Annotated in this window: 54 protein-coding genes and 1 riboswitch (1 of these 55 cut by a window edge); of the genes, 21 read left to right on the forward strand and 33 right to left on the reverse strand. The window is 54.5% G+C overall.

The genetic code is table 11. The features are described 5' to 3' along the window. From ACN08V_RS06000 to ACN08V_RS06010, 3 genes are all read right to left on the reverse strand, one after another. Positions 1 to 805: PIG-L family deacetylase (locus ACN08V_RS06000; RefSeq protein WP_419104877.1), on the reverse strand; the 805-nt coding region annotated here is incomplete at its 3' end. Positions 806 to 1,028: 223 nt separating this feature from the next. Further along, complete coding sequence (typA, locus tag ACN08V_RS06005) at positions 1,029 to 2,942, reverse strand: translational GTPase TypA (protein ID WP_419099409.1); 1,914 nt, start codon at positions 2,940 to 2,942, stop codon at positions 1,029 to 1,031. 272 nt (positions 2,943 to 3,214) lie between these two features. Then, positions 3,215 to 5,122: a BCCT family transporter gene (locus ACN08V_RS06010; RefSeq protein ID WP_419099408.1), complete on the reverse strand. Its 1,908-nt coding sequence runs from the start codon at positions 5,120 to 5,122 to the stop codon at positions 3,215 to 3,217. Positions 5,123 to 5,496: 374 nt separating this feature from the next. Here ACN08V_RS06010 and pgi point away from each other — a divergent pair, with 374 nt between their 5' ends. Next, entirely contained in the window at positions 5,497 to 7,179 is a 1,683-nt protein-coding gene (pgi, locus tag ACN08V_RS06015) for a glucose-6-phosphate isomerase (protein ID WP_419104878.1), read from the forward strand. A 244-nt stretch (positions 7,180 to 7,423) separates the two neighbouring features. Beyond that, positions 7,424 to 7,888, forward strand: a complete 465-nt coding sequence (locus ACN08V_RS06020; protein ID WP_419104879.1) for a DUF805 domain-containing protein — start codon at positions 7,424 to 7,426, stop codon at positions 7,886 to 7,888. Positions 7,889 to 7,907: 19 nt separating this feature from the next. Here ACN08V_RS06020 and ACN08V_RS06025 read toward each other — a convergent pair whose 3' ends face one another. After that, positions 7,908 to 8,585 (reverse strand): pyroglutamyl-peptidase I, encoded by a 678-nt coding sequence (locus tag ACN08V_RS06025; protein WP_419104880.1) that lies wholly within the window; start codon positions 8,583 to 8,585, stop codon positions 7,908 to 7,910. A 36-nt stretch (positions 8,586 to 8,621) separates the two neighbouring features. On the opposite strand from ACN08V_RS06025, the gene ACN08V_RS06030 reads away from it, so the two are divergent. Continuing rightward, positions 8,622 to 9,062 (forward strand): hypothetical protein, encoded by a 441-nt coding sequence (locus ACN08V_RS06030; protein ID WP_419099404.1) that lies wholly within the window; start codon positions 8,622 to 8,624, stop codon positions 9,060 to 9,062. 85 nt (positions 9,063 to 9,147) lie between these two features. Here ACN08V_RS06030 and ACN08V_RS06035 read toward each other — a convergent pair whose 3' ends face one another. Further along, complete coding sequence (locus ACN08V_RS06035; RefSeq protein WP_419104881.1) at positions 9,148 to 11,160, reverse strand: prolyl oligopeptidase family serine peptidase; 2,013 nt, start codon at positions 11,158 to 11,160, stop codon at positions 9,148 to 9,150. A 144-nt stretch (positions 11,161 to 11,304) separates the two neighbouring features. Here ACN08V_RS06035 and ACN08V_RS06040 point away from each other — a divergent pair, with 144 nt between their 5' ends. The 3 genes from ACN08V_RS06040 to ACN08V_RS06050 all read left to right on the forward strand — a co-directional run bounded on the left by ACN08V_RS06040 (position 11,305) and on the right by ACN08V_RS06050 (position 15,562). Beyond that, positions 11,305 to 13,527, forward strand: a complete 2,223-nt coding sequence (locus ACN08V_RS06040) for an NADP-dependent isocitrate dehydrogenase (RefSeq protein ID WP_419104882.1) — start codon at positions 11,305 to 11,307, stop codon at positions 13,525 to 13,527. A 176-nt stretch (positions 13,528 to 13,703) separates the two neighbouring features. Next, a complete protein-coding gene (locus ACN08V_RS06045; protein WP_419104883.1) occupies positions 13,704 to 14,708 on the forward strand; it encodes a ParA family protein in 1,005 nt (334 codons plus the stop codon). A gap of 26 nt (positions 14,709 to 14,734) precedes the next feature. Then, positions 14,735 to 15,562, forward strand: coding sequence for an SIR2 family protein (locus tag ACN08V_RS06050; protein WP_419104884.1), 828 nt, complete (start codon positions 14,735 to 14,737; stop codon positions 15,560 to 15,562). Between the two features lie 684 nt (positions 15,563 to 16,246). On the opposite strand, the gene ACN08V_RS06055 is transcribed toward ACN08V_RS06050, so the two are convergent. From ACN08V_RS06055 to ACN08V_RS06085, 7 genes are all read right to left on the reverse strand, one after another. Further along, positions 16,247 to 16,564 carry a hypothetical protein gene (locus tag ACN08V_RS06055; protein WP_419104885.1) on the reverse strand — a complete coding sequence of 106 codons (318 nt, stop codon included), beginning with the start codon at positions 16,562 to 16,564 and terminating at the stop codon, positions 16,247 to 16,249. Positions 16,565 to 16,875: 311 nt separating this feature from the next. Then, positions 16,876 to 17,385, reverse strand: a complete 510-nt coding sequence (locus ACN08V_RS06060; protein ID WP_419104886.1) for a GNAT family N-acetyltransferase — start codon at positions 17,383 to 17,385, stop codon at positions 16,876 to 16,878. Positions 17,386 to 18,261: 876 nt separating this feature from the next. After that, a riboswitch (SAM riboswitch) is annotated at positions 18,262 to 18,377 on the reverse strand. A gap of 149 nt (positions 18,378 to 18,526) precedes the next feature. Beyond that, a complete protein-coding gene (locus ACN08V_RS06065; protein WP_419104887.1) occupies positions 18,527 to 19,273 on the reverse strand; it encodes a hypothetical protein in 747 nt (248 codons plus the stop codon). Positions 19,274 to 19,428: 155 nt separating this feature from the next. Next, a complete protein-coding gene (locus ACN08V_RS06070; protein WP_419099398.1) occupies positions 19,429 to 20,049 on the reverse strand; it encodes a thymidine kinase in 621 nt (206 codons plus the stop codon). A gap of 164 nt (positions 20,050 to 20,213) precedes the next feature. Then, positions 20,214 to 21,695, reverse strand: coding sequence for an amino acid permease (locus tag ACN08V_RS06075; RefSeq protein ID WP_419104888.1), 1,482 nt, complete (start codon positions 21,693 to 21,695; stop codon positions 20,214 to 20,216). Positions 21,696 to 21,830: 135 nt separating this feature from the next. Further along, complete coding sequence (locus tag ACN08V_RS06080) at positions 21,831 to 22,286, reverse strand: OsmC family protein (protein WP_419099396.1); 456 nt, start codon at positions 22,284 to 22,286, stop codon at positions 21,831 to 21,833. A gap of 85 nt (positions 22,287 to 22,371) precedes the next feature. Further along, positions 22,372 to 22,809 (reverse strand): Lrp/AsnC family transcriptional regulator, encoded by a 438-nt coding sequence (locus ACN08V_RS06085; RefSeq protein ID WP_419104889.1) that lies wholly within the window; start codon positions 22,807 to 22,809, stop codon positions 22,372 to 22,374. A gap of 79 nt (positions 22,810 to 22,888) precedes the next feature. Between ACN08V_RS06085 and ACN08V_RS06090 the strand changes: the two genes are divergently transcribed. Both ACN08V_RS06090 and ACN08V_RS06095 read left to right on the forward strand, forming a co-directional pair. Beyond that, the gene (locus ACN08V_RS06090; RefSeq protein WP_419104890.1) at positions 22,889 to 23,650 is read left to right on the forward strand and encodes an AzlC family ABC transporter permease; all 762 of its coding nucleotides are present in this window, start codon (positions 22,889 to 22,891) and stop codon (positions 23,648 to 23,650) included. Continuing rightward, complete coding sequence (locus ACN08V_RS06095) at positions 23,643 to 23,969, forward strand: branched-chain amino acid transporter permease (protein WP_419099393.1); 327 nt, start codon at positions 23,643 to 23,645, stop codon at positions 23,967 to 23,969. Before ACN08V_RS06090 ends, ACN08V_RS06095 begins: the two co-directional genes overlap by 8 nt. An 85-nt stretch (positions 23,970 to 24,054) precedes the next feature. Here the strand turns inward: ACN08V_RS06095 and tpx are convergent, their stop codons facing one another. Then, positions 24,055 to 24,549, reverse strand: a complete 495-nt coding sequence (tpx, locus tag ACN08V_RS06100; protein WP_419099392.1) for a thiol peroxidase — start codon at positions 24,547 to 24,549, stop codon at positions 24,055 to 24,057. A gap of 175 nt (positions 24,550 to 24,724) precedes the next feature. Here tpx and ACN08V_RS06105 point away from each other — a divergent pair, with 175 nt between their 5' ends. The 3 genes from ACN08V_RS06105 to ACN08V_RS06115 all read left to right on the forward strand — a co-directional run bounded on the left by ACN08V_RS06105 (position 24,725) and on the right by ACN08V_RS06115 (position 26,443). Next, positions 24,725 to 25,375: a TetR/AcrR family transcriptional regulator gene (locus ACN08V_RS06105; RefSeq protein WP_419099391.1), complete on the forward strand. Its 651-nt coding sequence runs from the start codon at positions 24,725 to 24,727 to the stop codon at positions 25,373 to 25,375. Then, on the forward strand, positions 25,368 to 26,036 hold the full coding sequence (locus ACN08V_RS06110; RefSeq protein ID WP_419099390.1) for a TetR/AcrR family transcriptional regulator: 669 nt from the start codon (positions 25,368 to 25,370) through the stop codon (positions 26,034 to 26,036). The genes ACN08V_RS06105 and ACN08V_RS06110 overlap by 8 nt, the downstream gene beginning before the upstream one ends. Positions 26,037 to 26,098: 62 nt before the next feature. Next, complete coding sequence (locus tag ACN08V_RS06115) at positions 26,099 to 26,443, forward strand: DUF952 domain-containing protein (protein WP_419104891.1); 345 nt, start codon at positions 26,099 to 26,101, stop codon at positions 26,441 to 26,443. 58 nt (positions 26,444 to 26,501) lie between these two features. Here the strand turns inward: ACN08V_RS06115 and ACN08V_RS06120 are convergent, their stop codons facing one another. From ACN08V_RS06120 to ACN08V_RS06155, 8 genes are all read right to left on the reverse strand, one after another. Then, complete coding sequence (locus ACN08V_RS06120) at positions 26,502 to 26,873, reverse strand: hypothetical protein (protein WP_419104892.1); 372 nt, start codon at positions 26,871 to 26,873, stop codon at positions 26,502 to 26,504. Between the two features lie 162 nt (positions 26,874 to 27,035). Beyond that, positions 27,036 to 27,800, reverse strand: a complete 765-nt coding sequence (locus ACN08V_RS06125; RefSeq protein WP_419104893.1) for a class I SAM-dependent methyltransferase — start codon at positions 27,798 to 27,800, stop codon at positions 27,036 to 27,038. Continuing rightward, complete coding sequence (locus tag ACN08V_RS06130) at positions 27,800 to 28,159, reverse strand: zinc ribbon domain-containing protein YjdM (protein ID WP_419104894.1); 360 nt, start codon at positions 28,157 to 28,159, stop codon at positions 27,800 to 27,802. The genes ACN08V_RS06125 and ACN08V_RS06130 overlap by 1 nt, the downstream gene beginning before the upstream one ends. A 117-nt stretch (positions 28,160 to 28,276) precedes the next feature. Continuing rightward, positions 28,277 to 28,906: a hypothetical protein gene (locus tag ACN08V_RS06135; protein ID WP_419104895.1), complete on the reverse strand. Its 630-nt coding sequence runs from the start codon at positions 28,904 to 28,906 to the stop codon at positions 28,277 to 28,279. A 219-nt stretch (positions 28,907 to 29,125) separates the two neighbouring features. After that, a complete protein-coding gene (locus tag ACN08V_RS06140) occupies positions 29,126 to 29,536 on the reverse strand; it encodes a DoxX family membrane protein (protein WP_419104896.1) in 411 nt (136 codons plus the stop codon). 145 nt (positions 29,537 to 29,681) lie between these two features. After that, the gene (locus ACN08V_RS06145) at positions 29,682 to 31,262 is read right to left on the reverse strand and encodes a hypothetical protein (RefSeq protein WP_419104897.1); all 1,581 of its coding nucleotides are present in this window, start codon (positions 31,260 to 31,262) and stop codon (positions 29,682 to 29,684) included. A gap of 621 nt (positions 31,263 to 31,883) precedes the next feature. After that, positions 31,884 to 32,969 carry a redox-regulated ATPase YchF gene (gene ychF / locus ACN08V_RS06150; RefSeq protein ID WP_419104898.1) on the reverse strand — a complete coding sequence of 362 codons (1,086 nt, stop codon included), beginning with the start codon at positions 32,967 to 32,969 and terminating at the stop codon, positions 31,884 to 31,886. Between the two features lie 136 nt (positions 32,970 to 33,105). Then, positions 33,106 to 36,309, reverse strand: coding sequence for a DEAD/DEAH box helicase (locus tag ACN08V_RS06155; RefSeq protein ID WP_419104899.1), 3,204 nt, complete (start codon positions 36,307 to 36,309; stop codon positions 33,106 to 33,108). A gap of 168 nt (positions 36,310 to 36,477) precedes the next feature. Here ACN08V_RS06155 and ACN08V_RS06160 point away from each other — a divergent pair, with 168 nt between their 5' ends. Genes ACN08V_RS06160 through ACN08V_RS06175 form a run of 4 tightly spaced genes read left to right on the forward strand, consistent with a single transcriptional unit; the run spans position 36,478 to position 39,903 of the window. After that, the gene (locus ACN08V_RS06160; protein WP_419104900.1) at positions 36,478 to 37,383 is read left to right on the forward strand and encodes an ABC transporter ATP-binding protein; all 906 of its coding nucleotides are present in this window, start codon (positions 36,478 to 36,480) and stop codon (positions 37,381 to 37,383) included. 23 nt (positions 37,384 to 37,406) lie between these two features. After that, entirely contained in the window at positions 37,407 to 38,171 is a 765-nt protein-coding gene (locus tag ACN08V_RS06165; protein WP_419104901.1) for an ABC transporter permease, read from the forward strand. Positions 38,172 to 38,188: 17 nt separating this feature from the next. After that, positions 38,189 to 39,301 (forward strand): sensor histidine kinase, encoded by a 1,113-nt coding sequence (locus ACN08V_RS06170; RefSeq protein ID WP_419104902.1) that lies wholly within the window; start codon positions 38,189 to 38,191, stop codon positions 39,299 to 39,301. Then, positions 39,298 to 39,903 (forward strand): response regulator transcription factor, encoded by a 606-nt coding sequence (locus ACN08V_RS06175; protein WP_419104903.1) that lies wholly within the window; start codon positions 39,298 to 39,300, stop codon positions 39,901 to 39,903. The genes ACN08V_RS06170 and ACN08V_RS06175 overlap by 4 nt, the downstream gene beginning before the upstream one ends. A gap of 10 nt (positions 39,904 to 39,913) precedes the next feature. Here ACN08V_RS06175 and ACN08V_RS06180 read toward each other — a convergent pair whose 3' ends face one another. Next, positions 39,914 to 40,237, reverse strand: coding sequence for a DMT family transporter (locus ACN08V_RS06180; protein ID WP_419099376.1), 324 nt, complete (start codon positions 40,235 to 40,237; stop codon positions 39,914 to 39,916). A gap of 92 nt (positions 40,238 to 40,329) precedes the next feature. On the opposite strand from ACN08V_RS06180, the gene ACN08V_RS06185 reads away from it, so the two are divergent. Further along, positions 40,330 to 41,595, forward strand: coding sequence for a DNA recombination protein RmuC (locus ACN08V_RS06185; RefSeq protein WP_419104904.1), 1,266 nt, complete (start codon positions 40,330 to 40,332; stop codon positions 41,593 to 41,595). Positions 41,596 to 41,598: 3 nt separating this feature from the next. Here the strand turns inward: ACN08V_RS06185 and ACN08V_RS06190 are convergent, their stop codons facing one another. Together ACN08V_RS06190 and ACN08V_RS06195 are read right to left on the reverse strand one after the other, a co-directional pair. Continuing rightward, positions 41,599 to 42,690, reverse strand: coding sequence for a 4-hydroxy-3-methylbut-2-enyl diphosphate reductase (locus tag ACN08V_RS06190; protein WP_419099374.1), 1,092 nt, complete (start codon positions 42,688 to 42,690; stop codon positions 41,599 to 41,601). A 20-nt stretch (positions 42,691 to 42,710) separates the two neighbouring features. Next, positions 42,711 to 43,925 (reverse strand): hypothetical protein, encoded by a 1,215-nt coding sequence (locus ACN08V_RS06195; protein WP_419104905.1) that lies wholly within the window; start codon positions 43,923 to 43,925, stop codon positions 42,711 to 42,713. A 135-nt stretch (positions 43,926 to 44,060) separates the two neighbouring features. On the opposite strand from ACN08V_RS06195, the gene xseA reads away from it, so the two are divergent. Next, complete coding sequence (xseA, locus tag ACN08V_RS06200; RefSeq protein WP_419104906.1) at positions 44,061 to 45,362, forward strand: exodeoxyribonuclease VII large subunit; 1,302 nt, start codon at positions 44,061 to 44,063, stop codon at positions 45,360 to 45,362. A gap of 61 nt (positions 45,363 to 45,423) precedes the next feature. Then, positions 45,424 to 45,660, forward strand: coding sequence for an exodeoxyribonuclease VII small subunit (locus ACN08V_RS06205; RefSeq protein WP_419099371.1), 237 nt, complete (start codon positions 45,424 to 45,426; stop codon positions 45,658 to 45,660). Positions 45,661 to 45,760: 100 nt separating this feature from the next. Here the strand turns inward: ACN08V_RS06205 and ACN08V_RS06210 are convergent, their stop codons facing one another. From ACN08V_RS06210 to ACN08V_RS06220, 3 genes are read right to left on the reverse strand one after another with little or no spacing between them, the layout of a single operon-like run. Then, entirely contained in the window at positions 45,761 to 46,978 is a 1,218-nt protein-coding gene (locus tag ACN08V_RS06210; RefSeq protein ID WP_419104907.1) for a pyridoxal phosphate-dependent aminotransferase, read from the reverse strand. A gap of 10 nt (positions 46,979 to 46,988) precedes the next feature. Further along, on the reverse strand, positions 46,989 to 48,104 hold the full coding sequence (locus ACN08V_RS06215; RefSeq protein ID WP_419104908.1) for a glycine betaine ABC transporter substrate-binding protein: 1,116 nt from the start codon (positions 48,102 to 48,104) through the stop codon (positions 46,989 to 46,991). 2 nt (positions 48,105 to 48,106) lie between these two features. After that, complete coding sequence (locus ACN08V_RS06220) at positions 48,107 to 48,586, reverse strand: NUDIX hydrolase (protein WP_419104909.1); 480 nt, start codon at positions 48,584 to 48,586, stop codon at positions 48,107 to 48,109. Positions 48,587 to 48,735: 149 nt separating this feature from the next. On the opposite strand from ACN08V_RS06220, the gene ACN08V_RS06225 reads away from it, so the two are divergent. Beyond that, on the forward strand, positions 48,736 to 49,785 hold the full coding sequence (locus ACN08V_RS06225; protein WP_419104910.1) for a mechanosensitive ion channel family protein: 1,050 nt from the start codon (positions 48,736 to 48,738) through the stop codon (positions 49,783 to 49,785). Positions 49,786 to 49,831: 46 nt separating this feature from the next. On the opposite strand, the gene ACN08V_RS06230 is transcribed toward ACN08V_RS06225, so the two are convergent. The 5 genes from ACN08V_RS06230 to galU all read right to left on the reverse strand — a co-directional run bounded on the left by ACN08V_RS06230 (position 49,832) and on the right by galU (position 55,337). Continuing rightward, positions 49,832 to 50,758 (reverse strand): LysR substrate-binding domain-containing protein, encoded by a 927-nt coding sequence (locus tag ACN08V_RS06230; RefSeq protein ID WP_419104911.1) that lies wholly within the window; start codon positions 50,756 to 50,758, stop codon positions 49,832 to 49,834. Between the two features lies 1 nt (position 50,759). After that, the gene (locus tag ACN08V_RS06235) at positions 50,760 to 51,191 is read right to left on the reverse strand and encodes a hypothetical protein (protein ID WP_419104912.1); all 432 of its coding nucleotides are present in this window, start codon (positions 51,189 to 51,191) and stop codon (positions 50,760 to 50,762) included. A gap of 392 nt (positions 51,192 to 51,583) precedes the next feature. Further along, the gene (locus tag ACN08V_RS06240) at positions 51,584 to 53,230 is read right to left on the reverse strand and encodes a CHAD domain-containing protein (protein ID WP_419104913.1); all 1,647 of its coding nucleotides are present in this window, start codon (positions 53,228 to 53,230) and stop codon (positions 51,584 to 51,586) included. Positions 53,231 to 53,355: 125 nt separating this feature from the next. Next, on the reverse strand, positions 53,356 to 54,243 hold the full coding sequence (locus ACN08V_RS06245; RefSeq protein ID WP_419104914.1) for a hypothetical protein: 888 nt from the start codon (positions 54,241 to 54,243) through the stop codon (positions 53,356 to 53,358). Positions 54,244 to 54,428: 185 nt separating this feature from the next. After that, positions 54,429 to 55,337, reverse strand: a complete 909-nt coding sequence (galU, locus tag ACN08V_RS06250; RefSeq protein WP_419104940.1) for a UTP--glucose-1-phosphate uridylyltransferase GalU — start codon at positions 55,335 to 55,337, stop codon at positions 54,429 to 54,431. A gap of 98 nt (positions 55,338 to 55,435) precedes the next feature. Here galU and ACN08V_RS06255 point away from each other — a divergent pair, with 98 nt between their 5' ends. Further along, positions 55,436 to 56,050, forward strand: coding sequence for a 5-formyltetrahydrofolate cyclo-ligase (locus tag ACN08V_RS06255; protein ID WP_419099362.1), 615 nt, complete (start codon positions 55,436 to 55,438; stop codon positions 56,048 to 56,050). 40 nt (positions 56,051 to 56,090) lie between these two features. Further along, a complete protein-coding gene (locus ACN08V_RS06260) occupies positions 56,091 to 56,273 on the forward strand; it encodes an FmdB family zinc ribbon protein (protein ID WP_419099361.1) in 183 nt (60 codons plus the stop codon). Between the two features lie 289 nt (positions 56,274 to 56,562). Here the strand turns inward: ACN08V_RS06260 and ACN08V_RS06265 are convergent, their stop codons facing one another. Then, on the reverse strand, positions 56,563 to 56,656 hold the 3' portion of the coding sequence (locus ACN08V_RS06265) for a DEAD/DEAH box helicase (protein ID WP_419104915.1). Its footprint extends 3,839 nt past the window's final position; the window shows 94 of its 3,933 coding nt (coding positions 3,840–3,933); the start codon falls outside the window, past its right edge; its stop codon occupies positions 56,563 to 56,565.

Genomic DNA, 56,656 nt, shown 5'->3' on the forward strand with positions numbered 1-56,656 from the left:
AGTATTCGAAGGTGGTCGGGCCGGTGATGGTGATTTGGGTGGCGTGGGCGCGCATGGCTTCGCGTTTGCCTTCAATTTTGCCACGGATGACGGCTTGTTGGCGGGTGTCGGTTTCTTGTGGTTGGCCTTCGATACCCCAGACGGCAATGGGTTCGGCGGTGGTGCCTGCGATCAGATCGAGGGCCGCCATAACAACTTCGTGGGTGCGCTTGTGGTCGGGGTGGCCGTAGCCGCCATCTGCGTCGTAGGTGACGATGACGTCGGGGCGTATTGCGCGTATGGTTGCGGCGACAGCTTCGGCCTGCGGTTTGAGGGGTAGGTGGGTGAGGCAGTCGTCTGCAGCGAGTGGGTTGGCTGCGGCGCGGCCGTCGCTACCCCATGCCATGCCGGAGTCACGGTAGTGAGTTCTCTCCCCCGGTAGTGCGCTGGGGCCTTGCCCCAGGAAGAGGTGGTCACGAACGCCGAGTTCGGTGAGGGCGGCTTTGAGTTCTCTTGTGCGGAGCTGGCCTAGTTGGTGCCCACGGTCGGTATTTGCGGGGTGTTCTGCTTCGAGGTGTTTGAGTGCGGGATCAATGACTTCGCCCATTTCGCCCCGGGTCATGGTGAGCAGGTCTACGGTGGCTCCTGCTGCGGTGAGCGCGGCGATGGTGGCTCCTGTTGCTGAGGATTCATCGTCGGGGTGGGCGTGTACGAAGAGCAGGGTGGTGTTTTGGGGGGCGCGCCCGTCGGGAATGAGCGTGAAGACGGCGTTTTCTGTGATGAGTTCACCGGCTACGGGGTAATAAGGCTGAGCGTCATTGTTCATGGTGCGATTTTTCTCGTGGGGGTGCCATTGATGATGTACCCCCTTATTCTATCTGGCTTCACTGGGGTGTAGCTGGGGTTTACCTGCCGGGCAGCAGTGCGGGGTTGCGGTGCTGCTGCTAGGGTTTGCCTGCTCAGAGCAATAGGGGCTTGTTTGGCCCGCTACGAGCCGTGGGCCGTACTCGCAAGGAGTACGGCCCACGGTCAATACCGGCTACTAAGGTTTAGGCGCGGTTACGGCGGCGTGCTTCGCGCACGCGCTCGTTGGCATCAAGAATAACCTTGCGGATGCGGATGGCTTCGGGGGTAACCTCAACGCATTCGTCCTCGCGGGCCCATTCAAGTGACTCTTCGAGGGTCAGCTTCTTGGGGGGAGTCATGTTTTCAAAGTTATCTGCCGATGCTGAGCGCATGTTGGTCAGTTTCTTTTCGCGGGTGATGTTGACTTCCATATCGTCGGCGCGTGAGTTCTCGCCAATGATCATGCCCTCGTAGACCTCAGAGGTGGGTTCAACGAAGATGGTGCCGCGTTCCTGGAGGGCAATGATGGCGTAGGGGGTAACGACACCGGCACGGTCGGAAATCATGGAACCGTTGGAGCGGTAGTCGATGTCCCCGGTCCAGGGCTCGTAGCCGGTGGAGTAGGAGCTGGAGATACCTGCACCGCGGGTTTCGGTCAGGAACTTGGTGCGGAATCCAATGAGGCCGCGGGCAGGTACGGAGAATTCCATGCGAACCCAGCCGGTGCCGTTGTTAGCCATCTGTTCCATGCGACCTTTACGCCCAGCCATAAGCTGAGTGATAGCGCCCAGGTACTCTTCGGGAACGTCAATGATCATGTGTTCCATTGGCTCGTGGATCTTGCCGTCGATGGTCTTGGTAACGACCTGGGGCTTACCCACGGTCAGTTCGAAGCCTTCGCGGCGCATCTGCTCAACCAGGATAGCCAGTGCCAGTTCGCCACGCCCCTGTACTTCCCAGGCATCGGGGCGCTCGGTCGGCAGAACCTTGAGGGAAACGTTGCCGATCAGTTCCTTATCAAGGCGGTCCTTGACCTGGCGGGCGGTGACCTTAGCACCCTTGACCTTACCAGCCAGGGGTGAGGTGTTGATACCGATGGTTACAGAGATCGCGGGGTCATCGACCTTAATCAGGGGCAGGGGCTTGGGGTTCTCGGGGTCGGTGAGGGTTTCACCGATGGTGATGTCCTCAATACCCGCAACAGCCACGATTTCACCGGGGCCAGCCTGGTCGGTGGGTACGCGGTCGAGTGCCTTGGTTGCAAGGAGTTCGGAGATACGGACGTTCTTGGTCTGGCCGTCCTGGCGTACCCAGGCTACGGTCTGGCCCTTCTTGAGGGTGCCGTTGAAGATACGGAGCAGAGCAAGGCGACCCAGGAAGGGCGATGAGTCCAGGTTAGTGACGTGCGCCTGCAGAACCTCATCGGGGTTGTAGGTGGGGGCAGGGACGTGCTCAAGGATGGTTGCGAACAGCGGCTCAAGGTCGTCGTTATCGGGCAGAGCGCCATCTGCGGGCTGGTTGAGTGATGCTGCACCGGCCTTACCGGAGGCGTAAACGATGGGAACAGTCAGCAGGGCGTCGATGTCAAGGTCGGGGACCTCGTCGGCAAGGTCGCCTGCCAGACCCAGGAGCAGGTCCATAGATTCGCTGACCACTTCGTCAATGCGGGCGTCGGGGCGGTCAACCTTGTTAACTACGAGGATTACCGGCAGCTTAGCGGCAAGTGCCTTGCGCAGAACGAAGCGGGTCTGGGGCAGGGGCCCTTCAGAAGCGTCAACCAGCAGGACAACGCCGTCTACCATGGACAGACCGCGCTCAACCTCACCACCGAAGTCGGCGTGGCCGGGGGTGTCGATGACGTTGATGGTGACTTCTTCACCGTTTGCGGAGGGGCCGGCATAGAAGACGGTGGTGTTCTTGGCCAGGATGGTGATGCCCTTTTCCTTTTCGAGGTCCCCGGAGTCCATGACTCGGTCTTCGACATCGGTGTGGGCGCTAAAGGCGTTGGTCTGTTTGAGCATCGCGTCAACGATGGTGGTCTTGCCGTGGTCAACGTGGGCCACGATTGCCACGTTGCGAAGGTCGCTCCGTGATGCGGTCTTCTGAGTTTCAGACATGCGGTAAGTATCTCGCTTAATGGTTGGGATTACATAAAACGCCGGAAGCGCCCCGGACCCCAAACAGGGACTAGGGGCACAGGGCTTTACCTTTTAGTATAGCGACCCCTTGCCAGGGTCCGGCTATCTTCTGGGACACACCGGTTCAGCGCGCCCCGGCGCTGGAGAGCTAGAGCAGATGGGGCAACCGCAATTTTAAATGAGAAACCCCACCACTGCTGAACAGCGGTGGGGTTTTATACTAGCCTCAAGCGGCTAGATATTTGACCTGACTAATCCTGTTTCCAGGGTGTCTTGGTGTTCTTGCCTACAGCAGGCATGGAACCGGTAATCGTTTGAATCTGCTCGATTGCAGCTGTATTAGCTTCAATCTGAAGGGAGACCTCATCAACTGCCTTTTCGACTGCTTCTTCTACCCTAGCCTCCACAGCCTTATCGAGAACATCATCCAGGTGCTGATCTACAGCGGCTGAGAGTTTGTCCTCTACACCTTCAGCTACAAGCTCATTGACACGATCGCCGATGCTTTCATGGATTGAGTCTTCAATCTCCTCACGAGCGTTGCGCCTCTGAGCACGGACAAAGAGGCGGTGCTCAACGCTCAAAGCCTTGTAGAGCGAAAGGCACATCATAAGGATGACCAGGGAGAAGGGAAGGGCGGTCAGAATTGCAACGGTCTGAATGGCCGAGAGCGAATCGGTCCCACCAATAATTACCAGGGAAATTGCGGTGACAGCCGCAACCAGCACCCAGAAGACCCTAATCCAGGTCTTGGGTTCCGGTGAACCGTTGGTTGAGAGCATGCCCAGAACCAGCGCACCGGAGTCAGCTGAGGTAACGAAGAATACGGTGATAAGGAGTACCGCCCCAGCGGTGAGCACTGCTCCCCCGGGTAGGTTGTGGAACATCTGGAAGAGGGCGTTTTGCGCCGAGACGCTGCCGTCCTCCCCAACCAGGTTGCCAGCCCCAAAGAGCTGCTGATGAAGTGCGGTACCACCCAGAACTGAGAACCAGAAGAAGGAGGTCAGGGCAGGTACCAGCAGAACACCGACCACAAATTCACGAACCGAACGTCCCTTGGATACGCGGGCAATGAACATGCCAACGAAGGGCGACCAGGAGATCCACCAACCCCAGTAGAAGGTAGTCCAGGCTGCCTGGAACTGTTCGCCATCAACACCGTAGAGAGCTAGGGTCTCAAAGGTCATTGCCACAATGTTTTGCAGGTAGTCACCGATGGAGCCTACGAAGTTCCTAAAGAGGAAGAGGCTGGGGCCAACCACCAGAACAAAGAGACAGACGATAGCAGCCAGAATGAGGTTGCCGTTGGAGAGCCACTTCATGCCCTTTTCAAGGCCTGTGACCACGGAGAAGAGGGTGATAGCCATGAGGGCTACAATGATGCCAATGAGCCAGCCGTTACCCTCGGCAGGGATATCCATGTATCCCAGGCCTGCGGCGATCTGCATAACACCCAGGCCTAGGGAGGTTGCAACACCAAAGAGGGTGCCTACCAGGGCGATAACATCGATGACATCGCCGGTTAGGCCTTTGACCCTATCGCCCAGAAGCGGTTTGAGGGAATAGCGGATTGAAAGCGGCAACTTGAGGCGGTGGGTAGCGTAGGCGATGGCTAGACCGACAATGACGTAGATGGCCCAGGGGTGAAGGCCCCAGTGCAGGAAGGACTGGCTCATAGCCGCTTGGGCTACCCGCTCCTGGGTGCCCCCGCCAACGCCGGGGCGGGGATCCACAAAGTGCATGAGGGGCTCAGTTGCCCCGTAGAAGACCAGGCCGATGCCCATACCGGCGGCGAAGAGGAAGGCAAACCAGGTCATGAATGAGTAGGTGGGCTCGTCGTCGTCATCGCCTAGCTTAACGTCGCCCATGCGGGAAAATCCCAGATAGAGGGCGAAAATAACGAAGAAAGCAACAATCGCTACATAGTACCAACCAAAGTAGTTAATAACGTCTGCCTGTAGAGCATCGAAAATTCCCTTAGCTTTGCTGGGAAAGAGAAGGGTTGCTCCAATAAAGAGCACCATAATAAGGGCTGCTGGAATAAAAACCTTGGGGGCTAGGGATCCTTCACGCATATTAGCCCGGGTTGCTTTGTCGATATCGCCCTTGCGCAGGTCGGGGCCTGACCCCGGTGGCGCCGTACTTTCGGTAACTGACATAGTAATTTCTTTCTGTATCTCGTTTCGACCTCTTGAGTAATGCATCGAGTTCCTTCATCCCGCGGCGTACCTTATTAGGCCTGTCACAAGTCATATTTTTAGAGCGCGCCGGAGGCAGGAACCTGACCAATAGTAACATCACTTATTATCAGCAGGCTAGCTTTCCTCCTGTACTAATACACCGCCTAGCCAGAAGGCTAAGGCCCCCTATTTTCCGCCCTTCAAGGGGCAACAGCGCAGCTTCTGAGGGAAACACCTGCCAGAAAAAATCGAAAAAATACCATAAAAAGCCACACCACAGGGCCACCCAAAAACTACAAATCCCACATAAAATGAAGACAAGGTATCATTCCCAACAGGAAGGCAAAACTTTTATGTCTCGCCCCATCATTGATCCCACGTCCACCTCCGCCTGGAGTAAACTTGCTGCTCACAAGGACTCAACCCAGGCTGATTTGCGAACCTGGTTCCAGGTAGACCCCGCCCGTGCAGAGAAGCTCAGCTACACCGCGGGCGATCTTTATGTTGATCTTTCAAAGAACCTGATCACCGAGGAAACCCTGACCCTCCTAACCGAGCTTGCTCAGCAGGTTGGTCTTGAAGAACGCCGCGATGCCATGTTCGCCGGTGAGCACATCAACGTCACCGAAGACCGCGCAGTTCTTCACACCGCCCTGCGCCGCCCCAGGGGCGCTAACCCCTCACTGGTTGTTGACGGGCAGGACATTGACACCGATGTCCACGAGGTTCTCGCCAAGGTCTACGACTTTGCTGACCGCGTGCGCTCCGGCGAATGGGTAGGTATTACCGGTAAGGCTATTGAGACCGTTGTTAACATCGGTATCGGCGGCTCAGACCTAGGCCCCGTCATGGTCTACGAGGCGCTCAAGCCCTACGCTCAGCCTGGTCTTGAAGCCCGCTTTATCTCCAATATCGACCCCACCGATGCCGCGGAGACTGTTAAAGACCTCGACCCGGAGACCACCCTCTTCATCGTTGCCTCTAAGACTTTTGGCACCCTTGAGACTCTCACCAACGCACGTGTCTGCCGCCAATGGTTGTTGAACTCGCTGCGCCAAGCAGGTGCTTTAGAAGGTAAGGAAGAGAAGGAGGCTGTTGCCGCTCACTTCGTCGCTGTTTCAACCGCCCTGGATAAGGTCGCAGCCTTCGGCATTGACCCCGAAAATGCTTTCGGTTTCTGGAACTGGGTCGGTGGCCGCTACTCCGTGGACTCAGCTATCGGTACGGCCCTTGCTATTGTTCTGGGTCCGGATACTTTCGAGCAGTTCCTGGCAGGCTTCCACGCTATGGACGAGCACTTCCGTACCGCTCCCCTAGCCAAGAACGTTCCTGCCCTCATGGGTCTACTAAACATCTGGAACGTTAACTTCTTGGGTGCTGAGACCCACGCGGTTCTGCCCTACGACCAGTACTTGCACCGTTTCCCGGCCTACCTGCAGCAGCTCACCATGGAATCCAACGGCAAGTCTGTGCGTGCTGATGGGTCCCCCGTTACCACCGCTACCGGTGAGGTTTTCTGGGGCGAGCCTGGCACCAACGGCCAGCACGCCTTCTACCAGCTGATTCATCAGGGAACCCGCCTGATCCCGGCTGACTTCATCGCTTTTGCTAACCCGGTTCACCCCACCCGCGACGGTGAGCAGGACGTCCATGAGCTCTTCCTGGCAAACTTCTTTGCTCAGACCAAGGCTCTGGCTTTTGGCAAGACCGCCGATGAGGTCCGGGCTGAGGGCACCGCAGAAGAAATTGTCTCGGCACGTGTGTTCTCGGGGAACCGCCCCACCACCTCCATTATGGCCTCACAGCTGACCCCCTCCGTCTTGGGCCAGCTGATTGCACTCTATGAACACATCACCTTTGTTCAGGGTATTGTCTGGGGCATCGACTCCTTCGACCAGTGGGGTGTGGAGCTGGGCAAGCAACTTGCCCTTGAACTAGCTCCGGCGGTGGGCGGTGACCGCGCGGTTCTGGCCCAGCAGGACTCCTCAACCCGCTCGCTCATTGACTTCTACCTGAACAAGCGAGCTCAGGCCTAAGCTAAGGGGTAGGCAAGGAAGCAAAGCAGGCGGTAAGGGGCACACATTCCTCTTCTTAGCTGAAGAAGGAAGTAGCCCTTACCGGCTGGCTTCTCGACGATCAGAAAAACTACCGGTGACAGCCCGGCATTCTGCACTGGTGCCGGTAGTTTCCTCTACTACCCAAGCGCTTAGGTTAAGACCGGTTTTCCGGTAGGAGAAGACCAGAGCTAAAAATGTTCTCAGCGATTTCACGGGAGTATCAATGAATACACAGCCTGCCCCGGTGGCCCAGCCTGGCACTAGCATGTCCGATGCCATCAGCCGCTGGAAAAAACACCTCTTCGTCTTTAGGGGAAGCGCCAGCCGCTCTGAGTTCTGGAAGGTTATCCTCTGGTGGCTACTTGCCTGGGCCCTGGTGAGTTTTTCTACCCTGATCTTCTGGGTTTATACCATCACCCAGGCCAGCTACCCAGCGAACTACCGCCCCGATAGTATCTGGCAGGTGCATGAATTTCGTGTTTGGCTTGGACTGGTGGCTATCTTTGCTAGTTTCTGGATCCTTTTCACGGTGCTCAACGCCGGGCTTGGCTCTCGCCGCCTGCGTGATGTAGGTATGCCCGGTTGGCTCTTCTGGGCTTGTTTCATTCCTCCCGGGCTAGCTGTCGTCCTTATTTTCTGTGCCCTACCTCCCCATCAATCTTCGGCTAGCTCTTCTCCTGCGGCATGAGCCAGACAGTCCCCACTCTTTAGGCCCCAGGCTGAGTAAGCGTCTCTAGGGTGAGCGCAATGCACCCTTCCAGGATCTGTGCCATCAGGTCCAGGGCCAGGGTCGGGGCAGTCTTGCCCTCTAGCCCTCCGGCTTCGGCGCAGGGGGAGATTGATTGGCCCTTGGCCTTGAGCAGGTCTGAATCGCTCAGCGGGATGTGGATAAAACCGGCGGGTATGAACCCGCCGGTTTGGTGCATTAACTCGTAGAAGACATGGTTGCAAACAAAGGTTCCAGCGGAATAGGACAGCTCCAGCGGCAGGCCATCGGCAGTCAGCCGCTCGAAAATAGCCCGTGTGGGCAGGGTAGAAAAATAGGCGGTGGGGCCATCCAGCTGAATTGGCGTGTCAGTGCGCTGGTCCCCAGCGTTATCGGGTATCCGGGCAGAGTCCATGTTAATAGCTACCCTCTCTAGACTGACCTTATCCCGCCCCACGGCAACCCCCAGGGCAATAGCTATCTGGGGTTGGACCTCATCGAGAATTTCAGCCAGCGCCCGCGAAGAGGCCGCAAACTCAACGGGTAGCTCTCGCACCTGGACACTCAGCCCCGGCGCACTGCCTGCCAGGAGTTGGGCTACACGCTGGGCAACCTGCCCGGTGGGGTTCGAAGGGGTACCGCTAAAGGGGCCAAAGTAGGTGAGCAGAAGTGTGGGCATGGGTGCTTTCCACTTTCCTTAGGTATTCTTAGGGGTATGTCTGAGAACCAGCCTACCCGCCATAGACCTGTAGAAGCGCCCTCACTCGATACCCCAGAGGCTCTTGCTGTGGGTGGCTTTCATGATGATGAGGGCTACGAGGACGAATACCGCGCTCCCGCGAGCGCTGAGCAGGTAGGGCCTTTGCGTGCTGTTCGTCTTCTCTACCGACACTACTGGAATAGTCGGGGCGAGGCATCGGCCAGTGAGTTCTGGTGGGCTCTTAGCTACCTGCTGATGGGGACAGTCTTAATTGTGGGGCTCGCATCTTGGCTCAACACTCTGATTGAGTCGGACCAGGCCTCGTCCATTGCTCGAACACTCTTTATGTTTTTGGTGGTACTTATCCCGCTCTGGGTAGCGGCCAATATCGGGCCTGCTATTACGCTGACGGCGCGCAGGCGCAAGGCTGTACAAAATGAGCGAGAGAAGCTCTAAGGCAGCAAGTCTAACCAGATGCCCGCCCGGTTCTTACCGTGGCGGGCATCTGTGTTCGGGGTGGTCGGGGCTGGTGTGGTTTCCCCTAACCTAGAATCTCGGGCATCTGGAACTCTTGACCGCCCAAATGTTGGTTGAGCCAGGTCACAAAGACGCGGTACCAGAGGCGCGAGTTGCCGGGTTTAAGGATCCAGTGCCCTTCGTCGGGGAAGTAGAGGAACTTGTGCCCCAGCTCAGGCGAGTGGTGTTGCAGATCAGCCCAGAGGTGGTGGGCCTGGCCGATGGGCACCCGGTAGTCCTTATCGCCGTGGATGACCAGCATGGGGGCGGCGATATGGGCGGCCCGGTGGTAGGGGGAAATGGCATCTCCTTCGCCGCCTTGGCTCAGTTTCCACTCATTCCAGGCACCGTTATCGGTTAGAAAGTACATGGCCTTATAGTCCCAGATTGAGGCGTGGGTGATGTAGCACTTAAAGCGTTTTTCAGCACGACCTGCTACCCAGTTAGTCATAAATCCGCCGTAGGACCCGCCGGAGAAGGCTAGGTTGTCGCCCTGGATATCGGGGCGGGCGCTGACCTCTTCTACAACCTGCATAATATCCCTGTAGGGGGTCCCTCCCAGGTCGTCCCCACCCCGGTCTAGCATGTCTTGGCCGTAGCCGGTGGAGATAGCGGGGTCGGGCATGAGCACAGCGTAGCCTGCTTGGGTAAAGACCCAGGGGTTCCAGCGGTAGCTCCAGGAGTTCCAGGACCCCCAGGGCCCACCGTGGGCGAAGACCAGCAGGGGCAGGGGCTCAGTGCCGCAGTTCTCTGGTAAGGCCAGGAAGCTGGTGAGTTCGGTACCGTCTGCGGCGGTTGAGGTCAGCCGTTCTAGCTTACCGGGCGCCTTCAGCTCTTCAACCGGGCTGGCTATGCGGGTTACGCGACCATTGGTGGCATCAATACGCACGGGGTAGGCCGAATGCTGGTGGCTGTCTTTGAGGGCGACCAGGGCACCATCGTTGTAGGCAAGCAACGAGAAATGCGACCGCCCATCGTCTACCAGGGTTTCGGTCGTCCCCTTCAGGCTCCCCCTATAAATAGCGCTTGCACCCAGGTTATCGCTGCTAAAGACGTAGTTTTCTTCATCCAGCCAGACCAGGTCATCTGCCCAGCGGTCTATGTCGCGGGAAAGCTCGGTCATTGCGCCGGTTGCCAGATTGTAGTGATTGGCATTGAGCTTGATGGACTGACCGGGCAACCAGCGGCGTACCTGGGTCACGGCAAGGCCGGTGCCTTCAGGAGTGAAGCTACCAGCTATATAGTCATGAGTAGCTGTTGCGGCGGCAATTTCCCGTGGGGCTGTCTGCCCGTCCAGGTCTATCAGCCAGACACTATAGCGCTGGTAGATACCGCCTTCTTTAGTTTCTACAGTAAGGGCTGCTTGGGAACCGCCGGGGCAGACAGTAAAACCTGAGAGCAGGGCCCCCTCCCCCAGCTCATGGATGAGGCGGGGCTCTTCCTGTCCGTCTTGCAGGTAGAGGCTGAGCTTGCCGGTGCCCAAATCGTGGTCCCAGAAGCGGGTGGGGAACTCGCTGTAGAGTACCCCGCTGGTTGCGCTCTTTTCTCGTTCATCAAGTGTCTTGGCTTGTTCTTCGAGTGAGCCACGGTGGGCCTTGGCCGTGAAGATGTAGCGAGGGTCCTTCTCCCGCTGGCGGACTTCCAGTTCATTAATGCCGCCGGGAAAACTGAGGACCAGTTCGGGTTCACCCCGTTCTGGCAGGCGGTAGACCCCTTTGAGGCTCTTGGACTCGGCTTGGTCTAGGTCCTTGTCCAAGGTCAGGTAAGGTCTGCCTTCTTCATCGAGTGCGAGCAGGGCCGCCCCGGAGTCCGGCGCGGTCAGCGGGTAGGGCTTTTCCTCCTGGTGAGCGGGTAGAGCCCAGAGCCGGGGCCGGTACTTAGCTCCCTCTTTATTCAGGGTCTGCACGGTGAGGACGGGTTCACCCGATCGCGAGGCGGCAAGGCCCACCATACGGGGGGCTTCAATCAGCTGGGATAGGTAGGTTTCGTGGGCGGGCAGAGGGGTGGTCTCTGCGGCCGGAGAGTCTTGTTGCTGCATACTCTCCAATCTACCTAAGGATGACTTTTCCAGGAGATACCTGGCACGTTTTATGACCCAGCCGTGTAAAATTCTATGAGCTGGGGCACAGGGTTGTATTCTTAGGAATGACACTGCCCACAAGCAACAAGGGAGACGCCCTACATGGCAAAGATTATTTACACCCACACCGATGAGGCTCCGCTACTAGCGACCTACTCCTTCCTGCCTATTCTGGAAGCCTACGCATCAACCGCCGGTGTTGAGGTGGAAACCCGAGACATCTCGCTGGCTGGCCGTATTCTGGCTCAGTTCAGCGATATTCTCCCAGTCGACCAGCAGGTGCCCGATGCCCTCACCGAGCTGGGCCAGCTGGCTAAGACCCCCGAAGCCAACATCATCAAGCTTCCTAACATTTCTGCCTCTCAGCCCCAGCTACTGGCCGCTATTGCCGAGCTACAGGGTAAGGGCTACGCAATTCCCGACTACCCCGAAGAGCTCGTCACCGAAGCCGACCAGGACGTTCGTGCCCGCTATGACCGGGTCAAGGGCTCAGCGGTTAACCCCGTTCTGCGTGAAGGTAACTCTGACCGCCGCGCTCCCCTGTCGGTCAAGAACTATGCCCGCAAGAACCCCCATTCCATGGGTGCCTGGAGCGCTGACTCCAAGACCAATGTGGCAACTATGGGCCAGAACGATTTCTTTAGCAACGAGAAGTCTGTGGTCATGGAGGCCGATGATAACCTCAAGATTCAGCATGTAGCGGCTGATGGCACCGTCACCGTGCTCAAGGAGTCCACCCCTGTACTGGCCGGTGAGATTATTGACGCCACCTACATGGACGTTGCCGCCCTGGACCGCTTCTTAGCTGAGCAGATTGCCCGCGCTAAGGCTGAGGGTGTGCTCTTCTCTGTGCATTTGAAGGCCACCATGATGAAGGTTTCTGACCCCATTCTCTTTGGCCGCGTGGTCCGTGCTTACTTCTCTGAGCTCTTTGACAAGTACGGTGAGCAGCTTGATGCCGCTGGCCTGAACGGTAACAACGGCCTGGCCGCTATCCTTAGCGGTATTGAGACCCTGCCCGCCGAGATTCAGGACGATGTTCGCGCCCTGGTTGAGAAGGGCCTGGCTGAGGGCCCCGAACTGGCCTACGTGAACTCCGATAAGGGCATCACTAACCTGCATGTGCCCTCCGATGTTATTGTGGACGCTTCTATGCCCGCCATGATCCGCACCTCCGGGCAGATGTGGGGTAAGGCTGGCCAGCAGGCTGATACCCTGGCCGTCCTGCCGGACTCTTCCTACGCTGGTGTCTACCAGACCGTGATTGATGACTGCCGCGCCAAGGGTGCCTTTGACCCCACCACCATGGGTACTGTGCCGAACGTTGGTCTGATGGCTCAGAAGGCTGAGGAGTACGGCTCCCACGATAAGACCTTCCAGCTTGCCGCTGACGGCGCTGTTCAGGTTCTTAACTCCGCTGGTGAGGTGCTGATGGAGCACCAGGTTTCTGCCGGTGACATCTGGCGAGCCTGCCAGACCAAGGACGTGCCGGTGCAGGATTGGGTCAAGCTGGCTGTCACCCGTGCCCGCGATTCTAAGACCCCCGCTGTTTTCTGGCTGGATAAGAACCGCGCCCACGACGCCAACCTGATTGCCAAGGTTCAGAAGTACCTGCCCGAGCACGATACCGAGGGCCTGGATATCCGTATTCTGGCACCGGCGGAAGCCACCCAGTTCTCCATTGACCGGATCCGCCAGGGCCAGGACACTATCTCTGTGACCGGTAACGTTTTGCGTGACTACCTGACTGACCTCTTCCCCATTCTTGAGCTGGGCACCAGCGCCAAGATGCTCTCCATTGTTCCGCTCATTAATGGTGGTGGCCTCTTTGAGACCGGCGCGGGCGGTTCAGCACCTAAGCACGTTCAGCAGCTGGTGGAAGAGAACCACCTGCGTTGGGATTCGCTGGGTGAGTTCTTGGCTCTGGCGGCTTCGTTTGAGCACCTGGCCAAGACCAGCGGTAACGCTTCGGCTCAGGTGCTGGCTGATACCTTGGATAGGGCGACCGGTACTTTCTTGAATGAGAACAAGTCGCCGTCGCGTAAGGTGGGCGAGATTGATAACCGTGGCTCGCACTTCTACCTGGCTAAGTTCTGGGCGCAGGAGCTTGCGGCTCAGACTGAGGATGAGGCCCTGGCGGCTAAGTTCGCGCCGGTAGCGGAGGCGCTGGTGGCGAACGAGGAGCAGATCGTGGCTGAGCTGCTGGCGGTGCAGGGCTCCCCCGCCGACTTGGGCGGCTACTACAAGCCCGAGGACGCTCTCGCCTCGGCAGTCATGCGCCCCAGCGCGACACTGAATGAAGCAATCGCGTCACTTAATAAGTAATAAAGCTGTGGCCGCCCAGGGAAACCTGGGCGGCCTTTACGCCAAACCTAAGAACGCTCTTGCTTGGACAATGATGTGCCGCAAAACTAAACGCTACTGTTAATGGGTTTCAAACAATCATATTTTTATATCACCGCCGCCACTATAGGGCAAGCAGATTTATATAGGAGAAAAACATGGCTACTACACTTTCCTTTTTCAACAATAAAGGCGGAGTTGGGAAAACAACACTAGCATGTAATTTTTCGCATTTTCTAGCATACGAAAAGGGAAAAAAAGTACTTGTTATTGACTTGGACCCCCAAGCAAATGCTACGCAATTACTACTAGACGAGCAAGATTGGGAACAAATCTATCAGAACAAGGAAGCTAGCGAAAGAAATACAGTTTACAAAATATTTGAGCATATACTCGATGGAGACGCATCGATAAATACTGACATAAAAATTTATAAAAGCCATCGATTTTTAGTCGACGTTTTGGCAGGCCACCCTTCCCTCTCAAAAGTTGAAGATAAACTCAGTAGGGCTTGGGATGAACTCAAAGCCGGAGAAATATCCGGCGCAAGAAAAACAAACTGGCTAAACACTCTAAGCTCTAAACTTAATTATGATTACATTGTAATAGATGCGGGCCCCTCACTTGGTGCCCTCAATAGAACTATGCTAGTAGGCAGTGATGCATTCACAACACCAGTAACGGCTGATTTATTCAGCTTGTATGCTTTAGAAAATATTGGTGAATGGATGGATTCCTGGGCAGCTGAATATTCAGAAGCAATTTTAAGAATTCCCGGTGAAAAGATCGAAAAATTTGAGTTAGGCAGCACCTTAAAGTCAAGGGAGGGTTACATCGGCTACACCATTCAGCAGTACATTGCTAAATCTTCCGGTGGGACAATTCGGCCTACCGCGGCCTATGATAGGTATAAAAACCAAATTCCGGAAAAATCCGCAATGTTAAAGAAAACATCAAAAATTGATAACGATTCCTTGGCATTAGGAATAATACCAAATATGTTCTCTATGGTACCCCTAGCACAAAATGCTCACGCTCCAATCTCTACCCTAGTTGCCGATGATGGAATAAAGGGAGCACAGTTCAATCAGCAGGAAAAATACAGCGCTGCCCTCATGGAAATATTTAAGAATATAAGCAAAAATTTGGAGGTTATTAAATAGTGGTAAGTAATTTTTGGCCAAATACTGTGATTGACTCTGCCACCCATAATGATTTAGTGCTTTTTGTAGGCGCAGGGGTTTCAATGGAAAGCAAAATTGGAAACACCTCACCACCCAGCTGGGACAAGTTACTTTCAAGCCTGTCGGAAGTAGTCAATAAATCTAATAACGTCGACTTCAATAGCATTCTAGAAAAAAATTTACTGGAAGCCGCCGAATTTATCCGCTTTGAATCACAGAAAAACGGACGCGAACAAGAAGTTATCGACAAAATTCTAGATTTGGTTGATTCGCCTAATGGTGAACAATTCAAATCTAATGATTGGCATGATGCTATTGAGCTATTAAATCCCAATATTATAATAACAACAAATTTTGACTCCATCCTGGAAAGAAAATTTCCTGGTTATAGCAAGATTGACCTCACTGATTTAAAAAATCTCCCCCAAAAGGTAAGGACAAGAAAATCTATAATAATTAAAGCCCACGGCACTGCTGGAAATCCTGGGACAATTCTTTCCCAAGGTGACTACATGAGGAACCTAAAGGACTCTCATCAACTATATGATGTGATTAACTCTTTGCTCCTTACCAGAACTTGTCTCTTTATTGGATACTCCATAGGAGACCTCGACTTTCAAGTGCTTCTTAATAATACAAAGAATTCCATACATAATAATCAGATATCCCATTATATTCTTACACCAGAAATTCCACCTTACCGAAAATCAATGTTCAGAGACGCTTATGGACTACATGCTTTAGAATATACTGTCAACCAAAATGGCAGCCACCAGGATGGAATCGAGAAACTTAAATCCCTAGGTGAGATAGCTTCAACAAAGGGAGCCTAAATTGTTTAAAAAACAAAATATTAAAGAGAAGATTTCAGCTCAATAGTATGACCTGAGTCCTGTTAAACTATACCAAAGCGAGGTTTCGCCAAATATTATCGTATGGGGATGCAAAAGGCTACTATTTTCCAGTAGGAGCGCCCACCTCACCTTATTGACAGAGACTAAAAGTGCGTCCGCGAGCTCACTTTTCTGCTTTTCCATTATCGTGGTTACCAGAATCATACCTGTGGGTTCCTTCCGTCTTATCGGAGAAAACCAAAAGGTAGATGCAATGAAGCCTGTCACTGGTTATCTTTCTATCGTGTAAATTGGCCGTATGGCTTCACCCAGAGAATCCACAGATAGATTATTAGCTGGTGCGGTCATAGCACTACAGCCGCCCGGATCCTTAGCAGGAACCGGGGTCTTGGTAGCAGAAGCATTACTCTCCTGTGTAAATTCATTTGTAGACGCATCACACTCAAGAAGGGACGGTTAAAATCAGGAATATAGCAGGCGAAACAGTATAAAATTACTATTTACCCTGTACAGATATAAGAACACCTTTCCTAAGAAGAGCATGGGACAAGCACCAGGAACGACGTTAATACTTAGCCCGGAACCAAATACCAGTTATACAAAGAACGGGTTACGCAGTTCGTGCAACCCACCCACTATCGTTACGGAAAGGCACCATAAAGCCTAGAAAACTTCAGCCGTTGAAGTAGCAAAGGTATCTGCATAGGACTTGGATCGCTTAGTATCATCGGCAGAAATGATCAGGGTGTTATAGCCGCTACCAGTTCCAGCAGGCATAAGCCTAACTACACCGTGGTTAGTTGAGCCCGCCATCTTAGCTGTGTAACTTTGCTCATCCCCTTGCCCAGAGAGCGATGATTTCTTGGCAAGCCTTGCTATTGATGGGCTGCAACCTACCAGTGCGGTCAGGAAGAGCTTTGCGATGGTGGCGATGTAAGACGACGGGACTTTGACGATGTTGCCATGAATTCCCTTGTTCAAAAAAATGTATATAGGTTCATCTAGTATAAATAACTTTCATTGAGGTCCTTGCTTTGCAAACAAACAGAATACATAACTGTGGATAGTCCCCGATCGTGCATTTCATTTCATATGGTTTGTTTCAATGGGCTAAGCAATAAACCAGGTATTTGTGGAGTATCCATATCTGAAGCGTATCAGTGGTGGTTGATGAGCTGAAAAAGTAACGCCCGAAAGAATCCGTAGGCAAAAACTACGGAGCCTTTTATCGTAGCTAGTTTAACCTCCCAGCCACGATAGTCTGTTGCATGTTCAGATGCGTTTCACAGGCTTCAATTATCAATCCAAAACCGCAGTTTTACCGTGCCGTCTGACATCGTGTAGGTATTTTCTAAAATGCCACCAGCACCCTCAATAATGCGCCGGGAAGCTACGTTATCATCCGAACAGGTCACCAGCACCTTATGAACTCCAGATTCACGTAAACGCTCTAAGCTCAGCCTCAAGATTTCCCTGGCGAACCCTCGTCTCCGCTCGTCCGGAAGCACAGCGTAGCCAATATGCCCACCCACAACCCGAAGAAAACCCGTCAGCTCATATCGGATAGAGACCCGGCCCACGATACGCCCCTCATACTCTGCAACCAGCAGGTCAGAACGCACACAACCTTCGGGCAAATCCGTACCTTTAGCTAACCGGTTATGCTCCTCAAGTAGCGCAGGGAAATCCGTGGGATCACCCAAAAGAAAATCGAAGTTATCGTTCTCTAAGAGGATTTGGTGTGCACGAGTTGCCTGCTCACGATCGGATAAGGTGAGAGGGCGTAGTTTCAGGTGTGTCATAGGGGCTTCCCTAAGTTACAGAAGAAAATAAGTGAATTCAGCCTACCATGCCTATCAGCGTTAGAACACTAGGTAACGGCGCTCCCGCATAGATGTTTACCTGTTAGAACTCAGAGTGCTACGTGCTTAAACCTTCACCCCCTATAGACGGGCTTTGGCTTTCTGTAGATTCCCCAGAGGCGTGGGCTCCGCGTAGCTCCAGAGCAAACACGCCCCGTCCCACCTCAATAGAGCCCATTCTATCCTGCTACTGCAAAGCCTCAGCGCTCTACCAGCCAGCTGGCCCGGGGCCAGCGCCTTAGGGGCTGTTGGCTGATAGAGCGCTGAGCTGGGACACTACCCTCTTGAGTAAGCTTCCCCGTACCTATCTAGTTATTTACTAGCTTGGCTTTCCCTACGGCTCGGTGATGAGTCACTGTAGGAACAATAATCAAGTGGTCGCTCCGCCAGGTGAACCAGGTAGAAAGACTTTCCCTCGCGCACACCCAGTAAATTATTCCCAGGGTTCCAGAGCAAGGGTAAGGCAGAATCCCCCTGAACTGACTCATCAGTTTTTCTGAGGAAAACGCTCAGCCGCTCAGCATCATGGCTCCAAAAGAGCCTATTTTCCCCACCGATAGATAAGTGCACCCTAGTCCCCCGCAGCTCCGTCATAGACACCCTCCGCCAGGTCATATTCGAAGCGTTAAGCCCCAATGAGGGCGTAACCCCGTGGCCAGGTGCACAGATAGTACAGCGCGAAATAGGGATAGACGGCGATTCTTGCTCTTGTGCCTGAACCGGGTCAAAAAAGTCCTCTGGCTTGTTCCTACACAGTGCAGAACGAATAGCTGATGTCCACGAAAAAATACGACCCACTGTGGGCCTCCTTAAAACAAACGCCACTTTCGCTACGCCTTGTGGGTAGCGACCGATTTTCCTTTGAGAGCACCGTCTGCGTCAGGCGGTTGCCAGCCAACAAGTCAAAGGGCTTACCGTTGGGCTTCTGAATCGTGACACCAACTTAAGAAAATAAATGGAAGTTCACAAGCTTTATACACTTCACTATCTGACAAAGACCGCTCAGGAAGCGCTAAGGCCCCACACCCAAGAGGGTGCGGGGCCTTAGCGCGAGCTGTCAGCTTAGTAAGCCTCTAAGAAACTAGGAGGCCTTGGACAGGGATCCAGCCATCTGCTCGGCTAGCTTGGCCGCGCTGTCAGCATTGCTACTGGAAACAGTAAGAACGCTGAAGCCGGTACCGGTACCAGAAGGCACAACCACAAACACGCCGTGTACGGACACACCGGTAACGTCAAGAGTGTAGCTCAGCTGAGTGCCCTCACCCAGAGGGGTGGAGATCTTCTTGTACTCGCCCGGAGTAGCGTTGATACCCTTAGCCAGTGATTCCATCTCGGCCTGATCAGGCAGGGAAGTAACCAAGACGGGCTCAGCGTTGACGTTCACATTCTCAGCGAAACCATCTTCGTTAGGGGTCACAGAGGTAGCCATCAGATCAAGCTGAGCCATCTGAGACTTAAGCTCCTCGGGGGTGAAGTTAGTTCCCTGGGCGGCCTGATCCAGGTACTCCTGAATAGCATCGGTGTTGGCAATGGCCTCACTGTCCATCTCCATCCAGCCCTCAGGAACAGCAAAGCTGATCTTGTTGTTAGGTGCTGTTACCTTCTTGAAGCCGTCAGGAATAACTGCCTCTACCTTAGCCTCATCAGCGGCAGCTGAGCTGGTCTCCTCCGCTGCCTGGGACTGCTCAGCTGAGGCGCTAGCTGAGCTAGAAGTCTCCGCTGCTGCGCTCTCTTTTTTATCGGATGAGCCACAACCAGCCAGAAGGGCTAGGGACATCAGCGCGACGGTGGGTACAGCCAGCAGGCGGGTTTTGGGTGATACAGCCATAGATTTTTCTCTTTCTCAAACAGGACTGGGCACTACGATTATAGGCTGGTTTGGGCACACCTCGGCGCTTCGGCATGACATAAACCACTAAAAAGGGGATAAAAAAGCCCTAGCCAAGATTCTGGACACTACGGATAGCCATGGGATCCTGCCAGCTATTGGTAGAGCTTGCCACCGGATTCCTGCAAATAGCAGGAAGGGCAGAGAGACTCATAGCCCACATGAACCCCGTCAATAGCCACCTGGTCACCGGCAAACACAAAACGACCGTCCACAGTGCGCCCATTAAAGAGAGCCTTGCGGCCGCAACGGCAAATAGTTTTAAGTTCTTCAAGGCTGTGCGCGATTTCCAGCAGACGGGCTGAACCGGGAAAGGCCCGCGTCTGGAAGTCCGTGCGAATGCCGTAGCACATGACGGGAACATTCTCCTCCACCGCGATCCGCATCAGGTCATCAACCTGGGCAGTGGTCAGGAACTGGGCTTCGTCCACTAGCAGGCAGGAGACAGGCAGGTGCCCGTGAAGCTGTTCCTGCCGGGCGTGAGGTTCAGCCGCCGCATGGAAGAGCTCACGCACAGAGTCCTGATCACCCACGAGGAAATCCGCGGCGCGAGTAACCCCCAGGCGGGAAACAATGGCAGTGTCCCCCTTAGTGTCGAGCTGTGGCTTAGCAAGCAGAACCCTTTGACCGCGCTCCTCATAGTTATGGGCCGCCTGCAAGAGCGCAGTGGACTTACCAGAGTTCATCGCCCCAAAACGGAAATACAGCTTAGCCACGGTGGCCCTCCCAGCTCCTATATGTACAAACCACCTTATTCTAGCCTTTCACGGCCGCATCTGATGAGTCAGCGCATCCAATAGATAAACACCCCGCTACCGCCCTCTCCAACCTGACGGAGGGGGCAGTAGCGGGGTCTGCAAACAGCCAGCGGCGTGGGCGCTTATTGGGTTTGGCCCACCTCAATACCAGAAACATCCACCTGTTCCAGAGGGATCCTCTTAGAACCGGTAACCAGCTTATGAACCAGCCAGACACCAATGATAATAGGCAGGCCGATGTAGGCGGAGACCACTTGGAGCCACAGACCTTCAAAGATTGCGTTGTAGTTCTGACCAGCAATCACCATAAGGCACATAAGCAAGGCTACGATGGGGCCCAGGGGGAAGAGAGGGGCCTTATAGGGCAGGTCATTGACGTCGTTACCCTGAGCAACATAAGCCCGGCGGAAACGGTAGTGACAAATAGCCACACCCACCCAGGTGATAAAGCCTGACAAACCTGAAATATTAATAAGCCAGGTGTAGGCAGAGCCCTCACCAATAACCGCTGAGGCGAAGCCAAACAGGCCAATAGCGGCAGTCATCAGCAGCGCAGGCATAGGGATGCCTCGGGCGTTGACCCGGGTGAAGATACGGGGCGCGCGGCCTTCAAGGGCAAGAGCGTAAAGCATACGGGATGAGACGTAGAGACCTGAGTTACCGGCTGACAGGATAGCAGTCAGAATAACCGCGTTCATGACCGAAGCGGCAAAAGCAATACCCAGGTTCTCAAAAACCATAGTGAAGGGTGAATAGGCGATATCGGTTTCACCGGTGCGCAACAAGTTGGGGTTGGTGTAGGGAATGAGGGTACCGATTACGGCAATCGCTCCAATGTAGAAGAGCATAATCCGCCAGAATACGCTCTTAAGCGCCCGGGGCACATCGCGGCGAGGGTTCTGGGATTCGCCTGCGGCAACACCGATCATCTCGGTGCCCTGGAAGGAGAAACCCGCAACCATGAAGATCGCCATAATCGAGACGAAGCCGCCCTTGAAAGGGGCCTCGCCGTTCGTCCAGTTAGCAAAGCCGTTGTTGTGGTTGCCCAGAATGCCAAAAATCATTGCAATGCCGGCAATAAGGAAGACGATAACGGTAATGACCTTAATGGTGGCCAGCCAGAACTCGGATTCACCGTAGGAGCGGGCCGAAAGCACATTGATACCCAGGATGAGAGCGAGGAAGACACCTGCCCATACCCAGCCGGGGACACCCGGCAGCCAGTAGGACATGATGACGCCCGCAGCGACCAGCTCCGCGGCTACGGTAATTGCCCAGTTAAACCAGTAGTTCCAGCCCATAGCAAAGCCAAAGGAGCTTGAAACATAGCGGGAGGCAAAAGTTTGGAAGGAGCCCGCTACCGGCAGGTGCGCTGCCATTTCGCCCAGGGACTGCATCAGGAGCAGCACCATAAAGCCAATCAGGATATAAGCCACTAGGGCACCACCCGGACCGGCTTCTGCAATGGTGGAACCTGATGCCACAAACAGACCGGTACCGATTGCACCGCCGATTGCGATCATAGAGAGGTGCCGGCTAGCTAGCCCTCTTTTAAGCTCTTCTTTAACCTGCCCGGTAGGTGCAGGGTGTGCTTCAGGAGACATAGTGTGCTGCTACTTTCGCTGGTAATGAGTCCCCAACAGTTTTGCTTAGGGGGTTTAAGACAAACTTTAGACTACCAACCGCGCAGGCCACATACCACCGGGTATCACGTGATATAGCTTTACCCGGCAAATGTCCTAGGCATTTTCGTTGATGAAGGTGATTTTTGAGCCGTGCTCGACCGTGCGAGATACGGTGCAGTCCTTCTCAGCAGATAGCCGGATGAGTCGGTCCACCATTGACTGAGCTTTTTCCCCAGCTTCGGTTGCGGCGAAGCGGACCTTAAAGCTGACTTCAATATCGTCCATTCGGACGGCACCGTTTTCGTCAACCTGGCGGATGCCGGAAGAGGTGACGCTAAATTCCTCTGCTTCTGCGCGGCGGCCGGTGACAACGTCCACGTCGATAGCTGAGCAACCGGCAATAGCGGCTAACAGAAGCTCAACAGGGGTCAGTAGCCCCTCCCCCTGACCGAATTCAAGGCTGTCGCCCTTGGCGTTGGTTGCGCGGTAGTGGCGGGAGGCAGTCCGCTCTACCGTGACGGCCCGGTAGTTGGGGTCTTGGGTGCGTTGGTTAGCGGTATTCTCACTCATGGTTTCTCCTGGGTAATTGTCCTAAGCGTGGTTGCAGTTTCAACTGGGCAGAGGCAGAGTTTATTCCCTGCGGCCCAAGGGTAGGTTAAGGGGCTTTGAGAAGCTTCATTGTGATACGGGAGTCCACCCGGATGACAGAGTCGTGCCGGGCGGCGACCTCTGAAAACCAGCGTTCGTAGGCAGCTGAGTCTTTGACTCTAACCTTAATGTAGTAATCAGGTAGCCCGTACATACGGCGGAACTCAACCACGTTCTCGCTGGCCATAATGGTGTTCTCAAAATCCTCAATGCTCGCAACATCGTTGCGAGATAGGTCAGCAAAAACCAGGACTTCAAACCCCTCGTCCATGGCCTCATAGTTGATGCGAGCGCTGTAGCCTTCGATAATTCCTTGTTCTTCGAGCCTGCGTACCCTGCGGAGGCAGGGGGCCGCAGTGAGGCCTACGCGCGCCGCAAGTTCCTGGTTAGTCAGCCGACCATTGCGGGTGAGCTCATTGATTATTGCCCTATCTAAAGAATCCATATACATATATTGCCAGCACATAGCACTCTCAGCAATTATTCGCAAACACCTTGCTCTCGTTTTTCTTTAAACTGGCCGTATGCACATCACGAAAGAAACCTCAACCACACCCGATATTGTCGGTGAGCATGTCGCTACCCTACCCGGTGAAAGCGGCTTTAAAGAAGGCATGCGAGTAGCGGGTATTTTGTGCATAGGGTTTATGGTCATGGGTATGGGCTTAGGCGTACTGGTCGCTTCGGTTGGCTTACCCTGGTGGGTTGCGCCTGCACTCTCAGCGATCGTCTTCGCCGGCTCGGTGGAATTTCTGTTGGTTGGGCTCATTGCCTCGGTAGCGCCCCTCTCACTGATCGCCTCAACTACCCTACTCATGAATGCCCGCCACCTGGTCTACGGTATCTCTTACCCGCTACAGAATGTTCAGGGGAACCTAGCTAAAGCGGTCGCCGTGTATCTGCTCTGCGATGAAGCCTACGCAGTCAATACCGCACCGGGCTCCCAGGGCTTTCGCGGGAGTCGTATTTTAACCGTATCTGTGGGTCTCTGGGTGAGCTGGTGGGGCGGGTCAACTCTAGGCGCTCTTGTAGGCGCCACTTTACTATCGCATCTCAAAGGCGTGGACTTTGTGATGACCGGTATGTTTATTCTGCTCTCTATCAACGCCTATAAAGCAGTCAGGGATAAAACAACGGCGGCGCTGGCAGCCCTCTCCTCGATAACTGCCATAGTGTTCTTCCCCCATTCCATCTTGCTTCTCTCTCTCCTGGGCCTTGTCGCCTTGCTGACGATCCGCCATTATGCCCAGCCTAAAACAGCCCTACAGGAGCTGCCCCGTGCCTAGCACCAGTTACATCCTCTCCGCTATTTTTCTCTCCGCAGGCATCACCTTTGCCCTGCGGCTGCTTCCTTTTGGCATCAAAAATGCGCTCAAAGACTCAGCCCTCGTCACTGATTTGGCCCGCTGGGTACCCTTAGGGGCTATTATCTGCCTGGGTTTTTATGTGATTGCAGACATTGACTATTCTTCCTGGCAAACAGCTACCCCCTACTTGGCCGGAACCCTTGTGACCGCTGCCCTACATCTTTGGCGCGGAAACCTCGCCCTTAGCCTCCTGGCGGGAACAGCAACCTGCGTTATTCTGGCTAACTGGGTTTTCTAAGCTAGGTAACAGCCATCATAGATAAGGCCCCCGTTCCTGCCAGCACTGGCAGGAACGGGGGCCACATGATACAAGCGGTCAAGGCTTAAAGAGCAGCAAGTGCGGCTTGATAATCGGGTTCGCTGCTAATTTCATCGACCAGCTGGGTATAGATGACCTGGCCTTCGGTGTCCAGAATAAGCACGGATCGGGCCAAGAGACCGGCCAGCGGGCCATCAGCGAGGGTTAGGCCAAAGTCTTTGCCAAATGATGAACGGAAGGCAGAAGCAGTCACGACGTTTTCGATGCCTTCTGCACCACAGAAGCGACCCAGGGCAAAAGGAAGATCCTGGGAAACACACAGAACCACGGTGTTCTCCAAAGCAGCTGCCTGCTGGTTGAAGGTGCGCACCGAGCTGGCGCAAACGCCGGTATCGATGGAGGGGAAGATATTGAGGATTACCTTTTTACCGGCAAAATCGGCGGATGAAATCTCACTCAAATCGGTCTTGACCAGGGTAAAGCTGGGAGCCTGTGAGTCAAGGGTGGGCAGTTCGCCGACGGTCTGAACGGCGCTGCCTTCTAAATGTGTAGTAGCCATAGAATCCATTGTGTCCTGCTTAACCAGGCTATGCAAGAGGTTGCGCTGTGGGCGTGCAGTTATGCTCTAGCCCACTGGAGCTTTAGGGCAGTCATCCTTGGGGCGTGTCGACACTTTCGTGACATCTTGTAGCCAAAAAGGTGTCGGGTTTAGAAGATGTTCTAAAGTTGATTCTGTGCCAAAACTAATAGACCATGAGGAACGAAAACAGGAGATCGCTCACGCAGTCTGGCAGGTGCTGACGCGTGAGGGAGTACGAGGTGTCTCGGTACGGACCGTTGCCGCCCAAGCCGGGATCTCTACCGGCTCTTTGCGCCATGTCTTCCCCTCTTTTGAGGAGATGATGCTTTTTTCCCTGGACTTTGCAGGAAAAAAGTTTATCCGTTCCCTCACCAACCGGCAGTTTGAGGGCCAGCTACTTGACAATTTGGAAGAACTTTACACCTACCTTTCACCGGTTTCAGAAGACGGACAACGATTCACGACAGTCATAGCAGGCATGCTGGCAGACATGCGAATTTTCCCTGATATTGCAAAAATACTCCAAGAACATGAGGCTGACTTTATATATGCCTATGGGTTCTTGTTGAGCCAGCTTCGAGCTCATGGCTTCCTCAAGCCGGGGCTAGATATTGACCTGGAGGTGGAGAAGCTCGTTGCCTTGCTCTGGGGCATTAACGCGCTTTACACTCTCACAGATGGTGAGATCAGCACGCAGGAACTTACCGAACCTATTATTGTGCAGTTCGAGACACTCCTGAACATCTTTATCTCCCCTGTCTGCCAGGATGCCTCTACTGACCCTCAGGAGTTTGTCCGTGCCTAAACTCATCGACCACGAAGCCCGGAACCGGGTAATTGCCCAGGCTCTATGGAAACTGCTCAATGAGCGCGGTGTTAGTGCCGTTACCGTCAGGAATGTTGCAGCCGAGGCCGGGATCTCTATGGGATCGCTACGTCACTCTTTTAATAACAGAGTGGAGCTTCTCACCTTCGCCTTTGACCTTATTGGGCAGGAAACAGAAGCCAGTATGAAAGCTGTTTCTGTCGAAGGCCAGGATGTTCTCAACACGGTTAAAATTCTGGAGCATTTTCTCCCCATCACCCCGCGTTCGCAGGCAATCTCCCGTATTACCCTCAGCATGGTTTCCGAACTACGCCCAGTCCCCGGTATCAAGGATATTTCGACCAAAGGTCTTGAGCGGATTCGCTCATATTTTTATAACATGCTGGTCTACCTTGATAGTACTGGTCAGATTAAAACTGGTACTCATCTGAAGGTTCAGGCTAATAAGCTGACTACCCTTAGCTATGGGCTCTCCACTAAGGCTGTGATTGGTGGGCGGGGGTCAGAGCCCGTCAACATCAGCAGGATTTTCCGTTCCTGTATGAACGAGATACTGGTTACCCCGGTAGCCTATGCCACCCAAGAGGACATCGATGAATTTATTCGGCTTTCTGAAGGCGTTGGCGCCTTCCGCTCATAGTCTTGGCCGGTACACCGGTTAGAGCATCAGAGAATAGCATGGCACAGTGTTAAGCTGACATTATGTTGTTCCATATAGCTTTACCCGAAGACTACGCTCGCGCTCTTAAAACAGGTTTTTACGATATCTCTACCCGTGGACTTCCCCTGGCTCAAGCAAGATTCATTCACTGTAGCGCTTCAGAGGACCAGGTCCAGCGCATTTGGCAGGCAGTCTATAGTGACCGTCAGGATGCCCTCGTTCTAACTATTGATGAGCTGGCTTTGGCTGATGCGAATCTCACCGTACAGCACGAACCGTGTGATCCGCTCGACCCAGGCTCTGAGCTGTTCCCACATATCTACGGTGGACCTATCCCTCTTAAGGCTCTTACGGTTTGCAGAGAACACCAGTGGAAGAGGCAGTAAAAAGCCCGCCTACCGCATAGAGCTCTAAACGGTCGACGGGCTGGAGTTGCTGAGGTGCCTAGGCAGTAGCTAGCGGGCCTTCGTCCTCGGGGGCGGTGACTGGATCTGAGATAACATCTGCAGGTGCTTGCTCGACTGCTTCATCGGCGGCTTTCTCTGCCTTGGTTTCGATGCGGGTCTCTTTGATTTCTTCTACTTTTTCTTTGGTTTTTTCTACAGCCGTTGAAGCTACTTCTTTGGTTTTCTCGGCAACCAGAGGAGCTTTATGGCGAATAGTTTCCCCTGCGGCCTTCACATTCTCTTGAACAGTAGGGTCATGCAGAGCTTTGTTAGCCTGACTCTTGATCTTTTCGTAGCTCTCGCGACCGGCGCGGGCGCCCAAAACATAACCCACACCGATACCCGCAAGCAGGGCTAAACGTGCTTTCATAACATCCACCTTCATATAGTTCTATAAGCAGTATCTACACAGTACGCCCAAACCCTAAATTGCCACAAGGGGGAAAGCCTCTCCAGCCATAATTATCAGTGAGCTTGTAGGTTTTCTGGTTGAGTCTCAACGCTATTGGTATTCCAACTTTACTTGTAAGTTTTAGTATTTTGCTGCGGTGAAAATCATTAGGGGCTGGTCCTCTCCCCCAGTAAAAGGCTCACAACTCCAGGAACGGTAACAGCGCTCCACCCTTAGACCAGCTTGCTCTAAGGCTTCAGTAATCTGCTCATAGCTTCTAAACTGAAGCCGCTGAACGGTATCAACCATGTAGCCACTCTCCAGAAATTCTCTGTGCGAGCGCATAACCACAACTCCCTGTTGGTCCGGTGGCTCAATCACTGTGGTTTCATTCAAACGGCCAATAACTGTCTTACGTGTAGTCTGCTCGTGACTCCATCGTTCCCAGGCACGATTTTCGGGATTGCGGGTCTCGAAGGCTAGCCGCCCGCCAAGTTTCAGTCCATGTGCAATATGTTTGAGAGCCTTGTACCACTGATCCCCAATCATATGCATAGCTACATTGCCACTCATTATCACCAGGTCAGCGGAGTGTGGCATGATCTGATCGCTTGTTCCCACCTGCCACTCTACGCAATGTGCGCCCGGACGATGTTGGGCATACTTAATCATGGCCGGAGCTGGGTCTATTCCTATGACAGATCGACCAGACCCGGTGAGGGTAACAGTAAGGATTCCGGTGCCACAGCCCAAATCGACAATGGACTGGGCCTGTGTCGCTGTAGCTAGACGGCGAAAGAAATCGTGGTCTTCCCCGTCAGGGTTGTCCTCATCGTAGATTGCTACTAAATATGAATCATCAAACTGAGAAGCCGTTCCCTTAGCTTTTACGCCTCTGCCAAGCATTAGTTAATCTTTTTTACCACAGAAGATTTGAGGTAGATCTGGCCAGCGCCGGGAACCTTGGCCTCAAGGTCATGGCCGTTGATAGGGCTCTCCAGTAGGCGGATACCGCGCACCTTGGTGCCAGCTTTAATATCCGCGCCACCTTTAACTTTTAGGCCCTTAGTAATGGTCACTGCGTCACCGTCGGTTAGCTCATTACCTACCGAGTCCAGGACCTTGCTGCCGGCTTCATCAGGCTCAGCGCCCTTTTCAGCCTCAATCCACTCGTGGCCGCACATGGGGCAAACCCACAGCTGCCCCTGCTGGTAGGAGTATTCCTCAGCGCACGCTGGGCAAGCTGGCGTGTATTCTTCAGACATGGCGCTTCCTTCGAACGGGTCAAGAGACTACTTCACCCCTCATTATGGCAGATACACAGGGCGCGCCCCGCACGCCGGGCCACAGGCACAGGGACGCTGACACAGCGGTTAGCAGAGCTAAAAAGTACTGTAGCCCTCTCTACTCATTACAACTCCCCTGCCGGTCTTAGTGTTCCAGCAGGTCATGGCCTCTTGTGCCGACTCACAGGCCAGGTGCTGGGAGTAAACACTGGTCCCATAAGGCACCACCTGGGCAGAACCACCAGAAGGGTTAGACTGGTTCATCATGAAGAAGAGGGCATCACCCCGTGCCCCTAGCTCCACCTGCTGGACTGAATCATCCAGCGAGAAAATCCACCGGGTAAGCAGTGCTGAGGGTTCTGTGTACTTCCTTTCCTCCGCGTAGGAGACCACCCCGCAGACGGCTGTGGTAGTGCCTCTAACATCGCACCCGATATTGCCTGAGGGGCTCACGAGAATACCAACATTCCAGTTCTCGCTGACCGGGTAGAAGGAGGTGACAGGAACCGCACCCTGCGGGATGTAGCCTTTTCTTTCAGTCAGCGGTGGGGCGGTAGTTTGATGGGCGGCCCCCGGCTGCTGGTTGGTGGGGTTTGCTGTCGCAGGGGTGGATGAGGTTGCAGGAGCTGTTGGGCTAGCGGAGGTACTAGCGGTAGCTGGTGAGACAGTGACGGTGGGTGAGCTAGACGGTCTAGGGCTTTCGGTTGAGCTTGGTGAGGGGCTCATGGGGGAACTGGCTGATGGGTTACTGTCAGTTCCCGGCTCAGGGCCGCCGCAAGCGCTTAGCACTAGTAGGCCACTGCAGAGTAGGAGAGAAAATTTTGTAGCGGACATTTATCCTCCTGCAGGTCCCTTGAGTGTTGTCTCTTTTTCTTTTCCTGTTTAAGCCAGTATAGGGCTCGCACATCGTTTGGCCCGTCTGCTGGCCTGGACCTCAGCAAGAGATTAGGGCTCTAGTTTTTTACCTCTGGGCAGGATCCCTCCGGCCCAGAGAGCGGCAAGGACGAGCAGGGGCTGGAAGAGCAGACGGACAAAGCGCTTGGCGTCAGTATCTAGCCCGAAGGCATCAATCCCTTGAAGGTACTGGTTGATGTTGCCGGGGAAGATGAGGACGTAGAAGAGAGCTAGCGCTAGGGCTACTGCCCTACGGGAGCTTTGCGGGGCAAAGAGTAAGCCCAGACCGAAGCCTAGCTCCACCAGCCCGGAGGCCACCACAACCAAGTCTGGATCTAGTGGTAGCCAGACGGGCACCTGGGCCAGGAAGGACTGGCGGGCGTAGCTCAGGTGGGCGGTACCAGCCAAAAGCATGAAAGAGCCCAGAATCAGACGTACAAAGTGCTGAGAGTATCGACGCATACCCACCATTATTGTGCATGTCTCACATTAGAGCCTCATCAGGAGAAAGGTAGGCTCAACGAAAGTTCTTCGCCGTTGAGCCCTCCTCAGTTGCCGCATAAGCTCTCAGGATGAAACGCTCAGCTATATGCCCTGAGCCAGGAACTCACTCTTTAATGGCCTTCAGCTCGGTCATTTCAATTTCAAAAACAGGGTCTTGCTTCTTCTCAGCTTCGGGGATGTTCATCACCGAAGCAAAGATATCGGCCACCCTAGCAACTTTTTTGAGGTTCTTGTCCTGGCTAATCCAACTGTCAAAACCGATACTGAAACTAGCGTCCTTGGTATGGATGTGGATGGTGGGGCTATTCTTTTTATCATCGTCGAACCGAACATAACGAACGTCCTGGAGATTATAGAGTGTCCCAGTGTCACCGTTCTTCTTTAGATCCGCGTATCGAGTGACAAAGAAATAATTTTGAGTGATACCCAGGTAGGAATTACGCATACCCACATTCACATCAGCCAAAACAAGTAGTTTCTCTTCGCGAGGCAGAGACCACTGCAAGATGGAAAGAAGATCATCTCCTGTCTCATCCTTATCAAACACTAGGAGAGCCGGTGCAGGCTTGGAGGGTTGCTGATAGATGCTCCCCATGAGTTCGGCAACGGACTGGGCTAATTGCTCAGACTTTTCGAGGGGATTATCTGATTCATATTTGCGCCCGAGTCCCAAAGGGAGCCGCAGTACACTTTTGCCCTCAATGATCGTCATCAGCTTCAACTGTTGGATTAGTTTGCCGACTAGCTTTTGGAGCTCCTGCTGAGCTTCTTCATATTCTGACTCTGTGGTGGTGAGAACAGCTTGAAGCAGTTTTTCATCATCCGGGTTGAGGCTGATGTGGGATGCACGTAAAACATTCCACCTGTGTCGGGTCCATTCTGCCAGCAGGTAGCCGTATGCGTCGTTGAGAATATCGTTCTGATGCTCTAGGACGTATTCTTTTCTTTCCGATTTACTCTCAGCGCACTCTAGCCCTTTGAGGTGCTTGGAAATATTCTGTTTAAACAGGTTACGGCTTTTGAGGATATCCGTTTCCTTGGAAAGAATAGGGGAAAAAATACCAGTGCTCACCTGCCCTATCTGCCGTGCTTCTTCCACAGCTTTGGAAACTGAAGAGTCCAATGAGATAAGGGTAGACCAACGTTCTTCTTGCGTTGCTTGACGAATTTCGTTGATGGCCTGACGGGTTAGTTTGAGGTTCTCATCTAGACGGCGTGAGATAGAGGAAAGTTGCATTTGTAAAGCGACGAGAACCATTCCTGGTCCAGTGCTGAGAGCCGACAACCTAGCTAAATCAGCTGGAGCTAGCTCGGACCAACGCATGATGTGACTAAACCCATTACCCCCAGCGGTTTTAAGCACGCCAAGATTCTCCCCGGTTTTCGCGACGACTGGAACCATTGTCTGAAGTTTTTCCACAGTGGTTGGATTAAGTCGGACCAGCCCCTGGAGAAACTCTGGAGAGACTTGTTTTTGAGCAAGGATATTTGCTCCTGCAACAAAACCCGAAAGGCCGTCAGCAATGACTTTGGCTGACCCTTCAGGCATAAGATCAAAAGATAGGAGTTCTAACCCCGGAACAGGCTTCTGCGAAAAAACTGCTGCGACTCCAGGTTTAACTTCAACGATTACGGTCTCCTGCAGTCCTTCAAGATCACTATTTTGTGGTGTTTCCTCTGACATTTGGTCCCCTCTGAACAGTTAAGACCCGCACAGTGTGTTTGCAGGTTAATTTGCTTTGTATTAATTATTGTAGAGGCAAGTGATTTGTATTTATCTCTTTAATTTTTAATGGTTTTTGTAGCTCTCGTGAGGGTCCGCTCTGCAATCTCATGTAACGAGGTTCCAAATAGCCGCCGTTAAGTCGTATCTTGACCTGCATATACTTTTAGAAAAAATAAAATGGATCACATTTAGCCTTGCAGTCTGCTTTATAAAGGGCTTCTCTCCGCTCTAGCGGTAACCAAATCTGCGTCCCTGTGGGTAGTTGCTTGCGGCTTCTGCTTGACCCCGCAAAAATCTTCAAAAAGGTGCTCATACCGGGGCGTGAAATCAACCAGAAGTCTAAATCGTTCTCTTCGCCAAAGCCCTTCAGCCGTTACAGACCTAAAAAGTGAAAACCGAGTGGCGGCCTCCTACGGTGCCTCGGGGTCGAGACCCGCTGGTCCTGTCATACTCTTAGTATCCTATGGTCCCCCTAGGACAAGGGAATAAGGTATTGTTGTCTCATCAAATAAAACCTCCCGGCCCTGTTTAGTACAGGTACCGGGAGGTTTTTATAAACTCAAAACAATCAGAGACTGACTAGACGTTGAAGCGGAACTCCACCACGTCGCCGTCCTGCATGATGTAGTCCTTACCTTCAATACGGACCTTACCCTTGGCCTTAGCCTCAGCCATGGAGCCTGCGGCGTCCAGGTCCTCAAAGGAGACAATCTCAGCTTTAATGAAGCCCCGCTCAAAATCAGTGTGAATCACGCCGGCAGCCTGGGGTGCGGTGTCGCCCTGGGAGATAGTCCAGGCGCGGGTCTCCTTGGGGCCAGCGGTCAGGTAGGTCTGCAAGCCCAGGGTAGAGAAGCCAACACGGGCTAACTGGTCCAGGCCAGATTCGTCCTGACCGTTCAGTTCTAGCATCTCGCGAGCTTCTTCCTCAGAGAGCTCCACCATGTCAGCCTCAAGCTTGGCGTCCAGGAAGACAGCCTCGGCAGGTGCCACCAGCTCGCGCAGTTCCTGCTGCTTTTCCTCAGAAGCCAGCACGCCCTCGTCCGAGTTAAAGACGTAGATGAAGGGCTTAGAGGTCAGCAGGTTCAGCTCCTTGAGCAAAGCCATGTCGATCTTGGCTTCCTTGTACTTGGAAATCAGGGTGTCGCCCTCTTCCAGTATGGCCTGAGCCTTCTTGTACTCCTCAAGCTGGGCGGGGTCGCCCTTCTTGATTTTGACGGCCTTTTCCAGGCGCGGGATAGCGTTTTCCAGGGTCTGCAGATCCGCCAGCACCAGTTCGGTGTTGATGGTTTCCATGTCAGAGGCAGGGTCTACCTTGCCATCCACGTGGATAACATCGGGGTCGTCAAAAGCACGAACGACCTGGGCGATGGCGTGCGCCTCACGGATGTTAGCCAGGAACTGGTTACCCAAGCCTTCGCCCTCGGAGGCACCACGTACAATACCGGCAATATCTACGAAAGATACTGTTGCAGGCAGGATGCGTTCGGAACCGTAGATCTCTGCCAGGCGGGCAAGACGCTCATCCGGCAGGTTCACTACGCCAATGTTCGGTTCAATGGTGGCGAAAGGGTAGTTTGCCGCCAGGATGTTGTTTTTAGTCAGTGCGTTAAAGAGGGTCGATTTGCCGACGTTGGGCAGACCGACAATACCAATAGTAAGAGCCACGGAGATATAAGCCTTTTGTTGTGAAGAATCTTTTGCTCCCTAGTCTACTAGGTGAGTACAAGCGGTAGGGTGTCGGCGGTGCGTGAGAAGCCACAAACTTAGTTAGAGGGCGATAATCAGCTACCTGCGCCAGGGGTTAGTGCCCGAGCAATCTATTCATTGTCGAGAAATAAGGAAGACCGCCCCACTCATCCCTGTCGCCGATAACGTAAAGCCTGCGCTTCGCCCGGCTGACAGCAACATTCAGGAGGTTAGGGGTTTGTGCGGCCCAGCTACGTGCACCCGGATTATGCTTACCCGTTCCTAGCACCAGGATAACTGCAGTCGCTTCCTTACCCTGAGTGCTGTGAATCGTACCAGCTTGTAATCCCTGACCACGCTCTTTGCCAATTTGCGCCAGCCGATTCGCAATCTTTTTAAAAGGTGAAATCACCATAATTTCTGAGTCGAGAACACCAACGGTGTTGAGTTCATTCAGCAATTCTTTAAGCCTACGGATTTCCTCTATCTGCACCTTTTCGACACCTGGTGCGGAGGCTAAATGGAACCACTGGGTTTTAAGAGACTGCAAGGGCAACTGTTCCCCAAATTCATTAGGACTCATGAACCTAGGGTCCTCATCACGCTTTACACCTTGGAGCATAGCGTTATCGTAAGCAACCTCATTGGAGATAGAGAACATAGGCTCATCACAGCGCCGATGCACACGAAGGGGCGCACTCACCCAGCGCACTTCTTCATCATCACCGATCGAGGTTCCATCTTCTGATACACGATCCACTACAGATTGGACAGAAGCATTCGGTGGTTGCCAGTCGCTGGAAATGCCCATCTTGCAAGCAATCTGTTTTCCCACATAGTTGGGTAGCGTGACAACGGGCTCCAGCTGCAATGGGTCTCCCACTACCAGGGCATTTTGGGCAAGCTGAAAAATGCCCACAGCCTGTTGAGGCCTTGCCTGCCCAGCTTCATCCACAATGACCCAGCCCAGACTTTCCCGGGGAAGGCCAGCAAATAATTTGGTTGCCGAAGCAAAAGTTGAGGAAACCAACGGTACTACCATGAAAAAAGCCGACCAAAGTGTTGGGGGTAATTCTTCGTCAACTTTTTTCCCTAGCATCAGGTCAAAGGTCACACTCAGTAGAAACTTAAATTTAGATGCATTGTGGAGAACAAAATCCTCATGAAGGCGCATTGACTCAATAAAAAGTTCGCTGCGTGCCCTATCTAGCTCAGCAGTAAGCCATGGAGTATTAATCTCTAAGTTCTGGTTCCTCTCCGGGAAACTATCGCCAAAGAAATCTCTATCCTGTCCAAGTAGTTGTTCCAGGTCAAGTAGGACCCTGCGCTGAGCTTCAGCAGACGAAGCAAATTTCTGAATGTCCGCAATGAGACGTTGTTCTTCATCCTGTAGCCGACTAAAGTGCTTGCGCTTCTCAAGAAGCAGGCTCTCAGAGCTCTGGGATAACATCTCAATTTCTGCATAACGCTCATACCAGGTTTTATGTGCTTTTCCCCAGCTCATCATGTTGCTCCAGAAACCAGGTTTAGCAGCTAACTGGGTCTGCAATCTTACTTGAGCCATTTCGTACTCGGTTTGAGCTGCTTGAAGCTCCCGCTCTAAAAAGCTAATATCTTCTTTATTTTTTTGATAGAGGCTCTGAACAGTTAATAAATTCTGCTCAGCTGACTGCAAGTTCTCTCGAACTTTGGGGAGCTGCTTCAAATGAATTTCAGCTTGTTGAGCCCGGTCAAGCAGACCTTTAACCCTCTTTTCTTTTTCTCGATAAGCAGTTACCGCTTGCTGCCAGTCACGTTTATCCGAAGGGTCCTTCAAAATTTCTTCTAAAGATTTTGGGTCATGGTCTTTGAGCCTTGACCATACTTTCTTTTTAAAATCACGGCAGTTAGATCGCTTCCCCAGTCTCGCGGCTGCCAAGCCCCAAGCCAGTTTCTGCTGTTTCTTACTGCTAATTGCCTTGCTCGCAGGGTCAGCAAAAAAGCTGAGGCCCTCAAACTCATCGCTCACAGAATCTAGCTGAGGTAGTTCCAGCGAGATGTTCTCGACAGCAGTGTTGTTAGCGCTAACTACTAGCATTTCGAAGCCACGAAGTTGCTGAGCAAGCACTGACAGCTTGTACTCCTTGCCGTTGGGTGCTTTATAGGGTTGGAATCCTGTGAATCCAGCCTGTGGCTCTGCTAATTCTGCTAGTCTACGGGCACGCTCAACTATCAGATCAGCATAAACATCGCGAACCAGAGTGGTTTTTCCGGTTCCGGGAGGCCCGTTGACGCCCAGCAGGGATCCATGGCTCTGTGACTCACGAATCTTATTAACGGTGAACTGCTGACTCATCGCTAGATGGTACTCCGGGTTAGTGGGCCACCTGCCCAAGGCAGTTTTACCGGGAGCTACGCCTTCCTGGAGATATTCTTGATTTTTTCGTACATCACGGCGACAGATTCCCTGCACTTGTGAGTCAGTAAACAAATATCTTTGCAATGGTGCGCTGAGGTCCCCCTCCGCTGCATCTTTGATTGCCCGATCTAAATCGCCCAGGTGGAAGCTACCCAGCAGATGATCAGGATCAATCCTCTGGGCTCCTTCAAGGTTATCCACCCGGATGCGGGTTCGTTTATACCTAAAGACAGGCCTAAGGAGACGTTCTTCAGCAAGACTACTTAATTTGCCATCAACTGTTTTAGGGGATTTTTGGGCTCGCAGGGAAAGATAATGTATGCGCCGCAAAAGATCAATGTCAATTGGTAGCTGGTCAGATAGTAGATCTAGATCGCTCATTGTTTTATCTTCGCGATGAAGTCCTTTAGCCTCTCGCACCCTATTTGCTTCGAGGTGAATCAAAGAGTCATTGAGCTCTTTATTCGTTGTATCAATTGACAGTGCGTGGTCAGTGGGTAACAGATTCTTTCGGTACAAACCCCATAAAGCGGTGGTCAGCTGTGCACTTCCCAGAATCAGGCGGCCGTAATGATCGATTTGAAAGCTTGCTACAGCAGTTTCGGCTTCATCGTCTGGGCGTTTTAATTCTTTTTCTTCTTCAGAAATATGTTTACTGAGCTCATCGAAAATAAGCTTTTGGGGGAAGACCCCGGCATAAATGTAGTAAGCCCACTCGTAACGATGGTCCGGGAACCGAGGGTCTTGTGGTGGCAATTCGCTGCTTTCCCAAGGTAGAGGACCCTTAAGACTAAGATCTTGAACAAGTACATGCTCAAAAGGGTTTCCCTGCACTTGCGGGACTTTCTGCGGTTCAAAGAGTTCCAGAATACGCCAGTAACGCAGGATATTCTGCTGAAATTTCTGGTTGGTATGCACCATTCCCTCACCCCTCAATATAGATTCCTTATCTCACAGTACAGAGTTTTTACTGATGGTGCCTACCTTAGCTACGGTTTACCCATTCTTTACCTCCCTATGACAAATATCAGGGGTAAGTCGTGACGTTTAGCATCGGGCGCTAGGGCGGGCCAGCGGCAAGCTAGAAGTATGAAAACCGCAGTTGCAGCCTCTCACCTCACCCAGACCTTTACCAGCCACACCGGTACCGTTGAGGCAGTCAAAGACGTTAGCTTCACCCTGGCTCCCGGTGAAGTTGTTGCCCTCCTTGGTGAAAACGGGGCCGGTAAATCGACCCTGCTCGATATGCTCCTAGGGCTGGCCTCCCCCACGGCGGGGTCCGTTAAAATCTGTGGAACCGCACCGGCGCAGGCAGTCAGAGCATCCCGGGTAGCTGCCGTCCTCCAGAGCGGTGGCCTGCTCAAAGACCTCACCGTCAAAGACCAGGTAGCCATGGTCGCCGCAACCTACCCCACTGCACCCAAGGTCTGGGCAGCTCTCGAAGCCGCAGGTATAGCCGATATCGCCAACCGCAAGATCGCCAAGTGCTCAGGCGGCCAGCAACAAAAAGTCAGGTTCGCTATCGCCCTTTTGGGTGACCCAGCGATCCTTATGCTTGATGAACCCACTACCGGCATGGACGTCAAAGCCCGCGCGGCCTTCTGGGAGTCCATGCACGCCCAGGCCACCCTGGGCAAAACCATTCTTTTTGCCACACACTACCTGGAAGAAGCCCAGGACTTTGCCGACCGTATCATCATGCTGTCCCACGGTTCAGTGGTTGCCGATGCCACCACCGAACAGATAAGGGCACAGGCAGGTGTGCGCACCGTACGTTTCCGCCTGGACGGTGGTAGCGAGCTGGCGCTGACAGCCCAGCAACAAGAAGAATGGGGTGTCCAGCTCAGTCCAGCCCAGAAGGGCACGTACACCCTGAGCTGTGTCGAGGTCGAGCGCTTCCTGGCTTTCGTGCTTGCTGAGTACCCCCTAACCCAGCTAGAGGTGACCCAGCCAACACTGGCTGAGGCTTTTAGTATCCTCGCCCGCACCAACTAACCACACACGCTAAGGATTCAGCTATGCAACTTCTCCGCTTTATGGGCTACGACCTTAAGCACTCCCTCATGAACTTTTCGTCTTTCTTCTACCTGCTTCTGATGCCGGTGGGCTTCTACTTACTCTTTGGGGCCATGCAGGACTACAGCCATATGGCCTTCAGGGACGGTGATGCTGCCGCCTACGTCATGCTGGGTATGGCGGTCTACGGTGCCGTCGTGGGCGCGGTATCATCTGCCGGCAATGCGGTGATTGAAATTGAGTCAGGCTGGGGCCGCCAGCTGGCCCTGACGCCAATAACCTCTCGCCAGCTCCTTGCCACTAAGACTGTCAACGCACTGGTGACAACAGCTCTGCCGGTGCTCTGCGTCAATCTAACCGCCCTGCTGACTCAAGCCAGCATACCTCTAGGCCAGCAGGTAGCCTGTGCCTTAGTCACCCTAGCCGTCTCCGCTATCTTCGTTGCCTACGGGAGCCTCATTGCCAGACTCTTCAAAAACGCCCGTGCCGTCTCTGTAGCTTCCGGTCTGTTGGTCTTCTTCTCCTTCTTTGGCACCACCTTCAGCCCGCTCTCCACGGACCTCTTGGCGGTTGCACGTTTCACCCCGCTCTACGGGGTTACCCAGCTCTCCCGTTACTTCTTCACACGGGGTGATACCGTCACCACCGACCCCAACACCTGGTTTGTCACCGAGCCAGTCAGCTACGCCCTACTGAACCTGGCTTTCTGGGGAGCAGTCTTCATGGTGGGAAACTGGTTACTCCGCAAGCGCGTACATTCCCGCTAGAGTGAGACAATAGAACCGTGAACTTCTCCGCACTCAAGAACTTTGACAGAGTAGCAGCGGGTTTCTCAGGGATTTGGCTGGTCTTCCTGCTCTACCCGCTGAGCTACCTCCTGAACAACAGCTCTTTTACGTTCACTCAGAAGGTAGTCGGACTTATCTGCTTCCTCCTGTTCTCCCTGATCTACCTGCTCTCTTTTGGGGCCTACGATTTGTTGACCGAGCCTCGCCCCGTTTTCAAGACCCTCTACTGGAACCTGTTGCTCCTTTTTCCCGCTATTGGGCTATCTTCGATGCTAGGAGGATGGGGCTTCTACCTTTCCTCTTTCTGCGTGGCCCTCTGGGCTTTTCATGCGCCGCAAAGGGTTGGGATCATCGTCGGGGCTGTGATAGCCCTGGTGATGTCGGCCTGCTTAGTTTTCTTTTACCGGGATATCTTGTTCCGGGGTGGCTATGGATTCATTACCGGTTCCATTTTTGTGCTGGTCATGGCAACGCTAAGTTACTGGGCGGATCTGCGCAGGGAACGGGAGGAAGAACTGGCTCGGGCTCAACAGGCTGAGCACATAGCCCGGGACGTCCACGATATTTTGGGGCATTCACTGACCGTTATCAACCTTAAAGCTGAACTTGCCGCGGCACTTGCCACGGCCCAGCCGGAGAAAGCCCGTGATCAGATGCAAGAGGTAGCGGTTCTATCGCGCACCGCTCTAGCGGAAGTACGGGCTACCGTGACCCGAATGAAGAGCCCCGATCTCGCTGGGCAGCTTGAAGCCGCTCGTAGGGCTCTGGAAACCGCCCAGATTAGGGCTCATCTGCCAGAACCGGCTAGGGTAGCGATAGCCGGGAATAATGCCACTCTTTTTAGCTGGGTGCTGCGCGAAGCCATCACCAATGTCCTACGCCACTCATCGGCCCGTAACTGCTGGGTAAACCTAGATGCCGAACGAATCGAAATCATTGACGACGGCACCAAGGGCCCCTTTAAACCCGGTAACGGGCTGCTGGGCTTACAGGCTAGAGTCCAGGAAGCAGGCGGAGATCTGCTTATAGCCCACGGTAGCTCCACCCGTCTACTGGCTACGATGAACGGGGATACCTCACCCCTGACCGGCCCAGGAGGGAGTGCATGATTAAGATTCTGATTGCTGATGATCAGCAACTAGTCCGTGAAGCCTTGGGGGCGCTGCTGTCCTTGCAGCCTGACCTGGAACTAGTTGGCACCTGCGGGCGGGGAGACGAGGTCTTCCCCCTTGTTGAACAGAGCTCACCCGATGTCGTCCTCCTAGACATTGAGATGCCAGCAATGAACGGTATTGAGGTAGCTGCCCAGCTCAAAGAGCGTAAAGTAGCTTGCCGCTCTTTAATCGTGACAACCTTTGGCAGGCCGGGTTACCTGAGCCGAGCACTGGAGGCGGGGGCCTGTGGCTTCGTGGTCAAAGACACGCCGGCAGCCCAGCTGGCGGAGACTATCCGCAAGGTCCATGCCGGCCTGCGAGTGGTTGACCCGGCTCTGGCTGCCGAAAGTTTCTCGGTAGGGAGTTCGCCTTTGACCGACCGCGAACGTCAGGTCCTTGTAGCTGCTCAGAGCGGGGCCTCTGTATCAGCTATTGCCCAGAACTTGCATCTCTCCCAGGGGACGGTGCGTAATCATCTATCGAGCGCCATCACCAAGTTAGAAGCCTCCAACAGGTTTGATGCCGCCCGTCTAGCCCGCGAACGTGGCTGGCTTTAGAGGACTTGCTTTAGTGAGAGGCCCCGGTCAGGTTAAGCACCAAAACTCCGGCAATGATGAGGGCGATTCCCACTACTTTGGTGACTGTGACGGGTTCCCCTAAGAAGATTGCGCCGATTCCTACGATGGCCGCTGTTCCCAGGCCCGACCACAGGGCGTAGGCCACCCCCACGGGGATATCACGCACGGCGATAGAGAGCATATAAAAAGCTAGGCCGTAGCTGGTGAGGCACCCCAGAGTAAAACCCCAGCGGGTGAAGCCTTCGGTGTATTTAAGCAGGCTGGTTGCTAGCAGTTCAGCGATAATTGCTATGGTCAAAAAGAGGTAGGGCATAGTCACCTATTGTGCCTATCAAAGCTCTAAAAGGCCAGAGACCCAGCCCACCCCAGCGCGGTCATCTGCTGGGCCGGGTTAGAGTAGAGATTATGGCTACACCAACGGTTCTTCTTGCGATCATTCTTGCCCTGGTTTTGGGCACCCTGGCCGGTTTCTTCTGGGGGCGGGCGGGCAACGGTTCTACCGATGCGCTCCGCGAAAAAAATGCTCGGCTCACTGCGGATCTTGCTGCCGCCCAGCGGGCTGAGACTCTGCTAAGTGAGCGGGTCAGGGAGCTTCAGGCCCGGGCGGAGGCCGATGAAGACGTCCTACTGGCGCTAGCCCCGGTCAAGACCCAGCTGGCAACCATGGAAAAGTCAGTGCGTACCATGGAGACCCAGCGCGCCCAGCAGTACGGGGGCCTGGCTCAGGCTCTGAATGAGACGAATAAGACCAGCCACCAGCTCCGCGAGGTCACGGGCCTGCTTTCTTCCGCTTTGCGCTCTACCAGTGCCCGGGGTAGCTGGGGTGAGGCCCAGCTACGCCGTGTGGTAGAGGCCGCCGGCATGCTCCGGCATGTGACCTTTAGCGAGCAGAGCACCACAGTAGCTACCGATAGCAGGGGTCAGGAGCGACAGATTCGACCGGATATGGTGGTTCATCTACCCGGCGGTAAAACGGTGGTACTCGATGCTAAGGCACCCTTGAGTTCCTACCTTGATGCCCAGGAGGCTGAGGGGCCGGTGCAGGCCGAGCTATTGGGCCGTCACGCTAAGGCTGTTCGCGCTCACCTTGATGCCCTGGCCTCTAAGCAATATTGGGCCGGTTTTGGGGCTTCACCGGAATTGGTGCTCTGCTTTATCCCGGTAGAGTCAGCCCTTTCGGCGGCACTGACCGCAGACGCTAAGCTCTTGGACTACGCCGCGGCCAAGAACGTAGCACTGGTATCGCCTGTATCGCTGTTGGCCGCGCTTAAGGCTATTTCCTTCTCCTGGCGGCAGGATGCTCTGACCGATAACGCCCGGGAGCTCTTTAATCTTTCACAGCAGCTCTATGAGCGACTCGGTACCGCGGGGTCCCATCTTGCGGGTATGGGTAAGTCCTTGGCGCGCACTGTTGATTCGTATAACGCGCTGGTGGGTTCCTTAGAGACCCGTGTGTTTGTGACCGCCCGCAAGATGACGGCTCTCTCCGGGGTGCAGGACGCTACCGGTCACCTGAGCCCCACCCCTTCGGAAGCTAGCCTTAAACCGCTGACGGCACCGGAGTTCATGACCTCCCTCCCCCAGTACCATGCGGAGAGTACCCAGAGAAAAGAGAACATCGGCCCTGAGCCTTACGACTCGTGGACCGATGAACCTCTTTTTGATGAATAAGGCTTAGCGGGTGGGCTTTGAACCTCGTCCGCCCAGCCGCATAGCGGGAGCACCGGTGTCGTTCTTCAGCGCAGCACGCAGTTCTTTGGGGAGGGAAAAGAGGATGTCTTCCTTAGCGGTTTCGTGTTCCTCAACATCGGTGTAGCCGTAGTCAGCGAGCAGGTGCAGGACCTCTTGCACCAGCACCTCGGGAACCGATGCACCGGAGGTCAGCCCCACTGTGGTTACGCCCTCAAACCAGGCTTCATCGACCTGGTGAGCAAAATCAACGCGCTCGGCACGCTGAGCACCGTATTCCTCAGCGACCTCCTTGAGGCGCACCGAGTTTGATGAGTTAGAAGAACCCACAACAATCACGAGGTCGCTCTTGGGAGCAATTTCCTTGATAGCACCCTGACGGTTTGAGGTTGCGTAGCAGATATCGTCTGAGGGCGGGTCCTGGAGGGTGGGGAAACGCTCGCGCAGGCGGGCAACGGTCTCAAGGGTTTCGTCCACCGACAGGGTTGTCTGAGAAATCCACACGACCTTTTCGGGGTCGCGCACAGTTACCCGGTCAACTTCGTCGGGCGAGTTAACAATCTGGATGTGTTCGGGAGCTTCGCCTGCTGTGCCCTCGACCTCTTCGTGGCCGGTGTGGCCAATCAGCAGAATGTCATAGTCCTGCTTAGCAAAGCGGACCGCTTCCCGGTGCACCTTGGATACCAGTGGGCAGGTCGCATCAATAGTGTTAAGCTGGCGCTCAGCGGCAGAATCGACAACGGCAGGAGAAACACCGTGGGCTGAGAATACGGTGACGGCGCCCTCGGGAACTTCCTCTACCTCGTCCACAAAGATTGCGCCCTGAGCTTCTAGAGTCTCAACGACGTGTCGATTGTGCACAATCTGTTTGCGCACGTACACCGGAGCACCGTAGTGCTCTAGAGCACGTTCAACGGCGATAACCGCGCGGTCAACGCCAGCGCAGTAGCCGCGCGGGGCGGCCAGAAGTACTTTTTTGGGGCCGGTTGGTGCGGCGGCCTCAATTTCTTGGCGGGTCCGGCGCACACGTGGCACGGTGGGCAGGCCCAGTTCAATGGTCTTTTCGGCAGTGGACATAGTCTCTATCCTACGTTGTTCTAGCGAAAGCGTGCAGTGGCGGGTCTCGCAGTTACGCGGAGCACCGCTATGAGAATTGCCAGCAGGGTCAGGACGACCGCCGCAATCAGCACCTCAAAGGCCAGTCCGTTCAGGTAGCTGGCAAAGGATTCAGCAATTAACTGTGAGAGTTTCTGGAAAAAGAGCACACCGGAGCTACTTGCGCCCTGCCCAAGGCCCGAGAGCCATGAGGCTCCGCCACCGATCAGGGCGGTTGCCCAGAGAAGTCCTGCCCCCATGAAAGCCACGCAAGCCAGGTGAGCACATTTAGAACCGGGCCACAGCAGAAAGCCCAGCAGGGCGGAGCCAGCGCAACCGGCTAGAAGAATCGGCCAGAGGCCCGCGAACCCTATCAGGGTGTTAATACTTGTGTTAACCGGCCAGATACTCTCGCCGGTATCGAGCATAAGGGTTCGCCCGGGAAGGGCGCTGGTATCAAGTGAGATACCAGTTGTGGCCCGCAGGGAATCACTAGCTTTATCGTAGATAGCTGAAAAGTCGAGCATGGCGGGCCTGGTCTCCCCCGAAAAGTTATAGCGGTGGGAGTCACTCATAGCTTTCGCCCACAACTCCGGGTAGTCTTCCGAGGCAACGACGGTGCCTGTGGCCTGGTTAACCAGGGTATATGTCTGGTCGTATAACCAGTTCTGGGCGCCCCCGTACCAGGTCTCACTGTTCCCGTCCCCCAGGTAGGTGCTGATGGTAGGTGAAGCCATGATGTCATCGGTGACCGCTGAGGCCAGGCTGTTCTGGAAGTCCTGGTCTGTCGCCAGTCCCTGGGCCATAGCCGTGAAGTTATCGGTATCGACGATGGCGCTCTGGGCCCAGTAGGCCGTAACACCGGCTAGCCCACACAAGAGGGTGAATAGGGCTAGCAGACTACAGAAGAAGCGGCGAAAGATCCGATAAGGAGGTTTGGCCGGGTAGGGGTAGGCAGGTAGGGGCGCAGGATTTACAGGAACCGGGTAGGAAGAAGCAGGAACCGTCTGTGCCTGGGGCACACGCCCCTGCCCCTGCCCCTGGGGAAGCGTGTGCTGGTAAGCAGCTGCTGTGCCGTAGGTTACGGCTCTAACAGCGGAAGCAGATTGCCCCTGAGTTTCTTGGTAGATGACACGTTGGTTCTCGGCCTGGACCTGAGGGTTAGTCCAGTTGCCGTCACCGTGCTCATTAAAATCATGCCTACTTTGTGTGCCCATAGTCCTTGAATAGTAGCTTGTTTATCTAGCTTTTGGGGTGTTTTAACCTGTAGAAGCCCCTTTGATGCTATAAAAAGTACGACCGACCCTCGTTAAGAGGCTAAAAGTGTCAGCCCCCGGTGGTAGTAGTGGTATATGAATACTTTTGGCGAACCTACGCTCGCTGAACTCCAGCAGCAACAAGAGGAAGGGCGGGAGTCCCGGCAACATGCCCAACGGGCCGGCCAGACCACACCCGATAACCCTTGGCCACTTCATCTGCTCTCCCATAAGATGCACGAGTATATAGCCCGGTGTGTGCCAACCTGGGTCGAAGGCCAGGTAATTGAGCTCAACCACCGGGGCCGAGTCTCTTACCTGACCCTGCGCGATATTGACCAGGAAGTCTCAGTGTCGGTGACGGTCTGGGGTTCAGAGATGGCAAAAATTCAGGGGCAGGTAGAACGAGGTTCACGCATCGTCCTGCAACTTAAGCCAGATTTCTGGGTTAAAACCGGTCGGCTCTCCATGCAAGGTTCCAACATTAAGCCGGTGGGTGTGGGCTCCATGCTCGAACGTATTGAGCAGCTCCGTGCCAAGCTCCAGGCCCAGGGCCTGTTCGATGCCGGCCGCAAAAAACCGCTCCCGCTCCTGCCCCACACCATCGGCTTGATTACCGGGCGCGATTCAGATGCCCTCAAAGATGTGATTCGTAATGCCAGCCTCCGCTGGCCTGCTGTTAACTTTGCGGTGCGGGAGGTAGCTGTTCAAGGTGTTCATGCGGTAGCCCAGGTAACAGCGGCCCTGGCTGAGCTTGATGCGGATCCCTCCATTGACCTGATTGTAATTGCACGCGGTGGTGGCTCCTTCGAGGATCTACTGCCCTTCTCAGAAGAAGCCATGGTTCGCGCCGTTGCGGCGGCCCGTACCCCTGTGGTCTCTGCTATCGGGCATGAGGCCGATTCACCTCTCCTTGATCATGTGGCCGATGTGCGTGCTTCAACACCCACCGACGCTGGTAAGCGTATCGTGCCCGACGTCGCCGATGAGCGTGAGTTCTTCCGGGCAGCCCGCTACCAGCTGATGCGCTCTCTTGAGCTGCTGATTCAGCGTGAGCGCATGGGGCTAACCCAGGTCCGTTCCCGCCCGGCCCTTGCCGCCCCAGCTTCAACCATGCTGGCGCGGGCTGAGGATATTGAGCGTCTCCGAGCCCGAGCATTAACAGCGGCCACCCATCGGCTGGTACGCGACCGTGAGCAGGTGAGCCAGCTCAGGGCACGGGTCACGGCGCTCTCCCCCCAGCAGACGCTTGAACGGGGCTATTCTCTGGTACAAACAGCGTCGGGAGCCTTAGTCCGCGACAGTAGCACCCTTGAAGAGGGGCAGGCTCTTAAAGTGCGTGTGGCACAGGGTAGCCTGAAGGCCACCGTGACCTCAGTTTCAGATAGTGTTCTCTAGCCCCATCTCTCCCCCGCCCTGTAGAACGACTTAGACCAAAACACTAATAGAAGGAATTATCGTGAGCGACAATATCGAATTTGCAACCGAGCTTAATGCCCGCCCTGTGGATGAGCTTTCCTACGAACAAGCCCGCGAGGAGCTCATGCAGGTCGTAACCCGCATGGAGTCCGGGGCTTCCACCCTCGAAGAATCCATTGCCCTCTGGGAGCGCGGCGAGGCCTTGGCAGCTCGTTGTGAGGCCTGGCTTGACGGTGCCCAGGCGCGCTTAGATGCCGCCAAGCAGGCCACTAGCTAGGCCGGGCCTCGCAAATCTGCAAGAACGCAGGCGCAGAGAAAATGGCATCACTTTCTCTGCGCCTGCGCGCCTCTATATGCCTATATGTCGGCCTTTACAACTAATTCTGTTTGTAGTCGCTCAGGAAGTTGCCCAGGCGTTCCAGCGCATCAGCCAGGGTGTGAACATCCGGGAGGAAGACCAGTCGGAAGTGGTCGGGTTGCCCCCAGTTAAAGGCCGTTCCGTGGCTGAGCAGAATCTTCTGCTCCCTGAGCAAATCAAGCATGAACTGCTCATCGCTGGTGATGTTGAACTTATCAATATCGAGCTTGGGGAAGAGGTAGAGCGCACCTTCAGCCTGCTTGACGCTCACGCCCTCCATCTGACTGAGCATCTGGTACGACAGGTCACGTTGCTCTTTAAGACGGCCACCGGGCAGAATCAAATCCTTGATGGACTGGTAGCCGCCCAGCGCTGTTTGTACGGCGTGCTGGGCAGGTACGTTAGCGCACAGACGCATGTTAGCCAGCAGGTTAATGCCCTCAATGAAGGGGGCGGCCGCGAGCTTGGGGCCGGAAATAGCGACCCAGCCGGCACGGTAACCGCAGACCCGGTAGGCCTTGGAAAGACCGGAGAAAGTCAGGGTCAGCACGTCATCATCGGCGATAGAAGCTACGTGCGTCATGGTGGCACCGTCGTAAAGAATCTTCTCGTAGATTTCATCAGCGAAAATGACCAACTCATGTTCCCGAGCAATATCTACAATCTGCCGCAGAACCTGAGGTGAGTAGACGGCGCCGGTCGGATTATTGGGGTTGATTACCACAATGCCGCGTGTCTTAGAAGTAATTTTGGACTTGATATCTTCTATATCCGGGAACCAGTTGTCTTCCTCCTTACAGAGGTAGTGCACCGGCTTGCCGCCAGCCAGCTGGGTAGCGGCAGTCCACAGAGGATAGTCGGGACTGGGGACCAGAATCTCTTCCCCATCATCTAGCAAGGCCTGCAGTGTCATGGGGATAAGCTCAGAGACACCATTACCCAGGTAAACGTCGTCGGTGGTGATGTTCATGATGCCCTCGTTCTGGTAGTACTGCACAATGGCGGTACGGGCCGAGTAGAGGCCACGGGAATCCGAGTAGCCCTGGGTGTAGGGCAGGTGCTCGATGATATCCATCATGATGGTTTCAGGCGCTTCAAAACCGAAGGGCGCGGGGTTGCCGATATTTAGCTTAAGAATACGGTGACCGCGGGCCTCCATACGGTGGGCCTCTTCTAAGATAGGCCCACGAATGTCGTAGAGGACGTTTTGAAGTTTTTTTGTTTGCTTGAATGCCATGAGACTTAGATTACCCCCTGAGGGTGCTCAACCAGAAATGTGCGGCATCAGTTTCTGAGACGGCATTATCACCGCTGGTTAAGCTGTTGAGACGAATAAGTGAGTCGGTGTTGAGCTGAGCAGATACACCGTCGATGATGTCCCGGGCTTCTTGTGGTATTTCCCCCGCACGCACCAGCGGCACGATATTCTGGGCCAGCTGTGTCCTTTCCGGATCATCGAGCAGTGTCAGATTATTGGCCGATATATCGGCACTAGCCGAAAACATGTAGGCCAGGTCCGTCTGCCCCCTAATGAGCTGCTTGGCTTGTTCGGTCCGTTCATCGGTGGTACGGACTTGGTCGGGCATACAGCCATAATATTCTCGCAGTGAGTTTTCGCCGCTTGGGTTTGCGGTGTAGGTGTCGGGGGCTACTAGGCTAAGCTGGGCGCATTTTTCGCCAAGGTCACTCATGCTACCTAAACCGTATTTTTGGGCGGTAGCGGCGGTTACCACGTAGCCGTAACGGTTTGTGGCGGCTGAGGGGTTGAGCAATTCAAGGGTGTCGGGGAGCGCAAGGTCAACGTAGCTGACGATATCGTTGCTGCTCAGACCCCGAACGTTAAGGTTTGTGGGGCTGGGGCTAGCTGTGGCTGAGGCTAGCCAAGCGGAGCTTGTTGCCGGTTGGCTAGACTGCTCAGTGGCCTGCACTCTTGACTGAGCCTGGGTGCGCTGATCATTGATGATGCTGGGGCTTGTCGAACCGTTGTCGGTCAGGTAGAGCAAGAGGTCACCTGAGAGGTCAGGGGTGATATGAACAGCGTCCCCGTCGGGGGATGTTGAGGTAGGTTGGGCAGTTGCTGAACTGTTCATATCGATGTGCATCTGCTCGAAAATAGCAGAACGATCCCTCCCGGTTTCCACAACCTCCGCGCTGTAACCAGCCTCTTGCAAAGCCACCTGATAGATGTAGGCTGCGTGCCTGGTTTCAGGTGTAAGTCCGGTTCCGATGCGGATGGTAGCGCTTGAAACTACTGCCGGGGAACTGTGGGTTGTTCCTGCCCCAGAGGCTCCACATGAGTTAAAAGCTAAGGCTGCCACCGCCCCCAGCCCCATCACTTGCCAGCGCAAAGCTTTAATCGGCATAGTCACTTAGCGCCTTTCTTCTGGTAGACCCGGCTCAGAGCAAGGGCGTCAGGGTAGCCCATCATACGGGCGGCTTCATCAACCAGGGAGTAATAGACATGGTTTTCCAATTCGGCTAAAGGAACCCACAGGGCAAGGTCAGTTGAGCCTCCAGTTTCTGAGCGCAGTTCCCCGCCTGTCCTATGAGCCCGGTAGATAGTACGAAGTGCACAAAAAGGTAGGTCACTTCCCTGGTTAGGGCCAAAGTAGCCGGCATGCACGCCCAGCAGACCATCAAGTTCCACGGTGTAACCTGTTTCTTCCAGCACCTCACGCCGGGCAGTATCTGCTGGCTGTTCGCCCGGTTCCATGCCTCCCCCAGGTAGGGTCAGGCCGGGTTTGAAGCCCGGAATGTGAGGAACCCACCGTGCTAGCAGAATCTGCTCGTCTTCAATAACTACTGCATAGGCGGCCGGGCGGGTTTCCATTTTCGGCAGAGGCATGCAAGGGTTTCCTTTACTATCGATTCTCTTCCACCAGTTTAGCGACCTGCGCCGGTGTCATTTGCCAGCCCCACCACCATATTCAGCTACCGCTCATCTACCTGGTTTGTCTTCAGCTTTACAGAAGAAAAGGTATTAGGCTCTTGGGTATGAGTTTTTCAGGGAATGTACTAGCAGAGAATTCTTCACTTGAGCAGGGAACCGCTGCAGCAGAAAGTATCATGGCGCGGATGACCAGCATAGATTTCTGGATGGGTGCACCGCTTCGCATCCTTCTGATTCTTACCATCGGGGGTATTTTGCACATACTCGTACGGGTGGTTATCAGGCATGTCGCTGATTCCATTGCACGCGGGACTCGAAGCCGAATCGTAGCCAGCGAAGATAAGAAAGGCTTGCTCGCTAAACGCTGGTCCTCAGATACGTCCCTGGCCTCCGCCCGGCAGGCCCAGCGCGCTCACACCGTAGGCTCCGTTCTCCGGTCAGTTTCAGCCATCATGATCTGGACCGTCACCATCGTCATGGTTATCGCTGAGCTCGGTTTCAATATTGCACCGGTAATCGCATCTGCCGGTGTTGTGGGTGTGGCGCTGTCCTTCGGCGCGCAGTCCCTAGTCAAGGACTTCCTTTCGGGCATCTTTATTGTGGCTGAAGATCAGCTAGGTATCGGTGACTGGGTTAATCTAGGCGATACAGAAGGGGAAGTTGAAGCTGTAGGCCTACGTACGACCCAGGTACGAGACGTCCAGGGCACCCTGTGGCATGTGCGCAACGGTGAAATCCTAAGAGTGGGCAACTCATCCCAGGGCTGGGCACGAATCGTTATTGACCTGCCTATCCCCTACGAGGCAGATATCGACGAAATGGCTGATTTCCTGGTCAAATCCACCCAGGAGGCTATTGAACTACCCGGAATTAAGGGCAATGTGTCAGGCCAACCCCAGTATCTAGGTGTCCAGTCGGTGACCGGCGAATCCGTGATTCTACGTTTGACGGTGACTACTGCCCCGTCCGAGCAGTTTGCTGTGGGCCGTAAACTCCGCGCCGAACTCAAAAAAGCTATGGATAAGCAAGGAATTCGTATCCCGCTTGCTCAGCAGTCGGTAATTCACAGCCAAGTGCACGGTAATGGTTCTGTCGCTAGCGCTAGCACCACACCCCAAAAATTTACCGACGCTTCCGCCTTCGACAAGAAGTAAAGTCAGCGTCTAGCATAGGTGCACCCTACGGAGGACACCGGAGGGGTTAGCGCTTTTTGCCTCGGCTACCGCGCCCGCTCCCCTTGGGGGCGGGCTTAGCACCCTTTTGAGCCTGGAACTGCCGCATGTTACCGCTCTTTTGCGCATTGCGTCTCTTACGGTCCTCGGTTTCACGCCGTTTATTGGCGGCCTGACGTTTACGCTTGGCTTCCTCTTTTTCACGGCCTTGCTTCTCTAAGGCGGTTTCGCGGGTGTCACTGCCCCTCTGAGAGGCGGCTGTTCTGCCCCTGGTAATACCCACAAAATCCTGAATCACAGCTTCCCGCTCTTCTTGGCGTACCTGGCGCTTCCAGACCAGCAAGACCTGGTACTCTTCTAGTCCTTCAACAGGGCGGTAGGTGACGTCCTTGCGGTGGTAGAAGCGGGCAAGAGACATAGGCACCACCAGCAAGCCCAGACCAGCGGCGACCAGCTCTACGGCATCGGCCCGGTGCCTCATGGAAGGTAGCGGGCGGGATTCCTGCACGATACGAGTCTGCTCGGTGTGTTCCCAGCCCGGTATCTCCCTAGGATCTTGAAGTAGGAACTCCTCAGCCAGATCAGCCACCGGGACCGCCTCTAGGAGGGTGAACAGATGGTCTTTGGGCAGAACGACAACGGGCACTTCGCGGTAGAGCTCAATAGCGTGGTAGAGGTTCTTATCGCGCGCTGCAGGTTCATCCTCGGCTCGCACAAGCACCATATCGGCAAAGGCATCGAGGGCGGCAAGCCCTTTGCTCTCCCCAAGTGCCACATCGGTTAGCGGGGCCAGCGCCCAATAGCGATCGCGCCAACGGTTGAACCACTTACCCGGCATCACACCGGGCACAAAGCCCACGCACAGGCCTGGCACTTTACCAACCTGCTCATAGCGATCCGTGTGTCCATCTACTAACAAATCTGTATGGGCGAGGATAGCTTGGCTGAGTATCACGCTATTTACCTTTCGGCAGTTGGGGCTTTGAACGCCGTGCACCGTGCCACCGGATGAGCAGCACAAGGATCAGGAATATAAGCACCAGTGAGAGGGCAACAGCCGGGTTTTCTAGCCAGAGCCAAATCACCGACATACCGACCGTTGCGTAAATTGTTCCCCAGAAGAAAGTGCCGACGAGCATGGCTGGTACCCATCGGGTAAGTGGCATGCGGGTAAAGCCAGTCGTGAGGATAACTGCGGTCTGAAAGCCAACCGTCACAAAACAGGCGGGAACTGCCAAGACACCCCAGCGGTTCACAAAAAACTGGGCTCTGCGGTAGAGGGGGTGGTCCATCAGGTAGCGAATTTTGTGGAAGCGACTGCTACCGGTCGAGGCCAGCCAGCCCAGGGAAAAGACGATGCTTGTTCGCACTATGCCTACCAGCCACATGAATCCTATTGCGGCACTCCAGTGCAAGCCTTCTAGCCATTCCCTCATTCCCCCAGTCTAACGGCATGGCCTGGCAACAGCTTTCCAGAAGGTGAGAGTAAGGTCACAATTTCTTGGCAAATAGGTACCTGACATGGCCTAATAGTTTAAAATTTAGGCTATCCTATCTTCAAGAATAGGTAAATCTAAAAAAATTACAGGGACCCCCTAGCCATAGGCCACAGAATTAGGTTATATTTTTATTACCAAATAGCTCAGGGCCTTGTGGGAAGGCCTGCTAGGAGGTCAACAAGATAACTTTTCTTCCTGTGTGTGATGCAAGGCGGAGGTGCAACCAGCACCTCCGCCTTTCTCTTTGACCGCGCCAGGTTCTCCGCCTCAGAGGGCCTCTTCTAAAGGTCAATAGACCTAATCTTCTGCAGGACTGGGGGAACAGATGAATGGATACTTTCCCGCAGCTTCTGGGCTACATGCTCACTACGCCCAGCAAGGCAACCCACAGTAAAGGGGCTTAGCCCCGCAGTGGAGGACTCATTCAAGCCCTTAAGCCAGTCAAGAAAAGTCAACTCATCGGTGAGCTTGCCCAGCTCAGCTTGAAGTAAGCGAGCGCTCTTGAGCAAGGTCTCCTGGCCTTCGCTCAAAGAGATGCCTGCATCGGCGCAGGCAGTCAGGCAGTAGCGGGTAGCTTTAGCCAGCTTACGCAGGTCATGAACACCATCATCGTAAGCGGTGGTGACCGCGAAGTCCCCTGCAGAGTCAGGCCAGGCTTTCACCGCTTTAAGTCCCTGCTTAACCATCTTCTTTTGTAAGCGCCGAGCGACCTTAGCACTGTACTTTTCACACTGTGCAGGTAAATCTACAAACCTATCCAAATCTTTTTGCAGATCACGCAGAGACTGCTGGAGGTTCAACCTCTGGGACGAATTAAGGTAGGTCATAGCAGACACCAGGCCTTCCTGTGTCTGTTCCTGCTCCAGATGAGCAAGTTCAGCCAGGTCCTTATCACCTAGCAGCTGCGTCCGTGCAAGGCCTAACTGAGCCATAGGCAGGATAAGCTCGCCGTTCCGATGCTGTTCAAGCTCAGATGCATAGGTTTTAAGACCACCTAAAATCGTCTGAAGCTGCGCCTTAGCCTGCTCATCTTTGGCATAGGGAACCGCCATGAAAGCAAGCACGCTCCGTAGCTGACGGGCAATGACCCTCCCCTGGTGACTGGAATCAGGTAGTCCTGCCCGGACCAGCAAATCAGCCTGCCCCAGTTCAATGCTGTACCGGTTCACAATCTCTGCCAGCATGTCGGCCGAGGTAGCCGGATCCTGCCAAACGGCATCCGCAGAGGCAACCGGGGATAGCTTAACCCCTTGTTCGGGCAAGCCTTCCGACTGTTTGAGGTGAGCCTCTCGGCGGCGCTCAAATTCAGCGTCCTTTCCGAGCGCTCGCGCAATTTTGGCCGGAGAGGATGAAGGGCCTGCCCCTGCCGCTAGAAGTAACTCCTCGACCGTGGAGAATACCTTGTGAGCAAGGTTGGCATCCGATTGCGCCGGCTCTAAAAGTTCTATTTCCCACTCCTGCCAGGCACGCTCAACTCCGGTGGCGTAGTCAAGGGCCTGGACACGGTCATCACAGATTTCCGCCAATGCCTGGCCATCTGAACTACGGATAACAGTCCTGCTCCTGTGGGTAGCTAAACCAACTCGCGGTTCAAGTGCACTGCCAGCGGTCAGCACCCGCACAAAACGTCGAATATCTTCGGGCATATCTTCGGGGTTCTCAGCCAGGCTGAAAGCTACCTCATGGCGGTCACCGGAAACATCAAATTTGATGTGCCAGCCCTCGTCATACCCGCCTAGCCTCCGGCGGAGGGCAAGGCTGTGGGCAGCGAGCTGACCTTGCGGCGTATCAAAGTAAGTTGCATCGAGCTCTTCTACAACAGGGGTATCAGCTATCCAGCTCTCAAACTGCCAGGCGATAACCGGAGCCTGCCCGCCTAGGTCTGCAAGCTCGTATTTACGTTCAACTTCTAGGTGGTGAGCAACCATAAGAATCCTTCACTGTGGTGATCAGCGGTAGCGGCTAAACCGCCCCATGCAAAAACGCCTGCCCTAGGTTCAGGGCAGGCGCTTGATTCAGTTCTTTCGATGAGCTCTGCGGCTCACAGATTTGTCTAGGCCCGCCGACGCCTGAGGACATCGTCAAGATTGAGCGAAGCGGCCTCCGCAAGAGTCTTAGTCTGGCTCAGTTGCTCAGGCTCTGACTCATTCACGGTAGGTAGTTCCCTATGCGCTGTGGGTGCATCAAGATAGGTCGGGCGGGGAACCTCTGTAATCTGCCAGCTAGTATCGGGCAGAGCCTCGTCCATTCTCAGGCGAGGGGTAAGCTCGGTGTCCCTTTGAGCCGCAGGAGCCAGAGAGGGCCTCAGGGCGGTCGCAGGGGTCTGGGTACGTGCTTTGCGTAGTGCTTTAGCTGCGTGACTAACCGGCATCTGCTGACGAGCGCGGGCAGGGCGCTCAGGTGCAGGGCGCAGTTCAATGGATGAGGTTTCGGGCTGGGAAAGCGGGTTCACTCTACTTTCAGCGCCCTGTCTTCCCGAAGGACGATGGGCCTTGCGAGCTTTCTCAACGGTCAGGGCGGTACGGGCACGACGGCGGTCCCTGTCTCGAACTGCAAGTACACGCAAGAAGGTAAGAGAACCGGTAGCAACAAGCAGACAGACCAGGGGGAAGGCGAAAGATGCGCTTGCCCACAGGCTCATAAGACCTGTGACCAGTGCAAGGAAAAGGGCCAGGCAGGCTAGCGAGAAGATTGCCAGACGGCCCCAACGCGGTACGAAACCGGTCCAAGGGGATCCTTCTGATCTAGCGGTAAGGGTCTGCACAGATTCGAGTGAACGCTCTGGGCTAGCGGGCTCAGGGGCCTCTTCCATGACGTCAGCAGCGTATTTCTCGGCGCCAATCGTCGCAGTTCCCTGCGGTTTTGTGCGGCGGCTGACCAGATAGAGCCCCGCAAGTACACAAACAAGCAAGACAATGCCTGAGGTGCTTAGCAGCTCCATAGACAGCCCCCATCTCAATAGCAGAAAAGTATAAACGTAACTCACCTATTCTACCGCAGAGCGCACCCGCTGACCCCGCTTTGCGGGGGCGGGTTCAGGTAAGAAAACAGGGTATCTACTTGACATCCAAGTAGATACCCTGCATGGCGCAGATCGTGCATCAAAATTAGCGCTCTAAATTGTCTTTAGAGCTCTGCAGCGAATTCTTTAATCCAGCTCCGTAGCTCGGGGCCAAGATCATCACGTTCGGAGGCCAGAATGACATTGGCTTTGAGGTAGGAGAGCTTGTCACCGGTGTCAAAGCGGCGGCCCTTGAAGACAAGGCCATAGACACCTTCGCCCTGGCCTGAGCCCTGTGCAAGAGTCTGTAGAGCGTCAGTGAGCTGAATTTCGTCACCACGGCCAGGGGCGGTATTTTCCAGCACCTCAAATACCTTGGGGGAAAGGACGTAACGACCAATCACAGCAAGGTTGGAGGGCGCCTCTTCAGCTGCGGGCTTCTCGACCAGGCCGGTTACCTTGACGAAGCCATCTTCACCTTCAACAACTTCAACAGCGGCGCAACCGTAAGCAGAAATCTGTTCCTCGGGTACCTCCATCAGAGCGACGACGGAGCCACCGGTCTTCTGCTGAACGGCAACCATCTCTGAGAGCAGGTCTTCTTTCTCATCGATGAGATCGTCGCCCAGAAGGACAGCGAATGGTTCATTGCCCACATGCACCTTACCGCGCAGAACTGCGTGGCCAAGCCCCTTGGGGTCGCCCTGGCGGACATAGTGAATCTCACCCAGGTCGTTGGAATCTAGGACACTCTGAAGCAAGGCATCTTTACCCTGCTCTTCAAGCTGCTGTTCCAGAACAGGAACACGGTCAAAATGATCTTCAAGGGCGCGCTTATTGCGGCCGGTAATCATCAAAACATCGTTCAGGCCAGCACGAATCGACTCTTCGACCACGTACTGAATTGCGGGGCGGTCAACAACAGGCAACATTTCCTTGGGGGTTGCCTTTGTTGCAGGAAGGAAGCGAGTGCCGAGACCTGCAGCGGGGATAACCGCCTTGGTCACGGGAAGTGATTTATTTTCTGTCATAATCATCAGAATACCTAAAAACACTGCATAACCTGCTTATATGCTAGATAAATTGTGCACCATTAATTTAATTGCGTCATTAGGCTCGAAAGATTATCAACATGTCTCCAGCTACCAGCCAGTACAAGACATTTGCACGCGCTTATCTGAGGCACCGGCGACGGGAAACTGGCCAGCTAAACCTTGTGAGCCAAGCCTTTACCGGTCACCTACGCAGTCTCTGGGAATCTTTGCCTGAAGGCTCGACCATAGCAGCTTTTCTGCCCCTACCCACTGAGCCACCTATCCTCGATGGCCTAGCCTACGCTCACCGCGCCGGGCACCGTGTTTTCGTCCCGGTTGTTCTCCCTCAAGGTCAGCTGGCCTGGGTTCTTTGGAGCCCGGTGGCACCCTTAGTGACCAATGCCTTAGGGATATCCGAGCCGCTAGGTCAGAGGCTGGGGGCAGAGGCTTTTCTTGAGGCTGATATCCGGCTAGTGCCGGCCCTAGCCTACGATATGCACGGCAACCGGCTAGGCCAGGGAGGCGGCTACTATGACCGGCTTCTCAAGCTACTGCCGGCCCAGGCAATGGATGCTTCAACACTCGGTCTTGTCTTCTCCCGCGAGATACTCGATGGGCTCCCCCACGCTGAGTGGGACGCAACCCTCAACTACGCGCTGACGGAGCAGGGACTACGGCAACTGGGTACTGGCAGCAAGAACAGAGTACAATAGCACCCGGTTATAACACTTACCTCACCGAAATGGAGCGACTGTGCCGGTTTACGTCTACCAGTGCAAGAATTGCGACCACCTATTTGAACAGCACCAGTCTTTTAGCGATCAGGCTCTCACCACCTGCCCGTCCTGCGGGCAGGACACCCTCCGCAAGAAATTTGGCCAGGTCGGTGTGGTCTTTAAAGGCTCAGGCTTCTACGCCAACGATAAAAGCAAGTAAAAAGGCCATAAACGGATGAAGGCTCCCCCACTATAGGGGTGAGGGAGCCTTCTTGTGTTTGTGCCTATTCGTAGTGCGGTGGGCGTTGCTCTTTGAGCCAGGTTGCTAGAGCGTCATTTTCAGGTGCTAGCTGACGTACAGGAGGCTCTAGACCTGCAAGGCGGGGTTCTTTCCCCCCGATGGGGGAGCCCCCCTTTGCGCGACGGTTGCCCCGTCTAGGCCGAGGAACCGGACTGAACCGAGTATTATCCTTGCTCTCTTCCGGAGCGCTCTCTGAGGCAGTCATGCGCTAGCTGTCTTTCCCCAGGCCCAGGTAGCTGTTGATTCGGCGGACAACAGCTTCGGGGTCAGAGAAGGCCTCAATGGTCCAGCAGGTCATATGA

Source organism: Rothia sp. P5766 (assembly GCF_048513555.1).
Lineage (GTDB): Bacteria > Actinomycetota > Actinomycetes > Actinomycetales > Micrococcaceae > Rothia.

What these genes read in the sequence shown, in the direction of transcription:
- typA (WP_419099409.1), bottom strand. Translation starts at nt 2,942, where the DNA reads ATGTCTGAAACTCAGAAGACCGCATCACGGAGCGACCTTCGCAACGTG.
- ACN08V_RS06010 (WP_419099408.1), bottom strand. Translation starts at nt 5,122, where the DNA reads ATGTCAGTTACCGAAAGTACGGCGCCACCGGGGTCAGGCCCCGACCTG.
- pgi (WP_419104878.1), top strand. Translation starts at nt 5,497, where the DNA reads ATGTCTCGCCCCATCATTGATCCCACGTCCACCTCCGCCTGGAGTAAA.
- ACN08V_RS06020 (WP_419104879.1), top strand. Translation starts at nt 7,424, where the DNA reads ATGAATACACAGCCTGCCCCGGTGGCCCAGCCTGGCACTAGCATGTCC.
- ACN08V_RS06025 (WP_419104880.1), bottom strand. Translation starts at nt 8,585, where the DNA reads ATGCCCACACTTCTGCTCACCTACTTTGGCCCCTTTAGCGGTACCCCT.
- ACN08V_RS06030 (WP_419099404.1), top strand. Translation starts at nt 8,622, where the DNA reads ATGTCTGAGAACCAGCCTACCCGCCATAGACCTGTAGAAGCGCCCTCA.
- ACN08V_RS06035 (WP_419104881.1), bottom strand. Translation starts at nt 11,160, where the DNA reads ATGCAGCAACAAGACTCTCCGGCCGCAGAGACCACCCCTCTGCCCGCC.
- ACN08V_RS06040 (WP_419104882.1), top strand. Translation starts at nt 11,305, where the DNA reads ATGGCAAAGATTATTTACACCCACACCGATGAGGCTCCGCTACTAGCG.
- ACN08V_RS06045 (WP_419104883.1), top strand. Translation starts at nt 13,704, where the DNA reads ATGGCTACTACACTTTCCTTTTTCAACAATAAAGGCGGAGTTGGGAAA.
- ACN08V_RS06060 (WP_419104886.1), bottom strand. Translation starts at nt 17,385, where the DNA reads ATGACACACCTGAAACTACGCCCTCTCACCTTATCCGATCGTGAGCAG.
- ACN08V_RS06065 (WP_419104887.1), bottom strand. Translation starts at nt 19,273, where the DNA reads ATGGCTGTATCACCCAAAACCCGCCTGCTGGCTGTACCCACCGTCGCG.
- ACN08V_RS06075 (WP_419104888.1), bottom strand. Translation starts at nt 21,695, where the DNA reads ATGTCTCCTGAAGCACACCCTGCACCTACCGGGCAGGTTAAAGAAGAG.
- ACN08V_RS06080 (WP_419099396.1), bottom strand. Translation starts at nt 22,286, where the DNA reads ATGAGTGAGAATACCGCTAACCAACGCACCCAAGACCCCAACTACCGG.
- ACN08V_RS06085 (WP_419104889.1), bottom strand. Translation starts at nt 22,809, where the DNA reads ATGGATTCTTTAGATAGGGCAATAATCAATGAGCTCACCCGCAATGGT.
- ACN08V_RS06090 (WP_419104890.1), top strand. Translation starts at nt 22,889, where the DNA reads ATGCACATCACGAAAGAAACCTCAACCACACCCGATATTGTCGGTGAG.
- tpx (WP_419099392.1), bottom strand. Translation starts at nt 24,549, where the DNA reads ATGGCTACTACACATTTAGAAGGCAGCGCCGTTCAGACCGTCGGCGAA.
- ACN08V_RS06115 (WP_419104891.1), top strand. Translation starts at nt 26,099, where the DNA reads ATGTTGTTCCATATAGCTTTACCCGAAGACTACGCTCGCGCTCTTAAA.
- ACN08V_RS06120 (WP_419104892.1), bottom strand. Translation starts at nt 26,873, where the DNA reads ATGAAAGCACGTTTAGCCCTGCTTGCGGGTATCGGTGTGGGTTATGTT.
- ACN08V_RS06125 (WP_419104893.1), bottom strand. Translation starts at nt 27,800, where the DNA reads ATGCTTGGCAGAGGCGTAAAAGCTAAGGGAACGGCTTCTCAGTTTGAT.
- ACN08V_RS06130 (WP_419104894.1), bottom strand. Translation starts at nt 28,159, where the DNA reads ATGTCTGAAGAATACACGCCAGCTTGCCCAGCGTGCGCTGAGGAATAC.
- ACN08V_RS06135 (WP_419104895.1), bottom strand. Translation starts at nt 28,906, where the DNA reads ATGAGCCCCTCACCAAGCTCAACCGAAAGCCCTAGACCGTCTAGCTCA.
- ACN08V_RS06140 (WP_419104896.1), bottom strand. Translation starts at nt 29,536, where the DNA reads ATGCGTCGATACTCTCAGCACTTTGTACGTCTGATTCTGGGCTCTTTC.
- ACN08V_RS06145 (WP_419104897.1), bottom strand. Translation starts at nt 31,262, where the DNA reads ATGTCAGAGGAAACACCACAAAATAGTGATCTTGAAGGACTGCAGGAG.
- ACN08V_RS06155 (WP_419104899.1), bottom strand. Translation starts at nt 36,309, where the DNA reads ATGGTGCATACCAACCAGAAATTTCAGCAGAATATCCTGCGTTACTGG.
- ACN08V_RS06160 (WP_419104900.1), top strand. Translation starts at nt 36,478, where the DNA reads ATGAAAACCGCAGTTGCAGCCTCTCACCTCACCCAGACCTTTACCAGC.
- ACN08V_RS06165 (WP_419104901.1), top strand. Translation starts at nt 37,407, where the DNA reads ATGCAACTTCTCCGCTTTATGGGCTACGACCTTAAGCACTCCCTCATG.
- ACN08V_RS06175 (WP_419104903.1), top strand. Translation starts at nt 39,298, where the DNA reads ATGATTAAGATTCTGATTGCTGATGATCAGCAACTAGTCCGTGAAGCC.
- ACN08V_RS06180 (WP_419099376.1), bottom strand. Translation starts at nt 40,237, where the DNA reads ATGCCCTACCTCTTTTTGACCATAGCAATTATCGCTGAACTGCTAGCA.
- ACN08V_RS06185 (WP_419104904.1), top strand. Translation starts at nt 40,330, where the DNA reads ATGGCTACACCAACGGTTCTTCTTGCGATCATTCTTGCCCTGGTTTTG.
- ACN08V_RS06190 (WP_419099374.1), bottom strand. Translation starts at nt 42,690, where the DNA reads ATGTCCACTGCCGAAAAGACCATTGAACTGGGCCTGCCCACCGTGCCA.
- ACN08V_RS06195 (WP_419104905.1), bottom strand. Translation starts at nt 43,925, where the DNA reads ATGGGCACACAAAGTAGGCATGATTTTAATGAGCACGGTGACGGCAAC.
- xseA (WP_419104906.1), top strand. Translation starts at nt 44,061, where the DNA reads ATGAATACTTTTGGCGAACCTACGCTCGCTGAACTCCAGCAGCAACAA.
- ACN08V_RS06210 (WP_419104907.1), bottom strand. Translation starts at nt 46,978, where the DNA reads ATGGCATTCAAGCAAACAAAAAAACTTCAAAACGTCCTCTACGACATT.
- ACN08V_RS06215 (WP_419104908.1), bottom strand. Translation starts at nt 48,104, where the DNA reads ATGCCGATTAAAGCTTTGCGCTGGCAAGTGATGGGGCTGGGGGCGGTG.
- ACN08V_RS06220 (WP_419104909.1), bottom strand. Translation starts at nt 48,586, where the DNA reads ATGCCTCTGCCGAAAATGGAAACCCGCCCGGCCGCCTATGCAGTAGTT.
- ACN08V_RS06225 (WP_419104910.1), top strand. Translation starts at nt 48,736, where the DNA reads ATGAGTTTTTCAGGGAATGTACTAGCAGAGAATTCTTCACTTGAGCAG.
- ACN08V_RS06235 (WP_419104912.1), bottom strand. Translation starts at nt 51,191, where the DNA reads ATGTGGCTGGTAGGCATAGTGCGAACAAGCATCGTCTTTTCCCTGGGC.
- ACN08V_RS06240 (WP_419104913.1), bottom strand. Translation starts at nt 53,230, where the DNA reads ATGGTTGCTCACCACCTAGAAGTTGAACGTAAATACGAGCTTGCAGAC.
- ACN08V_RS06245 (WP_419104914.1), bottom strand. Translation starts at nt 54,243, where the DNA reads ATGGAGCTGCTAAGCACCTCAGGCATTGTCTTGCTTGTTTGTGTACTT.
- ACN08V_RS06255 (WP_419099362.1), top strand. Translation starts at nt 55,436, where the DNA reads ATGTCTCCAGCTACCAGCCAGTACAAGACATTTGCACGCGCTTATCTG.